The 57,671-nt window shown below is 42.8% G+C and carries 51 protein-coding genes and 2 tRNA genes (2 of these 53 running past the window's edge); 21 read left to right on the top strand and 32 right to left on the bottom strand.

Translation table 11 applies throughout. The annotated features are described in order from the left end of the window. The 3 genes from gcvP to ACP14V_RS03455 all read left to right on the top strand — a co-directional run. A protein-coding gene (gene gcvP / locus ACP14V_RS03465) for an aminomethyl-transferring glycine dehydrogenase (protein ID WP_272609369.1) crosses the window boundary here: on the top strand, nucleotides 1–264 show its 3' end. The gene continues 2,589 nt to the left of window position 1, outside the view; the window shows 264 of its 2,853 coding nt (coding positions 2,590–2,853); the start codon falls outside the window, past its left edge; the stop codon is at nucleotides 262–264. A 164-nt stretch (nucleotides 265–428) separates the two neighbouring features. After that, entirely contained in the window at nucleotides 429–1,487 is a 1,059-nt protein-coding gene (locus tag ACP14V_RS03460) for a 3-oxoacyl-ACP synthase III family protein (protein ID WP_272609368.1), read from the top strand. Between the two features lie 61 nt (nucleotides 1,488–1,548). Beyond that, on the top strand, nucleotides 1,549–2,394 hold the full coding sequence (locus ACP14V_RS03455; protein ID WP_272609367.1) for a glycosyltransferase family 2 protein: 846 nt from the start codon (nucleotides 1,549–1,551) through the stop codon (nucleotides 2,392–2,394). Here ACP14V_RS03455 and pafA read toward each other — a convergent pair. Further along, on the bottom strand, nucleotides 2,386–4,068 hold the full coding sequence (gene pafA, locus ACP14V_RS03450) for an alkaline phosphatase PafA (protein ID WP_272609366.1): 1,683 nt from the start codon (nucleotides 4,066–4,068) through the stop codon (nucleotides 2,386–2,388). The two genes, ACP14V_RS03455 and pafA, sit on opposite strands and share 9 nt — an antisense overlap. Before the next feature lie 116 nt (nucleotides 4,069–4,184). Between pafA and ACP14V_RS03445 the strand changes: the two genes are divergently transcribed. The 3 genes from ACP14V_RS03445 to ACP14V_RS03435 all read left to right on the top strand — a co-directional run bounded on the left by ACP14V_RS03445 (nucleotide 4,185) and on the right by ACP14V_RS03435 (nucleotide 7,637). Continuing rightward, nucleotides 4,185–4,922, top strand: a complete 738-nt coding sequence (locus ACP14V_RS03445; RefSeq protein ID WP_136565575.1) for an MlaE family ABC transporter permease — start codon at nucleotides 4,185–4,187, stop codon at nucleotides 4,920–4,922. Further along, nucleotides 4,922–5,689, top strand: a complete 768-nt coding sequence (locus tag ACP14V_RS03440) for an ABC transporter ATP-binding protein (RefSeq protein WP_136565574.1) — start codon at nucleotides 4,922–4,924, stop codon at nucleotides 5,687–5,689. The genes ACP14V_RS03445 and ACP14V_RS03440 overlap by 1 nt, the downstream gene beginning before the upstream one ends. Before the next feature lie 118 nt (nucleotides 5,690–5,807). After that, nucleotides 5,808–7,637: a metallophosphoesterase gene (locus ACP14V_RS03435; protein WP_272609365.1), complete on the top strand. Its 1,830-nt coding sequence runs from the start codon at nucleotides 5,808–5,810 to the stop codon at nucleotides 7,635–7,637. 3 nt (nucleotides 7,638–7,640) lie between these two features. Here the strand turns inward: ACP14V_RS03435 and ACP14V_RS03430 are convergent, their stop codons facing one another. The 9 genes from ACP14V_RS03430 to porV all read right to left on the bottom strand — a co-directional run bounded on the left by ACP14V_RS03430 (nucleotide 7,641) and on the right by porV (nucleotide 17,274). After that, a complete protein-coding gene (locus ACP14V_RS03430) occupies nucleotides 7,641–9,095 on the bottom strand; it encodes a DUF389 domain-containing protein (RefSeq protein WP_424987843.1) in 1,455 nt (484 codons plus the stop codon). A 3-nt stretch (nucleotides 9,096–9,098) separates the two neighbouring features. Then, the gene (locus tag ACP14V_RS03425) at nucleotides 9,099–10,178 is read right to left on the bottom strand and encodes a mannose-1-phosphate guanylyltransferase (RefSeq protein ID WP_272609363.1); all 1,080 of its coding nucleotides are present in this window, start codon (nucleotides 10,176–10,178) and stop codon (nucleotides 9,099–9,101) included. Nucleotides 10,179–10,347: 169 nt separating this feature from the next. Next, complete coding sequence (locus ACP14V_RS03420) at nucleotides 10,348–10,947, bottom strand: SprT-like domain-containing protein (RefSeq protein ID WP_272609362.1); 600 nt, start codon at nucleotides 10,945–10,947, stop codon at nucleotides 10,348–10,350. Nucleotides 10,948–11,017: 70 nt separating this feature from the next. After that, nucleotides 11,018–11,695: an SDR family NAD(P)-dependent oxidoreductase gene (locus tag ACP14V_RS03415; RefSeq protein ID WP_272609361.1), complete on the bottom strand. Its 678-nt coding sequence runs from the start codon at nucleotides 11,693–11,695 to the stop codon at nucleotides 11,018–11,020. Between the two features lie 41 nt (nucleotides 11,696–11,736). Then, nucleotides 11,737–12,762 carry a M28 family metallopeptidase gene (locus ACP14V_RS03410; RefSeq protein WP_272609360.1) on the bottom strand — a complete coding sequence of 342 codons (1,026 nt, stop codon included), beginning with the start codon at nucleotides 12,760–12,762 and terminating at the stop codon, nucleotides 11,737–11,739. Between the two features lie 81 nt (nucleotides 12,763–12,843). Further along, the gene (locus ACP14V_RS03405; RefSeq protein WP_272609359.1) at nucleotides 12,844–14,469 is read right to left on the bottom strand and encodes a pyruvate dehydrogenase complex dihydrolipoamide acetyltransferase; all 1,626 of its coding nucleotides are present in this window, start codon (nucleotides 14,467–14,469) and stop codon (nucleotides 12,844–12,846) included. Between the two features lie 4 nt (nucleotides 14,470–14,473). Continuing rightward, complete coding sequence (gene pdhA, locus ACP14V_RS03400) at nucleotides 14,474–15,472, bottom strand: pyruvate dehydrogenase (acetyl-transferring) E1 component subunit alpha (protein WP_136565567.1); 999 nt, start codon at nucleotides 15,470–15,472, stop codon at nucleotides 14,474–14,476. An 81-nt stretch (nucleotides 15,473–15,553) separates the two neighbouring features. Beyond that, nucleotides 15,554–16,045, bottom strand: coding sequence for a cytidine deaminase (cdd, locus tag ACP14V_RS03395; protein WP_272609358.1), 492 nt, complete (start codon nucleotides 16,043–16,045; stop codon nucleotides 15,554–15,556). Nucleotides 16,046–16,128: 83 nt separating this feature from the next. Then, nucleotides 16,129–17,274 (bottom strand): type IX secretion system outer membrane channel protein PorV, encoded by a 1,146-nt coding sequence (gene porV, locus ACP14V_RS03390; protein ID WP_136565565.1) that lies wholly within the window; start codon nucleotides 17,272–17,274, stop codon nucleotides 16,129–16,131. Nucleotides 17,275–17,659: 385 nt separating this feature from the next. On the opposite strand from porV, the gene gldJ reads away from it, so the two are divergent. Together gldJ and ACP14V_RS03380 are read left to right on the top strand one after the other, a co-directional pair. Next, nucleotides 17,660–19,315 (top strand): gliding motility lipoprotein GldJ, encoded by a 1,656-nt coding sequence (gldJ, locus tag ACP14V_RS03385; protein WP_272609357.1) that lies wholly within the window; start codon nucleotides 17,660–17,662, stop codon nucleotides 19,313–19,315. 64 nt (nucleotides 19,316–19,379) lie between these two features. Beyond that, nucleotides 19,380–20,654: a UDP-N-acetylmuramoyl-tripeptide--D-alanyl-D-alanine ligase gene (locus tag ACP14V_RS03380; protein WP_272609356.1), complete on the top strand. Its 1,275-nt coding sequence runs from the start codon at nucleotides 19,380–19,382 to the stop codon at nucleotides 20,652–20,654. Between the two features lie 368 nt (nucleotides 20,655–21,022). Here ACP14V_RS03380 and ACP14V_RS03375 read toward each other — a convergent pair whose 3' ends face one another. From ACP14V_RS03375 to ACP14V_RS03340, 8 genes are all read right to left on the bottom strand, one after another. Beyond that, entirely contained in the window at nucleotides 21,023–21,343 is a 321-nt protein-coding gene (locus ACP14V_RS03375; protein WP_272609355.1) for a hypothetical protein, read from the bottom strand. Nucleotides 21,344–21,413: 70 nt separating this feature from the next. Then, on the bottom strand, nucleotides 21,414–21,866 hold the full coding sequence (locus ACP14V_RS03370) for a hypothetical protein (RefSeq protein WP_272609354.1): 453 nt from the start codon (nucleotides 21,864–21,866) through the stop codon (nucleotides 21,414–21,416). Between the two features lie 122 nt (nucleotides 21,867–21,988). Next, nucleotides 21,989–22,453, bottom strand: a complete 465-nt coding sequence (locus tag ACP14V_RS03365) for a hypothetical protein (RefSeq protein ID WP_272609353.1) — start codon at nucleotides 22,451–22,453, stop codon at nucleotides 21,989–21,991. A 70-nt stretch (nucleotides 22,454–22,523) separates the two neighbouring features. Further along, entirely contained in the window at nucleotides 22,524–23,378 is an 855-nt protein-coding gene (locus ACP14V_RS03360; protein ID WP_272609352.1) for a hypothetical protein, read from the bottom strand. A gap of 184 nt (nucleotides 23,379–23,562) precedes the next feature. After that, nucleotides 23,563–24,003, bottom strand: a complete 441-nt coding sequence (locus ACP14V_RS03355; protein WP_272609351.1) for a hypothetical protein — start codon at nucleotides 24,001–24,003, stop codon at nucleotides 23,563–23,565. 123 nt (nucleotides 24,004–24,126) lie between these two features. Further along, on the bottom strand, nucleotides 24,127–24,552 hold the full coding sequence (locus ACP14V_RS03350; RefSeq protein ID WP_272609350.1) for a hypothetical protein: 426 nt from the start codon (nucleotides 24,550–24,552) through the stop codon (nucleotides 24,127–24,129). Between the two features lie 43 nt (nucleotides 24,553–24,595). Further along, the gene (locus ACP14V_RS03345; RefSeq protein WP_272609349.1) at nucleotides 24,596–25,102 is read right to left on the bottom strand and encodes a hypothetical protein; all 507 of its coding nucleotides are present in this window, start codon (nucleotides 25,100–25,102) and stop codon (nucleotides 24,596–24,598) included. Nucleotides 25,103–25,137: 35 nt separating this feature from the next. Then, nucleotides 25,138–25,344 carry a helix-turn-helix transcriptional regulator gene (locus ACP14V_RS03340; RefSeq protein WP_272609348.1) on the bottom strand — a complete coding sequence of 69 codons (207 nt, stop codon included), beginning with the start codon at nucleotides 25,342–25,344 and terminating at the stop codon, nucleotides 25,138–25,140. Nucleotides 25,345–25,522: 178 nt separating this feature from the next. Here ACP14V_RS03340 and ACP14V_RS03335 point away from each other — a divergent pair, with 178 nt between their 5' ends. Further along, nucleotides 25,523–25,684 (top strand): hypothetical protein, encoded by a 162-nt coding sequence (locus ACP14V_RS03335; RefSeq protein WP_272609347.1) that lies wholly within the window; start codon nucleotides 25,523–25,525, stop codon nucleotides 25,682–25,684. Between the two features lie 50 nt (nucleotides 25,685–25,734). Here ACP14V_RS03335 and ACP14V_RS03330 read toward each other — a convergent pair. Beyond that, a tRNA-Val gene (locus tag ACP14V_RS03330) sits at nucleotides 25,735–25,809 on the bottom strand. A gap of 31 nt (nucleotides 25,810–25,840) precedes the next feature. Further along, nucleotides 25,841–26,251: a 6-carboxytetrahydropterin synthase gene (locus tag ACP14V_RS03325; protein WP_272609346.1), complete on the bottom strand. Its 411-nt coding sequence runs from the start codon at nucleotides 26,249–26,251 to the stop codon at nucleotides 25,841–25,843. A gap of 88 nt (nucleotides 26,252–26,339) precedes the next feature. Between ACP14V_RS03325 and ACP14V_RS03320 the strand changes: the two genes are divergently transcribed. After that, nucleotides 26,340–29,087, top strand: a complete 2,748-nt coding sequence (locus tag ACP14V_RS03320) for an alpha-L-rhamnosidase (protein WP_272609345.1) — start codon at nucleotides 26,340–26,342, stop codon at nucleotides 29,085–29,087. Nucleotides 29,088–29,093: 6 nt separating this feature from the next. Here ACP14V_RS03320 and ACP14V_RS03315 read toward each other — a convergent pair whose 3' ends face one another. The 4 genes from ACP14V_RS03315 to ACP14V_RS03300 form a co-directional block, all read right to left on the bottom strand. Next, nucleotides 29,094–30,221 (bottom strand): aldose epimerase family protein, encoded by a 1,128-nt coding sequence (locus tag ACP14V_RS03315; protein WP_272609344.1) that lies wholly within the window; start codon nucleotides 30,219–30,221, stop codon nucleotides 29,094–29,096. A 5-nt stretch (nucleotides 30,222–30,226) separates the two neighbouring features. Then, on the bottom strand, nucleotides 30,227–32,065 hold the full coding sequence (locus ACP14V_RS03310) for a glycoside hydrolase family 2 protein (protein ID WP_272609343.1): 1,839 nt from the start codon (nucleotides 32,063–32,065) through the stop codon (nucleotides 30,227–30,229). A 169-nt stretch (nucleotides 32,066–32,234) separates the two neighbouring features. Then, complete coding sequence (locus tag ACP14V_RS03305) at nucleotides 32,235–33,167, bottom strand: TerC family protein (RefSeq protein WP_272609342.1); 933 nt, start codon at nucleotides 33,165–33,167, stop codon at nucleotides 32,235–32,237. 120 nt (nucleotides 33,168–33,287) lie between these two features. Then, nucleotides 33,288–34,211, bottom strand: a complete 924-nt coding sequence (locus tag ACP14V_RS03300) for a DUF1338 domain-containing protein (protein WP_272609341.1) — start codon at nucleotides 34,209–34,211, stop codon at nucleotides 33,288–33,290. Between the two features lie 73 nt (nucleotides 34,212–34,284). On the opposite strand from ACP14V_RS03300, the gene ACP14V_RS03295 reads away from it, so the two are divergent. Continuing rightward, on the top strand, nucleotides 34,285–35,172 hold the full coding sequence (locus tag ACP14V_RS03295; protein WP_272609340.1) for a LysR family transcriptional regulator: 888 nt from the start codon (nucleotides 34,285–34,287) through the stop codon (nucleotides 35,170–35,172). A 13-nt stretch (nucleotides 35,173–35,185) separates the two neighbouring features. Here the strand turns inward: ACP14V_RS03295 and ACP14V_RS03290 are convergent, their stop codons facing one another. Both ACP14V_RS03290 and ACP14V_RS03285 read right to left on the bottom strand, forming a co-directional pair. After that, nucleotides 35,186–36,736, bottom strand: coding sequence for a sodium/sugar symporter (locus ACP14V_RS03290; RefSeq protein ID WP_272609339.1), 1,551 nt, complete (start codon nucleotides 36,734–36,736; stop codon nucleotides 35,186–35,188). Nucleotides 36,737–36,826: 90 nt separating this feature from the next. Continuing rightward, nucleotides 36,827–37,540: an NUDIX hydrolase gene (locus ACP14V_RS03285; RefSeq protein ID WP_272609338.1), complete on the bottom strand. Its 714-nt coding sequence runs from the start codon at nucleotides 37,538–37,540 to the stop codon at nucleotides 36,827–36,829. 151 nt (nucleotides 37,541–37,691) lie between these two features. Between ACP14V_RS03285 and galK the strand changes: the two genes are divergently transcribed. The 7 genes from galK to ACP14V_RS03250 all read left to right on the top strand — a co-directional run bounded on the left by galK (nucleotide 37,692) and on the right by ACP14V_RS03250 (nucleotide 45,787). After that, the gene (gene galK / locus ACP14V_RS03280; RefSeq protein WP_272609337.1) at nucleotides 37,692–38,843 is read left to right on the top strand and encodes a galactokinase; all 1,152 of its coding nucleotides are present in this window, start codon (nucleotides 37,692–37,694) and stop codon (nucleotides 38,841–38,843) included. Further along, entirely contained in the window at nucleotides 38,830–39,864 is a 1,035-nt protein-coding gene (locus tag ACP14V_RS03275; RefSeq protein WP_424987833.1) for a UDP-glucose--hexose-1-phosphate uridylyltransferase, read from the top strand. The genes galK and ACP14V_RS03275 overlap by 14 nt, the downstream gene beginning before the upstream one ends. 92 nt (nucleotides 39,865–39,956) lie before the next feature. Further along, nucleotides 39,957–40,316, top strand: a complete 360-nt coding sequence (locus ACP14V_RS03270) for a hypothetical protein (protein ID WP_272609335.1) — start codon at nucleotides 39,957–39,959, stop codon at nucleotides 40,314–40,316. Between the two features lie 9 nt (nucleotides 40,317–40,325). Further along, nucleotides 40,326–40,481 (top strand): hypothetical protein, encoded by a 156-nt coding sequence (locus ACP14V_RS03265; protein ID WP_272609334.1) that lies wholly within the window; start codon nucleotides 40,326–40,328, stop codon nucleotides 40,479–40,481. A gap of 21 nt (nucleotides 40,482–40,502) precedes the next feature. After that, complete coding sequence (locus ACP14V_RS03260; RefSeq protein ID WP_272609333.1) at nucleotides 40,503–41,726, top strand: glycoside hydrolase family protein; 1,224 nt, start codon at nucleotides 40,503–40,505, stop codon at nucleotides 41,724–41,726. 165 nt (nucleotides 41,727–41,891) lie between these two features. After that, entirely contained in the window at nucleotides 41,892–45,086 is a 3,195-nt protein-coding gene (locus tag ACP14V_RS03255) for a thrombospondin type 3 repeat-containing protein (RefSeq protein ID WP_424987830.1), read from the top strand. After that, the gene (locus ACP14V_RS03250) at nucleotides 45,083–45,787 is read left to right on the top strand and encodes a hypothetical protein (protein ID WP_272611070.1); all 705 of its coding nucleotides are present in this window, start codon (nucleotides 45,083–45,085) and stop codon (nucleotides 45,785–45,787) included. Before ACP14V_RS03255 ends, ACP14V_RS03250 begins: the two co-directional genes overlap by 4 nt. A 98-nt stretch (nucleotides 45,788–45,885) precedes the next feature. Here ACP14V_RS03250 and ACP14V_RS03245 read toward each other — a convergent pair. The 6 genes from ACP14V_RS03245 to nhaD form a co-directional block, all read right to left on the bottom strand. Further along, a tRNA-Val gene (locus ACP14V_RS03245) sits at nucleotides 45,886–45,960 on the bottom strand. Nucleotides 45,961–46,033: 73 nt separating this feature from the next. Then, nucleotides 46,034–47,245, bottom strand: a complete 1,212-nt coding sequence (locus ACP14V_RS03240) for a bifunctional folylpolyglutamate synthase/dihydrofolate synthase (protein ID WP_272611069.1) — start codon at nucleotides 47,243–47,245, stop codon at nucleotides 46,034–46,036. Then, complete coding sequence (locus tag ACP14V_RS03235; RefSeq protein ID WP_272611068.1) at nucleotides 47,245–48,126, bottom strand: energy transducer TonB; 882 nt, start codon at nucleotides 48,124–48,126, stop codon at nucleotides 47,245–47,247. The genes ACP14V_RS03240 and ACP14V_RS03235 overlap by 1 nt, the downstream gene beginning before the upstream one ends. After that, nucleotides 48,126–48,512, bottom strand: a complete 387-nt coding sequence (locus ACP14V_RS03230; protein ID WP_136567620.1) for an ExbD/TolR family protein — start codon at nucleotides 48,510–48,512, stop codon at nucleotides 48,126–48,128. The genes ACP14V_RS03235 and ACP14V_RS03230 overlap by 1 nt, the downstream gene beginning before the upstream one ends. A gap of 9 nt (nucleotides 48,513–48,521) precedes the next feature. Then, complete coding sequence (locus ACP14V_RS03225; RefSeq protein WP_136567619.1) at nucleotides 48,522–49,214, bottom strand: MotA/TolQ/ExbB proton channel family protein; 693 nt, start codon at nucleotides 49,212–49,214, stop codon at nucleotides 48,522–48,524. A gap of 58 nt (nucleotides 49,215–49,272) precedes the next feature. Continuing rightward, the gene (gene nhaD / locus ACP14V_RS03220) at nucleotides 49,273–50,658 is read right to left on the bottom strand and encodes a sodium:proton antiporter NhaD (protein ID WP_136567618.1); all 1,386 of its coding nucleotides are present in this window, start codon (nucleotides 50,656–50,658) and stop codon (nucleotides 49,273–49,275) included. A 238-nt stretch (nucleotides 50,659–50,896) separates the two neighbouring features. Between nhaD and ACP14V_RS03215 the strand changes: the two genes are divergently transcribed. The 3 genes from ACP14V_RS03215 to ACP14V_RS03205 all read left to right on the top strand — a co-directional run. Beyond that, nucleotides 50,897–52,039 (top strand): acyl-CoA dehydrogenase, encoded by a 1,143-nt coding sequence (locus tag ACP14V_RS03215; protein WP_136567617.1) that lies wholly within the window; start codon nucleotides 50,897–50,899, stop codon nucleotides 52,037–52,039. A 315-nt stretch (nucleotides 52,040–52,354) separates the two neighbouring features. Next, nucleotides 52,355–56,860, top strand: coding sequence for a glutamate synthase large subunit (gene gltB / locus ACP14V_RS03210; protein WP_272611072.1), 4,506 nt, complete (start codon nucleotides 52,355–52,357; stop codon nucleotides 56,858–56,860). An 8-nt stretch (nucleotides 56,861–56,868) separates the two neighbouring features. After that, nucleotides 56,869–57,671, top strand: partial view of a glutamate synthase subunit beta gene (locus ACP14V_RS03205; protein ID WP_272611067.1) — the 5' portion only. It continues 664 nt past the right edge of the window; the window shows 803 of its 1,467 coding nt (coding positions 1–803); the start codon lies at nucleotides 56,869–56,871; the stop codon falls past the right edge of the window.

Genomic DNA, 57,671 nt, shown 5'->3' with positions numbered 1-57,671 from the left:
GATGCCTTGCTATCCATTCGCCAAGAAATTGACGAAGCCAGTGCGGATAACCCTAACAATGTTTTGAAAAATGCCCCTCACACCTTGGGCATGATCACCAATGATGTTTGGGAGTTCCCCTACTCTAGGCAACAAGCTGCTTTTCCATTGCCCTATGTGGCTGAAAATAAGTTTTGGCCAAGCATACGAAGGACCGATGAAGCTTTTGGGGATCGTAATTTAATGTGTACCTGTGCACCAATAGAGGCCTATGCCGAAGTATAAAAAGTACTGTATCCATTGACAAAAAGCCCTGACACTCAAAGCAAGTCAGGGCTTTTTTTATATACTCCCCTTAAAAAGAACGCCTTGGACATCGTACTCTTTGTTATGCGTGCATAGCATTACTGCTGCATCATGCCTAATTTGTATGCTACTAAAACCTCATCATGAAGATTGGCATCACCGGAACAGGAAGTTATATCCCATCCCTAATCACCAAAAATGAAGATTTTTTGGAACATGAATTTTTGGAGTTGGATGGCTCATCGTTCCATCAGGACAATGGCACCATCATTGAAAAGTTTCAAGCCATTACAGGAATTGGCGAACGCAGGTATGCCGAACCTAATCTAAAAACTTCCGATTTAGGTTTTCTGGCCGCCGAGAAAGCCTTGACGGATGCCAATATTGACAAAGAAACACTGGATTATATCATTTTTGCCCACAATTTCGGTGATATGACCTATGGAAAAATACAAGGTGACACACTCCCAAGCTTGGCAACCAGGGTAAAACATCTCCTTAAAATCAACAATCCAAGATGTGTGGCCTATGACCTAATTTTTGGTTGCCCCGGTTGGATTGAAGGTGTAATTCAGGCGACAGCTTTCATCAAAAGCGGAATGGCCAAAAAGTGTTTGGTGATTGGAGGAGAAACCCTTTCCCGGGTCATTGACCCCCACGATAGGGATAGTATGATTTTTTCAGATGGTGCAGGTGCCTCTATTATTGAAGCTTCCGATACTTCTGGGGAAATTCTGTCCCATGCTTCCGTCACGTACGCCAATGAGGAAGCCTACTATCTTTATTTTGACAAAACCAATTCCGCAAAAGGCTGTAAGGATACACGATTCATAAAAATGTACGGCCGAAAAATATATGAATTTGCCTGTTCCCATGTTCCCCAAGCCATGAAGGATTGTCTGGACAAAAGTGGGGTTAATATAGATCAGGTCAAAAAAATCTTCATCCATCAAGCCAATGAAAAAATGGACGAAGCCATAATAAAACGGTTTTACAGACTCTATGGTCAAGAAGCCCCCATAAACATTATGCCCATGAGCATTCACAAATTAGGGAATAGTTCTGTGGCCACGGTCCCTACACTTTATGACTTGGTCTTGAAAGGAAAACTATCCGATCATCAACTAAAAGAAGGGGATGTGGTGCTATTTGCAAGCGTAGGCGCCGGAATGAACATCAACGCTATTGCATATCGGTATTGACTAGTTGGAATCTCAACAAGTTCTTCTGGGATTTATGGATTGTTTTTTGGAATTTTAGCAAATGCGAATCAGCATTATCATTCCTGCCCATAACGAAGCAGCTTATCTTGAAGGTTGTTTAGATTCTTTTGTGGCACAGACCCATATTCCTGATGAGGTTATCATTGTTGATGATAATTCTTCGGATAATACCCATGCCATTGCTTCCGATTATGCTAAAAAACATCCATGGATAAAAGTGGTTCAGCGAAAATCAACAGACGAACATATCCCCGGAAAAAAAGTGGTGGACACGTTCAACTTTGGACTACGACATGCTTCAGATTACAACTTGATTGGCAAGTTTGATGCAGACATCATCTTGCCCCCCACCTATTTTGAATCTATTTTAAACCAATTCCAGTCCAACTGGCAATTGGGTATGTGCTCTGGCTTACTCTACATTAAAAAAAAGAGCAAGTGGGTCTATGAGAACATTGCTGACAAATCCCACATCCGTGGCCCCATAAAACTATACCACAAGGCCTGTTTTGATAAAATTGACGGCCTCCGACCTGGTGTGGGATGGGATACTGTTGATGTGCTTTTGGCCCAATACCACGGTTTTGAAACCCAAACTATTCCTGAACTCCAAGTAAAACACCTACGCCCCACCGGACATGGGTACAGCACTAAAAATTATCAGGCCAAGGGTGAAGCCCTATACAGAATGCGCTATGGCATTGTACTAGCCAAATTAGCTGCACTTAAAATGGCTTGGCAGGCCAAAAGCCCCAAATTGTACCTTCAAACGCTGTTAGGCTACTTAAAGGCATTCTTCCAACGGCAAAAGCGCTATGTTTCCAAAGAAGAAGGCTCCTTTATCCGAAAGTATCGTTGGAACTTGATCAGAGAGAAATTACTTTAAAACCTCCCCAATCGGCTTGCCCGTGGTCCCGTTAGGGAACGCAATGCCCAAAAGGGATGCAATGGTAGGGGCTATATCCGGTATTTCGGTACGGTTTACGGTACTGCCTTGTTTAATACCCTTTCCATAGAGCAACAAAGGCGCATGGGTATCATAAATATGTGGTGAACCATGGGTAGACCCTGTTCTTCCATAGGAAGCAAAACCAGGTCTAGTTACCATAAGGACATCTCCAGAACGTTTTTGGTTATAACCGTTCTGTAAAATATAGGGAATACCTTGGGTGTAATTGCCCTGCCACATCTGGTGGCCTGTATACACTTGTTGAATACCATCATAACCCAATACTTCTTGGGCAATGATCTCTTCCGCATCGTCCAAATCAATATCTAGGTTTTCCAAAACCGTATGATCCAAAAACAATTGGTAATTGGAGATGTTTTTTACAACATCGGTGGTTCCAAATTTATACTTTAAAAACTCCATGAGCTTTTCGCGCATGCCTTCCATATCCAAATATCCGGCAGGAATCTTTTGATCTTCCAAATAGGCAGGCACATGGATTGCTGCATGGTCTGCCGTCAAGAAAACGGTATACTCACCAACTCCCACTTTTTCATCCAAGGTAGCAAACAAGCGTGCCAAATCTCGGTCCAAGCGCAGGTAGGTGTCTTGGATTTCCTTGGAATTCACACCAAAAAAATGTCCTACATAATCCGTACTGGAAAAACTGATGGCCAAGAAATCGGTAATGGCATCCGCACCCAGATTTTCACCTTCCAAGGCCGCTAGGGCAAAATCTGCTGTAATACTATTGCCAAAGGGCGTTACCCTGAGCAACCCAAACTTACCATTGTCTTCCCAAAGCTTTGGAAGATCGTGGGGAAACTTTGTATTGGTCTCTCCATCAATCTTTCCTTCGTAAACGTTATCATCGGTTCCACTCTGCACATAGGTTTCAATGGGCTTCAAAGTTTCCCATGGTTTTTTGTACGACTCAACTACATCCGAGGCATTAAAATCATTTACCCACTGGGGCAGAGCGTCCATATAGTATGAACTTGTAATCCAGTTTCCTTGTTCTCCCCCTTCAAACCAATATGCAGCATTGGCCATGTGTCCTCCTGGAAGCACCGCTCCCCTATCTTTTAAGGCTACGGCAACGACCTTGCCTCGTTGTTGTGTATGTAATCGCAATTGGTCGGTCACCGTAGTGGTAAGCATTCTGTGGGGTGACATTTGACCGGCATCCGATGAAGTACCCACCGATTGGTAGTTGTTATCCCCTGCACAATAGACCTCTTCCCCTGTTGTTTTATCGTACCAAGCATTACCAATAATACCATGGGTAGCCGGAGTAGTCCCAGTATATACCGAAGCATGTCCTGGGCCCGTACTGGTAGGTGCATAGTTAAAATGATGGTTCTTGCAATTAAATCCTTGGTTCACCAACCGCTTAAAACCTCCTTCACCATATTGGTCCCAAAATCGGGTAAGATAGTCGTACCGCATTTGGTCCACGACGATTCCCACTACCAGTTTTGGCGATTGCGCAATGGCCGTTGGCTGCACGGCAGCCATAATTTCATCATTGTTTTTCTTTTTGCGTTGACCGAAGGATATCCCACTAATGCATAGCATCAGCAGTACGAGAACAAGGTTGGTTTTTTTCATGGATTTTGTTTCAAACGGATACAAAACTATTCATTTATATTCTTTAAAATTTTAATTCAAGGTTAAAAGCTTAACAATATTCTTATTTTTATGGCCGTAAGTCTATTTTTTAGCACATGAACTACCTTGAAGCGATCGGGAAATACTTCATCATGATACGTGAAGTGTTTAAAAAGCCTACCAAGTGGTCCATCATGAGGACCCTGATCCTAAAGGAAATCGATGAACTCATCTATGGCTCCATGGGCATCATCATTTTTATTTCCTTCTTTATTGGAGGGGTGGTTACCATCCAGACTGCTTTGAACCTGAACAGTCCGTTTTTACCCAAAAGTCTTATTGGATTTGCAACACGACAATCTGTGCTTTTGGAGTTTGCCCCAACCTTCACCTCCATCATTATGGCCGGTAAAGTGGGTTCATATATCACCTCCAGTATTGGTACCATGCGAGTAACGGAGCAGATAGATGCTCTGGATGTCATGGGGGTCAATTCTTTGAACTATTTGGTGTTTCCCAAGATCATTGCCATGCTCATGTACCCCTTTGCGGTTGCCATTTCTATGTTTGTTGGCATCTTGGGTGGATGGGTCGCCGCAGTTTTCGGCGGATATGCCCCCAGTGGTGAGTTTATAAAAGGGTTGCAGCTGGATTTTGATTCGTTCCACGTTACGTATGCCTTTATAAAGACCGTTGTGTTTTCCTTTGTAATTGCCACCTTGCCCTCGTACCATGGGTTTTACATGAAGGGCGGTGCTTTGGAAGTGGGCAAAGCCAGTACAACCTCATTTGTTTGGACCAGTGTGGTCATTATTATCTTGAATTATGTTCTAACACAATTGCTCCTAGGCTGATGATCGAAGTAGACAATATCCACAAATCGTTTGGCGACAACCATGTTTTAAAAGGGATAACTACCCGTTTTGAACAAGGCAAAACCAACTTGATCATCGGGCAGAGTGGTTCAGGAAAAACAGTTTTCCTAAAATGCCTTTTAGGCCTTTTTGAACCTGAAGAAGGGAGAATCTGCTACAACGGTCGCATATACTCTGACCTCACCATGAATGAGAAACGAGACCTTCGACAGGAAATGGGCATGGTATTCCAAGGAAGTGCCCTGTTCGATTCCATGACCGTGGAAGGCAATGTCATGTTTCCTTTGGAAATGTTCACCAAACAATCCAAGGCCGAGATGCAGGAGCGTGTAGATTTTGTATTGAAAAGGGTAAACCTCATTGATGCCCACGAAAGGTACCCTTCCGAAATTTCTGGGGGGATGCAAAAAAGGGTGGCCATTGCCAGGGCCATCGTCATGAACCCCAAGTACCTGTTCTGTGACGAACCCAACTCAGGACTGGACCCTAAAACAGCCATCCTAATAGACAATCTGATCCAGGAAATCACTCAAGAATACAATATTACCACCATCATAAACACCCACGATATGAATTCCGTGATGGAAATCGGGGAAAAAATCCTTTTTTTAAAGGACGGTTACAAAGAGTGGGAAGGCACCAACAAGGAAATCTTCAAGACAGACAACAAGGCGGTCACCGACTTTGTCTACTCTTCAGAACTCTTTAAAAAAGTGCGACAAATGTATTTGGAGGAACGTAACTAGTTCTTCAGATGTCAGACATCTGGTATCGGATCTGGCTCCCACAATCTTAACCTAACCTTAATTTGTGCAGGTGGCTTTTATTGACTGAAAATTATCAACTTTCAAAAAAAAACCAACCATGCCTCGTTTTACACTCCTTTTTCTAGTCCTTTTATCAGTTTCAATTTCTGTGGCCCAAGACAAGTCTACCATTTATATTGATATTCCCACCCAGCAGAAACCCTGGAACCATATTGATTGGAACGCTTCACCGGAGCAATTTCAATTTGCCATAGTTACAGATCGTACAGGTGGACACAGGCCGGGAGTTTTCCCAACAGGGGTAAAAAAGCTCAATCTCTTACAACCCGAATTCGTGATGAGCGTTGGCGATTTGATTGAAGGATATACTAGAGATACGGTACGATTAAACCAAGAATGGAAGGAGTTTAATGGCTTTATTTCCCAATTGGAGGCTCCTTTCTTTTACGTGCCGGGCAACCACGATATCACCAACGAGGTAATGGAGAAAAAATGGAAAGAAATGTTCGGGGTATCCTACTATCATTTCGTGTATAAGGATGTTCTCTTTCTCTGCCTGAATTCAGAAGATAATATTCGTGGAGCCGGTAAAGGCACCATAGATAATGAACAGTATGAATACATAAAAAAAGTCCTTGAAGAAAATAAGGACGTAAAATGGACCCTTACCTTCTTGCACCAACCCTTGTGGGTTCAAGAAGATACCAAGAGATGGAACGATGTGGAGGAATTGCTCCAAGACAGACCCCATAACGTGTTTGCAGGGCACTACCACCGGTATTGGAAAACACAAAGAAACAACGGGAAATATATAGCCTTGGCCACAACAGGTGGGGGCAGCGCGTTGAGGGGCAAGGCTTATGGCGAATTTGACCACGTGGTCTGGGTCACTATGACCGAAGAGGGCCCTATCCTCGCCAATCTATTCTTGGATGGCATTTGGGACGAAAATGTGGTTACCGAAGAATTGGTGGACCTCGTCAGGAACCAACCCTTTCCCGTTAAAATAGAGCCTGTTTATGTTGATGACCAACATGCGAAAAATATGGTTGGAAAAGTTCGGGCCACCAACAATTCCGATACTCGGATGCGGGTACAGCTTAAAGGCATTTCCAATGATGACCTACGCTATCAATTTGAACAAACCGATATCATCGTGGAACCCAACGATGTTACCGTTTTGGATTTGACCATTCAAAATGTTGACCAAAAAACATTGGAGGATCTTTCCACCATGCAGATTGAGGTTGATATCACCTACTTGTTCGAGGAAAAGCCCAATGTGGAATTTTCATCCACTTTAAATTATCTGCCCTTTTACAAGTATCATGTTGGGAAAGCCAAAAAAGTGAAGCTGGACGGTAATTTAAAGGAGTGGTCCGAAGCGGATTGGAACTCTGTGAAGCAGATGGATGGCGCTCCTTTTGATTTTGATGGCGCATCAGATTTTGAAATGAAATTTGCCACCACCTATGACGATGACCACTTTTATGTGGCCGTTGACCTTAAGGACAATGACCTTTATATTGATGAAGAAGCCTCCCATTCGGCCCAAGATGCCATTTTGATTGGTTTGGATGCAAGACCTCTTCAAGCAAGTGCCTTTAATGGTGGTTCAGGCAGAGGAAAGGATTGGTTTGCACTACTAAGAACTTTCAAGGAAAATGACCCTATCTATCGTGAAGATTTACTCCCTGAGGGCGTCAAATCAGTGGTAAGAAAGACCGAAACAGGCGCCCAAATGGAAGTGGCCATACCTGTAGCGTATCTAAACAAAATGCATGGAGGTCCATGGTCATCCTTACGTTTAGGTGTGGGCTATTATGATTTTGATGCCGATGACGAAGGAGCCACTGCGCATTTTTGGTTTCCGGCATGGAACGGAAAAAATGATGTGCCGGGATCAGGCATGCTTTTCAAAGAGTAACTTTTAGTCTACCTCTTTAATCACAAGGGTCGAATCTTGGAGTCTCAGCTTTAACCAAGTCAATATTTTCTTGGTGTCCGCCTCCTTTTGGGAATTTGCCACTGCATTTTTCCATTGTACCTCAAACACGGGGATGGTATCCAATTTGTTGAAATCTGTCCGTATCTGATATGAGAAGCCAAGCCCTGTTATGTTTTCGTAGTTGGCTTTAGCCTCGGCACTGATTTCCCTAAAGGGAATCTGCTTTCCAACATTTCGGGTTAAACTGGCCACTTCTTCCTCCAACAATCGAATTTGCTCATCCTTGTTCAACAACTCGGCCTTGTTTTTCTCGTAGAGTTCACTTACATAATTGAACTTCTCCTGGGAATCATCCTTACCTCCTTGAATAATGTGCAACTCGGCATCCTTAAGTCTGGAATATTGGCTTTTTTGGGTCCTCCAAGTGTTCACCACATTTTCTGGAATAAGCTCGTCACCCATACAGACCAACTCTATCAAAGGTGCCTCTCCATCATTGTATTCCAATTTGGTCAAATTGTCCACATACCTTCCAGCACCATTAAATTGATACACCTCTATGGTTTCCCGCAAAAATTCTTGGGCCTGTTTGGTGAAAAGGGACTCTTGAAATACTTGATAAAATGTAAATCCTGCTGGGATCATCACCAAAATACCAGTGATGGAAGCCACTCTGGCGATAAACCTCCGTCTTTGGGAATTGGCATAGCGCACCATCGGAAACCGTAAAAATTTGATGACCAAAAAAGTGGCCAGACCAATAAATATGGTATTGATGATAAAAAGATACATGGCCCCAGCGGCGTACCAAGGTTTACCGATGGCCAGACCAAAACCTACAGTACACAAGGGTGGCATAAGTGCCGTGGCAATGGCCACCCCAAATATCACACTAGCTATGGTGCCTTTTTTGGCCCGTGCGATGACCAAGGCCAATCCACCAAAGAAGGCAATCAGCACATCTCGAATATCCGGTTTGGTACGGGCCAACAGCTCAGAAGATTCGTCCCGTAGCGGAAAAAGATAGAAGAATAGAAAGGCCGTAATCACACTCAACACCACCATTACGGTAAAGTTTTTCAACGATCTTCGCAGGGTATCAATATCATTGATGGCCAAGGACATGCCCATCCCTAAAATGGGACCCATCAAGGGAGAAATTAACATGGCTCCGATTACCACAGCTGTAGAGTTGGCATTCAACCCAATGGAGGCTATAAAAATGGAACAGATTAAAATCCATGAGGTGTGCCCCTTAAAAGGAATATCTGCAATAATGGACTCCTTGGTGGCCACAGCATCCGTATTCGTCCGAATCTCCAAAAGTTCAGACAGGAACTTCCGGACACTTCCCAATAATCCTTTAAAATCCTTTTTTACATCCTCACCACTATCATGCTGTGGGGGTGTAACACCTGCAAATTGATTTTCCTCCATAAATTACGTAAACTGATCTCCAAACTTTTCCTTGACTTGTTCCAGTACTTTTTTAATGTCCTGCTGTTTTCCCTTGGGATAAATCAACAGTACTTCTTCCTTATCCACTATGATATAATCTTCCAGTCCATCAACCACAACAATTTTCCCCTTTGGGGAACGAATCATATTTCCCCTGGCATTCTCCAAAAGGGTCTTAGCATTGACCACGGCATTATTGGCATTGTCCTTATCCAATTTATCATAGAGAGCTCCCCAAGTACCTAGGTCGTTCCAATCAAAAGTGGCCGGTAAAGTATATATGGATTTGGATTGTTCCAAGATAGCATAATCTATGGATATGTTTTCTGCCTTGGCGTAGTTTTCTTGTATAAAATCCTTCTCTAAATCGGTATTGTAAACAGAAACTCCGTCTGCAAACAACTTGTATTGGCTAGGCTGATATTCCTTAAAGGCATCCACAATGGTTTGGGCACTCCACATAAAAATACCGGCATTCCATAGAAAATTGCCTAGGTCCAAAAACTCCTTGGCCGTTTCATAATCAGGCTTCTCCCTGAATTGGGACACCTTTTTCAGTTTTTGGTCATTACCCTTTTCAAATTCGATATATCCAAAACCGGTGTTTGGAAATGTAGGTTGAATTCCCAAGGTGCAGAGTACTTTTTCTTTTTCACATTTTTCAAAACAGGCGGTAACATCTTCTTCAAAGGCTCCCTCGTCTTCAATCCAATGGTCACTGGGCGCCACGATCATCACCGCATTGGGGTTCATCTTTTGGATTTTCAAGGAAGCATAGAGAATACAAGGAGCTGTATTACGCATTGCAGGCTCTAAAACCACCTGTTCTGGTTTTACCTTTGGCAACTGTTCTAAAACTAAGTCGTTGTATCGCTCGTTGGTCAATATCAGAATATTTTCGGTAGGTATAAACCGGTTCAAGCGATCAAAGGTTTTCTGGATCAAGGTCTTTCCCGAGCCCAACATGTCGTGAAACTGTTTGGGGTTTGCTGTTGTACTTACAGGCCAAAACCGTGACCCTACACCTCCGGCCATTAAAACTGCATAATAGTTCTTGTTCATTTTAATTTATTTCGCGTTGTCATTTCGAACGTATGTGAGAAATCTAAGAAACAATCAAATCGAGATTTCTCAATCGCTTTGCTCATTTCGAAATGACGTTACTTTCTTTTATCTAAAAAAGCTCAATTTGGAGTTATTGTTTACCTCTCAACTCCGTTTAAGGTGACAATTATTCTACCAATTCGACCTCTGCGTTTGGTTGAAACAAATATAATCGGCCCGTAGCTATTTCCACGCACTCGTACCGCTTTACTTTTTTCTTTCCCTTTTTAAACAATCGGCCATTGTAGAGCCTAAAAACACTACCCAAGGGCAACTCATATACATAACTATGCTTCCGTTCCTCTATATCAAACGTCTTGAGGGCAACGGACAAACGGGCATCTGTACTACTGCTGGCCTTTGGGCTTTTAAAGTGATGGGCAATAATGGGCAACAACTGCGATGGGAACACCTCTGGTCTAATAAATGGAATCATTAAATGCTGAAAGGTACGTTTCCACTCCATGCCATGGGGTTTTATTCGGCGACCGTACGTTTCAAAGGCGACCAAATGCGCTATCTCGTGGACGAGCGTAATCAGAAACCGGTATTTATTGAGCGAGGCATTCACCGTAATTTGATGAAGCCCATTGGGCATTCTACGATAATCCCCATGGCGGGTAACCCTATGGTTTACAATCTTAAGGTGCACCCCATAGGTTTTGATCAACTCAAAACAAGGAGTCACAGCTCGTTCTGGAAGGTATTTTTGAAGGGTGGTTTCCACTGAGACAAATTTACAGGTTTGCCAGAGACCTCAGATATCTCAAAAGACAATTCTAAAAGAATCCTTCCCATTAAGGTGTGCTATTGCTTACCTGCAACAACTTTCCGTTGTACATTTTTTGTCCGTTGAGGGAAAAATCCTTGATGTACAAAGCCATTTCCAATGCAGTAACTGGGGCTTGGTAGCCCGGGAAGGCTTCTTCCAGCATCTCGGTCTGAACGGCACCCAAGGCCAGCACATTAAAGCTTGGCCCGGTTTCTTTAAACTCTTCGGCCCAAAGCTCGGTCAGGGTAATGACCGCCCCCTTACTGGAGCTATAGGCCGACAATCCGGGAAATTTCACACTGCCCTGCACCCCACCCATAGAACTCACCGTGACCACATGACCCGTTTTACCCATCTTGGGGAGTACTTTTTTGGTCATCTCGGCTACACCGAACACATTTACTTTGTAAACGGATTCAAATTCGTCTGAAGTGATTTCCAAAAAAGATTTATTCAACAGACGTCCGGCATTGTTGATAAGAACGTCCACGGATTCCCACTGTTTTAGGAACTCATCCACTTTATCAAAATCCGATGGGTTTCCCAAATCAAAGGAAAAGGCATGGACATTGGAAAGTTTTAAATCGGTTATGGGTTGGGCATTTCTGGACAGTGCCAATACCTGATGCCCTTCTTGGGCAAACAATTTGACCAATTCAAAACCAATTCCCCTACTTGTTCCTGTAATGATAATGTTTGCCATAAGCAAGACCTCTCGACTGCGCTCGAGGTGACCGTTTTAAATTACTTGGTTACTTGTATTTCTTGTGTTGGTGCGTTGGCAATTCCCTCCAGAAAGGGAATGGACTTGTTCACCAAGGTGGCCATGTGTTCAAAATCCATGATATCCACTTCATCCCCTACTTTATGATAATGGCCAAAGTTGGTAAAATCAAACGTGCAAAATGTATGGGAAGGCACTCCAAACTCTTTGTGGAATGGATAATTATCTGATCGCTGAAAGAGATTGTATTCCTTGGCCGTCGGCAAAAATCCCACTAGATTCTCCTTAGCGTAGGTATTGCACACCTCGGCAAGATTAGAGTTGTCATAACCCGTGATATACATGAAATAATCCTTCCCCACCAAAGGCACCCCGGTCATTTCAAAATTGAGCATGGCATACAGGTTCAGATTCTGCTCCTTCAATTTCTTGGCCAGATGCTCAGACCCCAATAATCCTTTTTCCTCTGCACTGAAGAGTGCGAAAATCAGACTTCGTTTGTTGCTTTTCTTAGTGCCGAAATATCGCGCCAATTCCATTACGGAAGTTGTTCCCGAAGCATTATCATTAGCTCCATTGGCAATATAATCTCCATTCTCTGGGGCTATGGTCCCGATATGATCGTAATGGGCACCAATCAGAATATACTCTCCTTTCAAATTTGGGTCGTTGCCTTCCACAATCCCCACAATATTATACGAAGGATCCTTAAAATTGGTAAGGGTATCTCGGTACGATTCAAAATAAGGTGCCACTCCATTGGATTTGAAGTAATCTTCAATATATTTTGCAGCCATTTCAATGCCTTCGCTTCCAGAATCACGTCCTTTCAACTCGTCCGAGGCCAGATAGTTCATAATCGACCCAATCCTATCGGCATTGGAAAAGGTATCTGAACCTTTTTTGGACGAAGCAGTCATCGGTTCCGTAGATGCCGCCGCACTTGTTCTTGAAGCAGAAGAAACCAAAGTGGTGGTTTCCTGTACTCGGGTTGAACCACAACTCAATACGAATAGAGATAAAAGAGTGTATAAAATGGATTTCATTGTTTTCGTTTTTTGAATTTTCTAAAGATAAAAAAAGCATCCTTAAAAGGATGCTTCTTATATAGGTGTGATTTTAATACACTATGCCAACATGGTCACAGGGTTTTCCAGATAAGCCCTAAGCGTCTGTAAGAACTGTGCCCCTGTGGCTCCGTCCACGGTTCTGTGATCGCAAGCCAAAGTAATTTTCATAGTACTACCTGCCACAATGGCTCCATTCTTTACCACTGGCTTATCCACAATAGCCCCTACGGATAGAATGGCCGAATTGGGCTGATTGATAATGGAGGTAAATTCCAATATCCCGAACATTCCCAAGTTGGAGACGGTGAACGTGCTTCCTTCCATTTCATCTGGTTTGATTTTTTTGTTTCGAGCCCTACCAGCCAAATCCTTTACTGCAGTCCCAAGTTGGGTCAATGAAAGTTGGTCGGCAAACTTGATAACAGGCACTACAAGACCCTCATCAACAGCTACGGCCACTCCCATATGCACATGCTGTTTGTAGATTGTAGTATCACCATTCCATGAGGTATTCACCTGAGGATGTTTTTTTAACGCCATGGCACAAGCTTTCAATACCATATCGTTGAACGACACCTTGGTATCTGGCAACTCATTGATTTGAGCACGTGAAGCCTTGGCATTATCCATATCCACTTCAATGGTAAGATAATAGTGTGGTGCAGAGAATTTAGATTCTCCCAAACGCTTGGCAATAACCTTACGCATGGTTGAATTCTTCACTTCCTCCATACTTTCCTCTCCAACAGGCAAGCTTACAGGTACTACTGGCGCAGATGCCTCCGCTACTTTTTCAACGGCAGCAGGTGCGGCTGTTTTTGAAGGCTGATAGTTCTCTACATCTTTCTTGACAATTCTTCCATGATCACCAGAGCCTTTTACGTTGGCTAGGTCAATCCCTTTATCCCCTGCTATTTTCTTGGCCAAGGGAGATGCAAAAATGCGTTGTCCGTTTGGTGTGGCAACCACTTCTTCTTTTACAGCTTCATCAGCTTTTGCTTCTTGCGGAGCTTCTACTTTTGGAGCACTGGCAGTGGCACCTCCACTGGATTGTGCGCTCAATACCGCATTCACATCGGTTCCTTCTGGGCCAATGATGGCCAAAAGTGAATCCACTGGAGCTCCTTCCCCTTCCTGGATACCAATATGTAATAAGGTTCCTGAGTAAAAAGACTCAAACTCCATGGTAGCCTTGTCGGTTTCAATCTCTGCCAAGATATCGCCTTCTTCAATGGCATCTCCTACCTTTTTCAACCAACTCGCCACAGTACCTTCCTCCATGGTGTCGCTCAATCTAGGCATAGTAATGATTTCAACACCTTCTGGTATGGCAGCAGGCTCACTTGCCGTTTGGGCAGGTGCGGAGGCCTCGGTTTGGGCTTCAGGAGCTGCTTTTTCTTCTTGTGGAGCGGCACCTCCATTGAGCAGGGCAGAAATGTCCTCACCTTCTTCCCCAATAATGGCCAAAAGTGAATCAACCGGCGCACCATCTCCTTCTTCAATCCCAATGTGGAGCAGGGTCCCTTCATGAAAGGATTCAAACTCCATGGTGGCCTTATCAGTTTCTATTTCGGCCAAAATATCGCCTTCTTCCACTTTGTCCCCTACTTTCTTGAGCCACTTTGCCACAGTACCTTCCTCCATGGTGTCGCTCAATCTGGGCATGTTGATTACTTCTGCCATCTACTTATAATTTATGTTGTAAAAATGGATAGTCTTCTTGTTCGTAAACTGTATCGTACAATTGTTCTTTTGGTGGAAAATCTGATTCTTCCGCAAATTTCTCACATTCCGAAACCAAGTCTTTCACTCTTTTATCGATTGCCTTGATCTCATCTGCAGTGGCATATCCTTTTTCAAGAATAATATCCTTTACTTGTGTGATCGGATCAATCTTTTTGTATTCTTCCACCTCTTCCTTGGTTCTATAGTGCTGCGCATCCGACATGGAATGTCCACGATAGCGATACGTTTTCATTTCCAAGAATGTAGGGCCTCCTCCTGTTCTAGCACGTTCCACCGCTTTGTCCACTTCCTTGGCCACAATAGCTGGATCCATACCGTCCACGGGACCACAAGGCATCTCATACCCCAATCCCAGTTTCCAGATTTCAGTTGAGTACGAGGTTCTAGCTACAGAAGTTCCCATGGCATAGCCATTGTTTTCACAGATGAAAACTACAGGCAATTGCCATAGCATGGCTAAGTTGAACGCTTCGTGCAAGGAACCTTGGCGCACGGCTCCATCGCCCATATAACACAAGGTAACCGAATCTCTTTTGAAATATTTATCGCCAAAGGCAAGTCCAGCTCCCAATGGAATCTGACCCCCTACAATTCCGTGCCCACCATAGAATCGGTGCTCTTTGGAGAATATGTGCATAGATCCACCCATACCTTTGGAGGTTCCGGTAACTTTTCCATACAATTCTGCCATAACACGTCTTGGGTCAACTCCCATACCTATAGGCTGAACGTGGTTACGATACGCTGTGATCATTCTGTCCTTGGTAAGGTCCATGGCGTGCAAAGATCCCGCCAAAACAGCTTCTTGACCATTGTACAGGTGGAGAAAACCTCTAACCTTTTGTTGTATATAAACTGCGGCCAATTTGTCCTCGAATTTTCTCCAGAACAACATGTCCTCATACCATTTCAAGTAAACTTCTTTGGTGATTTTTTTCATCAACGATACAATTATGTGAAATTCCCCTGTGCTGGGGAGGAGCAAAAATACATATATATCTGCTTTGGAAAAAGTATTGGTTTAAGAATCGCTCAAAAATGCACTGTTGAAGGCCAACGGCAATATATCGGCCATGGATGCACATTTATAAACTGGACCCTTTTCCGCTTTTAACAAAAGAACGATAGGTGCATTCTGCTTTTGTTCATATTCCATGATGGATTGCCTGCAATTTCCACAAGGAGCAGCCGGCATTTGGAGCACATGGTCTTGCGATGCAGCACTGATGGCCACTGCCTTAATAGGCACTCCGGGATATTTGGCACCCGCTTGAAACACGGCCACCCGCTCGGCGCATAGGCCTGAAGGGTAAGATGCATTCTCCTGATTGTTTCCTATGACCACCTCTCCATTTTCCAGCAAAACTGCTGCACCTACCTTAAATCTTGAATATGGAGCATATGCATTCTCGCGCGCCTGCTCAGCTGTGTGCAACAATTTTTGCTCGTTTTGTGACAATTCATTTGCATCCTCAAAAATCAAGAGTTCAAAACCAATCTGTTTTCTTTCCATTGTGATGTAATCCGTGTTTTCCAAAAATAAGAAAACCTGTCGATGGACAGGTTTTTCTTATATATTGATATGCGATTTGATCATCAATCGTTATAAAACTCTTCCCCAAAATTAAAGGTAAGTGAAAAACGCAAGGTGTTTTCGAGAGGGTTCTTGACCTGCGAATTTGAAAACAGATAGGACAAGTCTATTTGTGCGGTCTTAAACTTAAATCCTGCACCCAAGGTAAAGAACTTCCTTGAACCTTTTTCCTCGCTCTCATTAAAATACCCTCCTCGCAGCATAAAGGTTTCCCTGAACTTATATTCTGCTCCTAAAGACCATGTAATCTCCTTAAGCTCTTCACTAAAACCATCCGGTGCGTCTCCAAAGGACTCAAAAATACCGCTAAAGAAACTGATGTTGTGGTATTCGTCATTATCTTCCGAAGTAATTACACCATCTCCATTAAAATCCCTAGGAGTGGGCACCAATAGCTTGTTAAATTCGGTGCTGACCGCCAATACATTATCTTGATCGAATATGAAATCGAATCCTCCACCAAACTTCAGGTTGGTAGGTAAAAAGTTTTCTTGTCCCCCTTCATCATATTGCAAGGAACCACCAATATTGGAAATGTTGAAACCAGCCCTCCAGCGTCCATCAAAGCTGTTGTAAAAAACCTCTCTTGAACGATAAAAACCAGCTATGTCAACGGCAAAAGCATTGGCTGCCTTAGAGTCTTGTGTACCATCTTGAAACCTAAGATTTGAGCTAATAAAACGCCCTCCCACTGCCATGGAAAAAGTCTGGCTCAGTTTAAGGGAATATGATCCATCTATGGCAAACTCATTGGGTTTTACCAAGGTTGGGTCTTCATCAATGGTTTGTCTGAGCTCAATCTCACCCAGACCAAAATACCTCAACCCAACAGCAAACGCACTTCTATCATTGATTTTATTGTAGAAATTGGCATTCAATAACGAAACATCATTGACGATGCTCTCCAGGTAAGGGGTATAACTGACTCCAACACCAATCTTTTGTGTGGCAAATGCATACTTGGCAGGGTTCCATTGTTGTGAATAAGCGTCAACGGATGTGGCCACTCCCATATCTCCCATACCCGATGCCCTTGCATCCGCGGCAATGGTTAAAAATGGAACTGCTGTTGTGATAACCCTTTCTTGTTGTGCTCTCAATCGGGGGGCCATAGCAAGTAACACTACCACCAATAGTAACTTTTTCATTCTTATTTTTTAGTGTTTAGAAGAGATTCGAGATTTCTAACAATTAAACATATTACATGTAAACGGTTTTTTGTACAAATTCGTGTAATCATACATGCTTTTTTTGCCTAAATGTTTCGAGCAAAAGTATACATTTAATGATTATTTGTCTTCAACAGATCGTTCAAAACCGTTAAAACTCGGGTAACCCATACTATTTTTGTGCTATCTGCGTTACAAAAGTGTAGCAAAGATGTGCAACCATTTTGCCACAATTATTTTATGAATGCAAAATATTCTGGACAAAACACCGTTTTAAGCCATTGTAAGGATTAAAATAAATCAAAACAAGTTGAAGTAGCTTAGGGCAAAATGCCCAAAGTCTTAAAGTACTCAAGCCCAAATTATGAAAAAACACTTTATCAAAGTTGTACTTTCTTCCGTTATTGTGATGGCAAGTTTTTCAAGTTGTAAAAACTCTTCATCCTCTTCTAAGAACGTCTCCAGAGCCACGGGATGGAAAATAAATGCCAAGGAAGGAGGTTTTCAATACAATTCGGATTTCAAAGAGCAGGAAACTCCTCCGGGAACCGTTTTTGTGGAAGGTGGAACCTTTACAAAAGGAAAGGTACAGGACGACATCATGCACGATTGGAACAACACGCCCACACAACAGCACGTACAATCGTTCTACATGGATGAAACCGAGGTGACCAACGTAATGTACTTGGAGTACTTGGATTACCTTAAAGCGGTATACCCGCCGGACAATCCCAACTACGCCAATATCTATAAAGGGGCATTGCCCGATACCTTGGTCTGGAGAAACCGATTGGGCTTTAATGAGACCATGACCAACAACTACCTAAGACACCCGGCTTATGCGGAATATCCCGTAGTTGGTGTGAACTGGGTACAAGCTTCCCAATATGCCGAGTGGAGAACCGACAGGGTCAACGAGGTAATGTTGGAAAGAGAAGGCTTTTTGGCAGATGATGCCAAATACAAGGTATTGAATGGCGAAATAGGTGGTACGTTCAGCACAGAGGCTTACTTGAACAATCCTGAATCCGTGTATGGTGGTCAAATAGACTCCTTGCAAGGAAAACAAAAGAAGGATTCCATCAACGCTTTTGCCAAAAGAAGTAGCGGGGTGATCATGCCCGAGTACAGACTTCCCACCGAAACAGAATGGGAATATGCCGCGCAGGCCCTTGTTGGAACCAGAGAGTACAATAACTACAGAGGTAGAAAAAAATATCCTTGGGAAGGGGACTACACCCGAAACGGTCAGCGCGTAGGTCGTGGAGACCAGTTGGCCAACTTTAAGCAAGGTAAAGGGGATTACGGCGGTATTGCCGGATGGTCCGACGACGGTGCCGATATCACCGCCCAAGTAAAATCATACAAACCCAACGATTTTGGTCTATACGACATGGCCGGTAACGTAAGCGAGTGGGTTGCCGATGTATACCGTCCCATTGTGGATGACGAGATCAGCGACTTTAACTACTACCGTGGAAACGTCTTCATGAAAAAGGCCATTGGCGAGGATGGAAAAGTAGAGATCCTTGAGGACCAAATCGTATATGACACCTTACCTAATGGTAAAATCGTGGCCGTAAACCTTCCCGGAGAGATCAAGGAAGTACCGGTTGGCGAGGAAGAGACCTACCTAAGGACCAACTTTGACCATAGTGACAACCGTGGTTATCGTGATGGTGACCCAGGTTCTTCACGATTCTTCCAAAGGTTCAGTGATGAATCCGAAAACAGAAAAATGTACGATTCACCAAAGCATAAGGTAGAGCGTGATTCCACCGGAAACCTTATCCGTCAGTACGACACCTCCAACTACAGGACTTCATTGATCAATGATGAGGTACGGGTATACAAAGGAGGTTCGTGGAGAGACCGCGCTTTCTGGTTGGATCCCGCACAACGAAGATATTTGCCTCAATATATGGCCACGGACGACATCGGGTTCAGATGTGCCATGTCTAGGGTTGGATCTAAATCCAAGACCAAAAACAAGAGTGTGAGGCACAAGAAAGCAAAATAATAATAGCTAGAGTATTTTTAAAAGGCCCTGACGTTTAGTTGGGGCTTTTTTTTATCTTCGATTTATGACAATGAAACAGCTTCATGAGCTCTTTTTGGAGCATCCCGTTATCTGTACGGACACGCGAAAAATCACCAAAGACTGCCTGTTCTTCGCGCTCAAGGGACCCAACTTCAACGGCAATGCCTTTGCCAAGGATGCCTTGGAAAAAGGAGCCGCCTACGCCATAATTGACGAGGAGGAGTACAACGCCTCCGGCCAATATATCCTCTGCCAGAACGTATTGGAAACCCTCCAAGAACTGGCCCTTTATCACCGAAAGCAAAGCAAGGCCCGCATCATTGGGCTTACCGGGAGCAATGGCAAGACCACGACCAAGGAACTCATCAATGCCGTGCTCTCCAAAACGTATAGGACCATTGCCACCCAGGGCAACCTGAACAACCATATTGGTGTGCCCCTAACGCTCTTGTCCATTACGAAGGATACAGAGATTGCCATTGTGGAAATGGGCGCCAACCACAAAAAGGAAATCGCTTTTTTGAGTAACATTGCCCAGCCGGATTTTGGCTACATCACCAATTTTGGAAAGGCCCACCTCGAGGGTTTTGGCAGCGTGGAGGGCGTAATCGAGGGAAAAAGTGAACTGTACGACCATTTAATGGCCCACGACAAATATATTTTCATGAATGCCGATGACCCCATACAAGCGGAAAAACTGGGCAGCTACGTAAAAAAGATGGGCTTTAGCACGGAAGACCACCAGTACTACAACATCCAATATATAGGGGCCAACCCCTATGTGGTCTTGGAGGCCGAAGGTACCCAAATGGAGACCCAACTCATTGGAAAATACAACTTCCCCAATTGCTGTGCCGCCATTGTGATGGGCAAATATTTTAATGTGCCATTGGAGGACATCAAGGCGGCCTTGGAAGCCTACGCCCCGCAGAACAACCGCTCGCAGATCATGGAAAAGAACGGCCACCATATTATTTTGGATGCCTACAACGCCAACCCTACCAGCATGCGGGCAGCCTTGGAGAATTTTAACCTGATGGAGGCCCCAAACAAGGTGTTGATCATTGGGGATATGTTTGAACTGGGCCAAACGGCCGCGGAAGAACACCAGGCCATTGCCGATCTGGCCGCTGGGCTGGATTTTGGCACCGTGTATCTGGTGGGCGAAAACTTCTTTGGCACCACGACCACTTTGAACAAATACCGATCGTTTGATGACCTAAAGCAACATCTGGCCAAAAACCCCTTGCCCAAGGGCACCTTGTTGATCAAGGGATCACGGGGCATGGTCTTGGAACGGGTGTTGGAGTTACTCTAAATCTATCGTTGGTTGAAATTATTACCCTTGGATCGTTTTTTGATTCATTGATTCAAATTGGTCATCCTTTTGCCAGATATAAATAAGACTGGTAACAACATTGAATGCAATCAATAAGAAAGTCCATGCTGATTTTTTCTCCTTTTCAATGTTTTTATAGCTCCATAACCGATATAATAAAAACACTAGCTGAATCAATATCAAACTATTTACTATTGGACTTTGATACTCGTAGGATACCAAGTTATTTGAAAACCAAGCAATCGATTTAGGATCAATGAAGGTCCACAAATAAGCTAGTCCGATAATGGAAGGTATGCTTAATAGAACTTTAATGATACTCTTCATCGTTTAATTGAACAATTCCATTATGATCTGCGTGTAACAATTCCAACTATACTCCATAAAATAACCAGCCCCAGCAAACCTATCCTTACATAACCAAAAAACACACTGAACAAGAGCAAAAGAGTAAGGACCAGGGATATCATTCTAAGGGTGTTTTTGTTTGTCCCTCTTGACTTAAATCCTTTATAGTGAATGGACTGATCTAGAAATATTTCATCTGATTTTTTCAAATAATACTGTATTTCAGAATCATCAAACCCCTTCTCTTCCATTTTCTTTTTTATCTCCTCCGCGCCAAGACCTTTTGCCCTCAATGATATGCTGTAGTCTAATTTGTTCATTTAAATTTAAAATTGCGCCTAACTTGTCTTTATCGTTTATTTAAAATTGATTTTAAAAATGTACTGCCTTTTAATGCCGTAACACTCCCAGTACAAAATCCCAGATTACATATAATGCTTTCTTTGATGTGGGCAATGGCCTTTCCTGATTGGGGTCTTCCAACCAAAACCCACAGACATTGCATATCACTTCATTTTTATAGGTTGCCCTACCTCCAAATCCGTCCCACGTTGCAACTTCATCTTCAATACCTATTCCACCGCCAGTATTGGTCCACTCCACCTTATCCTTTCTAATTTTGTCCGAATAGCATCTTGGGCACCTTTCTCGGTCATCATCTAATTTGGATTTTGGATTTTCCGAAATCAATCGGTCAACCTTTGACTCGTTCAGGTTTCTTTCTACCAAATACTCCTTGATTTCCGATTGAGTAACTTTCATATATGTAGGAAGCTTGAATTTGGCGAAATAGGCCAATTCATGATCATCCAACCCCTCTAAAAAGTTTTTTACCCTACTCATTTCTTTCTTTGCATGTCATTTAAAATACCCTGAACCCTAAATCTTTAATCTTAGGGAGAATCATTTATTTGAACTTGTAGAAGTTACCATTCTAATTGGAAAACTTCCTTTTGTTAATTGGATTACCCTCCATGCTGTTGCACTTTATTGACCACTCCATTCTCAAAATAAATGTCCAAATAATCCGGGTCGATATTAAAAAGGCCTGGAACATGACCAAGTTCATACGAAATATGATTTTCTCCATGTGAATAAAAATCAGGTCCAAGCAATTCCGTAATTTCTTCTTTGGTCTTCCCAATTAAAATATTCGATTCAATAATGTCACTTGACATCTCATACCTTTCCTCAACATTTAATTTCCATTTGCTCCTTTCAAAATCTTTATTGGGATAATACGAAATTGAAATAATCCAAATAGCAATGAGTCCGATGTAAACAATTGGACTGAGGATTAACGTTGGGAGTATTGCAATGAATTTTCGGTTTTCGTCATTACCGATTTTGAGTTTTCGCAGAGTCCATTTGCACATGAAATATGTCGGAATAGCAAGTATTAAAACTATTATGGGCACATCTGGACTCATACTATTTCAACTAGTTTAATTGAACTTTACCAACACTCTCGACTATGAATTTTTGTGTACCTGCAATTGTTTATAGCCATTGTTGTAACCAGTATTTTTTTCTCAATTTATTTAGTTGCACTCTTTTTTCACTTCTATATTCATATGATTGAGAATGATAATCGTCTTGATGTATTTTTAAATTATCCCAATTCGAGAAACTCTGATAGTCTTTATCTGAACGATAAGTCGGTATTACTTTTAAATTTCCAACTTTTTCAAAGTTCGTTTCGGAGTTTTTGTAGTGCTGTGCGTAATACCAACTTATTTGTTCTTTTGGCGTAAACTCTTTGCTAATTTGCTGTTCAAGTGCAAACAAAATATTGGCTTTTTCAAAGTCCTGTTCGGTTGGTTTGTCCGATATTTTTATATCAGTTAAAGCAATTAAATTAAGTCCGAATTCAGACCCTTTTTCTGATTCAAGTACGAAAGCTCCACAGTAATCTCCATCGCTTAATTTAAAGGCCAAACAATCTCCTTTTTCGAAAATTGCATCTCTTGTTTTTTTAACTTTTCTTTTTTGAGCAGTTTTCTTTTCAGTTGATATTTTTTCGAGGAAGTTGTACAATACTTTTCTCCTCTTTGTCAAATCCGATTTCGAGGCTTCAAGTCCTTTCCACAATTCAATATCCTTTTCGGATTCCACAATGTCTTTAATTCTATTGTAGATTTTCGCGTCAAGAGCCTTACATTCCCATTGCGATTTTGCTATGGTAATCCAAAAATTATTTTGGTCTTCATGAGATTCAATCAGTTCTTTATTTTCCTTGATTAACTTTTCCGTAATGGCAGGAACTTCCATTCCTTGATTGTATAATTCAAAGAATTCATAATTGATGTCTTCATAAACGTCATTTGAAGAAATTCCAGTTCCCCAAGTTCCCATAGGCGTTTGTCAATATTGGTTACAACTTGTTTATATAAATATAAAATACATCCGCATCTAGAAATTCCGCCATTTATCCTTTCTATTTTTCCAACATTGTTTATTTGAACTTTACCAACGCTCTCAGCTATGGGGCTTTGTGTTCTTGCAATGAATTATAGCCATTGTTGGTGTAGTTTTTTATTCAGCTTTGTATTTCTATTTCATTGTTTCTATCCAGCGCTGTAATTTTAAATTCTTCGAAGTATTTAGAATTCCATCGAGGCCATACTCTAATGGATGTTTCTATATTATTTTTATCTCGATAATATATTTTCCAAATATCTCGGTCATTAATTTCCGCAATCGTCTTTTTTATTTTTCTAATATTTTTAAATGATATTCTTTCTTCGGAATTTTTTGATGAAATGAATAAGTGTTCATTATCAAATTCGATTGATTTTGCTCTATCAAAAACAAAATATAATCCAGTAAGAAGGAGAACAAACAAAGTCAATATTCCGATTGCTAGAATGCCATTTTTATTTTCAGTTAAAATTTTAATAATCATTCCAATCATTAAAATTCCGATAATGATTGGTACATATTTCCAACTTCTTTTATTCGTTGATATTCGTCTCCTCATTTTTTAAATTAAACACAACTTGTTTATATAAATATAAAATACATCCACATCTAGAAATTCCGCCAATGATCGTTTCAATTGTTCCACAGATTTATTTGGACTTTTAGCTATTGCCATACTAGGTTACTTCAAATACTCCATAAGAAAATCTAATTCCTTTTCAGAATAGCTGAAATTATGGTTATTTGATTGATTTCCCCATTCTTTCTTTATTGATAACGCTAATTTGTCCCCATTTTCAATAAGTGAATCCTGCTTGGTGAGGTATAGTCTCAGATATTCTTCCCCTAATTTAACTACTATTCCATCCAAATAATTATGAAGCTTGCCTTTAGTTACATGGCACTGGCCACAATCATTTAGAAAAATATCCAACCCTTGTTCAAACTCTGGAGTTCTTTCATCTTCTTTAGATACCAATGGTTGGTATTTGGGCTTCTCAGAACTGAACACTTTAATTCCGTTGACTTGAAGCACCCAAATTAAAACCACTACGCCGACAAGAATTAACCCAAAAAAACCGAGAATAATCTGTCGTATCCGTTTCACTGTTGTTTTTGATTTTGTTGTTAAAATCTAGATTATCCCATTTTTAATTGATAATCAATTTATCAATCGTGAACAATAAGACTATTACTCCGGCAATAACCCAATCACGAATTTTAATACTGTAAAAAACTTTTATCGGCTTGAGGGCCAAAAGAAAGATCAAAGCTAGAAATGCAATCAGAACAATTCCAGTAAGAAAAAAATCTCCTCGGTCTTCCAACGGTTCCAGCCCTTCCTTATTTCGGTCCATCAATATTAGAATCATCGCAATTGGATATAAAACCAAACTTGCCATACTTGTAATCCATCCCCAACGTTTTCCTTTCAGCAAAAGGACACCAGACACAAATCCAAGTAACCCTAGCAAAAAAACAAAATGAGCCCGCTTAATTAACTTAATAAAGGATATTCTTTCCCATGTCAATCCTTGATCTTCCAGAATAGTTAGAATCAAACGCCAACTATAAATTGATAATATCATAACCGTAAGACCTATTAGGATTTCGATTACTCCCAATGCTTTGTTGGCTATCCTCCAGTTTTGATTCACCTTATATTTGGTTTTTAACAATAGTTCATCAAACCTTATTTGGTCGAGACCAGAAGTTCCCTAATATCCACATCTAGAAATTTTGCGATTTGATACAACACTTCCACCGAAGGTTGCACATCATTGGTGCACCATCTAGAAACTGTTGACTCTGTCCTATCAAGATGTTTGGCCAATTCTTTGGACGCCACATTTTCCTCCGCTAAAACCGCTTTGATTCTGTTGTAATTTACTTTATCCATAATGCAATTAAATTGCCGTGCTGTACTAATATAATTAGACTAAAAATCATTTCGCCTTCATCAACTTGCGGTTTGATGCAAATTTCTTTCCTTACAGTAAAATTTATTTTTCATGAAATAATAATTTATTGTATTTTGATAAAAATTAATTTCCACCCAAATACAATCAATATGTGATATGGCAAAAGAATTCAACAAATCCGACCTGGAACAGATCATAGGCCTACAGTTGGAGAGCCTCCAGATCCTTCAAAAAGCAATGGACCGCCTACAACTGCGCAACGAGCATTTGGTACGGGACAACCTAAAATTACGGGACAAGATCGCGGAATACGAGTAAAAAAATACCCGAAGAACATCGGGCGGTAACGGCCAAGGGGCCAAAGAAAGTGGGATATACTGGATTCGAACCAGTGACCTCTGCCCTGTCAAGGCAGCGCTCTAAACCAACTGAGCTAATATCCCATTAAAAAGCGGTGCAATATCGGAAAAATTGTTACCAATCCCCATATTCCGCAGAATTCTTTTGCGTTTCGTGCAGGGTAATGTGCAACAATTGGCCTTGGGCCAGTTTGGGCTTTAAAATATCGTAGATCACCTTCACAAAATACTCCGTGGTGGGCAGCAGGTCCGCAAACTCGGGGCAGTCCTCGTTCAGGTTCTTATGGTCAAAGCGTTCCTCCACTTCCGCCCGGATCAATTCGCCCAGCACGGCCAGGTCCATCACAAAGCCCGTGTCCGGGTCCACCTCTCCCCTGATCCGCACCTCAAGGTCAAAATTGTGCCCGTGATAGTTGGGGCTGTTGCATTTGCCAAACACGGCAATGTTCTTCTCTTGGCTCCATTTGGGATTGTGGAGCCGGTGCGCTGCATTGAAATGGGCCTTTCTACATATTGTCGCAATCATACCGCAGATCATTTTAACAAAGGGATACATCAGAAAATCCCTCCGAGGCTGCAAAATTAATCAGGTTTTTTAAGAAACCCTCTTTTTTATGAAAAAAGCGGGCAAGCTGTCGTTTTACCGATCCGTTCCCGTAATTTTAGCACAGACCAAAAACCCGACCATGCTTAGATTGCCATTGCTTACCCTGATTTCCACCACCATCCTTATCCACTGCACCCCAAAAAAGAGCCCCATTGCGTTAACAGACCTTCGCACCGAGCATATGGAAGAGCCTTTGGGGTTGGATACCGACCATCCCCGGTTTTCATGGCGGATTGCCGCAGGGGACCAGCCCGTGAAACATCAGCAGGAATTCCATATGTATGTGGATGTGGATTCTGCAGCCGTGGCCCAAGGCAAGGGCGGCCTGTGGGAAAAGCACAGCGCATCGGACAACATGCTGTCGACCTATGACGGAAAACCGCTCCAAGCGCATACCAAATACTATTGGGGCGTGCAGATCACTGCGGACGATGGCCGCCAGAGCGACATCACCGTTTCCTCTTTTGAAACAGGGCTCATGGCAACTTCCGACTGGAAAGGGACTTGGATTACCGATGTGGAGGACATGGACCTAAAACCTGCCCCCTATTTTAGAAAGGAATTCGCACCCGAAAAGAAAGTGGTCAAGGCACGGGCCTATATCACCACCGCCGGACTGTACGAACTCTACCTGAACGGACAAAAGGTGGACGACCATTGGTTGAACCCCATTTACACCCGTTTTGACCGTCGCAACCTCTATGTGACCCATGATGTCACTCCCTTTTTTCAGGAAGGTGAAGTGGCCATTGGGGTGTTGTTGGGGAATGGGTGGTACAACCATCAATCCACCGCGGTCTGGAACTTTCACGAAGCGGGATGGCGCAACCGGCCCCGTTTTCTGATGGACCTAAAAGTGTGGTACGCCGATGGCACCACCGAAGTATTAGGTACAGACGACACATGGAAAACCGCCTTGGGCCCGGTGGTGTTCAATAGCATCTATACGGCAGAACACTACGACGCCCGACTGGAACTTCCGGGCTGGAACACCGCAGGATTTGATGATTCCCAATGGAAAAACGCCTTGGTGACCAAAGCGCCCTCGGAGCAGATCACGGCACAATCCCTCCCTGCCATCACCGGAAAAAAACTGTCCTTCGCCAGCATGGACAAACGGAGCGACCTACGCTATATTTTTGATTTGGGCCGAAACATTTCCGGGGTCACCGAACTGGCCCTGAAAGGAGAAAAAGGCACGGAAATCCGCGTGACGCACGCCGAACAACTGGACAGTCTGGGCAATCTGGACCTGTCCAACATCATTGTGCATTACCGCCCAAAAGACAGCTTGGACCCTTTCCAAACGGATATCTACACCCTTAAGGGTGGCGATGAGGAAATGTTCAGACCACGCTTCAATTACAAAGGTTTCCAATATGTGGAGGTCCAGAGCACCAAGCCCATTGACCTGTCCTTGGAGGACATCACGGCCCATTTTATCCATAGCGATGTGAAACCCATTGGGAAGATCCACACCTCCAACGAGACCATCAACAAAATATGGGAGGCCACCAATGCCAGTTACCTATCCAATCTGGTGGGCTACCCCACGGACTGCCCGCAACGCGAAAAGAACGGTTGGACGGGCGATGCGCACATCAACATAGAAACCGGGCTCTATAATTTTGATGCTCTGGGCGTCTATGAAAAATGGATGGACGACCACAGGGACGAACAGCAGGAAAACGGGGTGCTCCCCTCCATTATTCCCACTTGGGGCGGATGGGGCTACGATTGGGGCAACGGCCCGGATTGGACCAGTACCATTGCCATTATTCCTTGGGAGCTGTACCAGTTTTATGGGGATGACCGTGCTTTGCACGAGATGTACGGACCCTTAAAAAAATATGTGGACCATATCACATCGATGAGTTATGAGGGTGGACTCACGGATTGGGGCCTTGGGGATTGGGTTCCCGTAAAATCGGTTACGCCCAAGGAATTCACCTCATCCATTTACTATTATGTAGATGCCACCATCTTGGCCAAAACGGCCCAACATTTTGGTAGGGAAGAGGATTATCAACATTATGCAACGCTGGCCGAAAACATCAAAAATGCCATCAACACCAAATATTTAAACCCAGAAACGGGTCTGTACGGCAGTGGTTTTCAAACGGAGCTGAGTGCCCCCTTGTATTGGGGCATTGTCCCGGACTCGCTGAAACAAAAAGTGGCGGACCAACTGGCCGAAGAAGTCAAAAAAACCAATCATATTGATGTGGGACTGTTGGGCACAAAGACCATTTTGGGGGCCTTGAGTCAAAATGGCCACGCAGACCTGGCCTTTGTCCTCGCCTCGCAGGAAACCTATCCCTCATGGGGATGGTGGATCAAGAACGGGGCCACCACCCTCTATGAAAACTGGGACATTGATGCGTCTTCGGACCTTTCCCGGAACCATATCATGTTCGGGGCCATCAGCGCTTGGTTCTACAAGGAAATCGGGGGCATTTTGCCCAATGAGGACTCTCCCGGATTCAAAGATTTCACCCTAAAACCCAACTTTGTGGAGGGCCTTACCGATTTTGAAGCGGAGTTCCAAAGCCGTTATGGATTGATTGTTTCCCAATGGGAAAGAAAGGGGGAACAGGTAGCATATTCCTGTACAATCCCACCCAATAGCACGGCCACCGTGGTACTACACGGTGAGCACATCACCATGAACGGAAAATCCATGGAACCAACCCAAGAAGGGGCATACGAAATTCCCCTTACTGCAGGCGACTATACCTTTTTGATAACCGAATAGAGCGTATTATTCCACGGAGAATTTATATAGGCAAATGGAATAATATTCCTCTCCCGGGTCCAATCGGGTGGAGGGAAAATTGGGTTGGTTGGGACTATCCGGAAAATGTTGGGTCTCCAAACAAAATGCCGTCCTAAATTCATAGGCCTTACCCTCCTTGCCCACAATGGAACCGTCCAAAAAGTTACCTCCATAAAACTGCATCCCGGGCTCATTGGTGTATACTTCCATGGCCCTGCCTGAATTGGGTTCCACCACCTTGGCCGCATAGTTGAAGCCTTCGCCGTTTTGCTCAAGCACAAAATTATGGTCGTATCCCATGCCGTAGTCCAACTGTTGGTTTTTGACCTCCAATTCCGCCCCAATGGGCTTTGATTCCTGAAAATCGAACGGAGTGCCTTCCACGGCTGCGATCTCCCCAGTCGGAATCAATCCCGCATCCACGGGTGTATAATGTGCCGCCTGTATCTGTAGGAGATGATCATTGATCGTACCATTGCCCGCACCATGCAGGTTAAAGAACGAATGGTGGGTGAGGTTCACCACGGTGCTTTGGTCCGCAGTGGCCCAATATTCTATTTTGAGTTCATTGGCATCCGTCAATTGGTACAACACCCGTACCGATAGATTCCCCGGATACCCTTCTTCCCCATCTTTGGAGAGATAAGTCAGCTCCAAGGTCTGTGCATCCACTTGTTTGGCATCCCATACCACGGCATCAAAACCCTTGTTTCCCCCATGAAGGGAATTGGCCCCATTATTGGTGGCCAAGGTGTACTCCTTGCCATCCAAGGTAAACTTTCCATGAGCAATCCGATTGCCATACCGCCCAATTAAGGCTCCAAAATATTTCTCCTTGGCATTGAGGAAATCATCGATGTTTTCATGGCCAAGGACCACGTCCTCATAATTACCAGACTTATCGGGCAACCACAAGGAAACGACCTTACCGCCATAATTGGTAATCTCGGCCACTGTACCCTGCTCGTTTTCAAGAACGTAAAGGCTGACTGGCTTGCCATCTACAATCTTCTCGAAATTTTTCTTGTCTATCCGTTTTATGGTCTTTTCTTGAGGTTTCACGCAGCTAAAAAGGAGTAAAGAAACTACTATTAAATGAAATATTCTTTTCATGGCCCCTAGTTTTTGTACAAGGCTGTATTGGCTTTGTGCACTTCATCCACATCCATTTTGATAATGGCCCTGTCATAGGTCATAAGACCATTTACCTCGCCTTCAACATCCGTGGTCTGGGTATAGATGGCCGCAGAAAGTCCGTCCTTGATCAAGGCAGGGATTTTGACCAACAGCTCTTTGTACGAGTTCAGCAGTTCGTCCCTTCCGGTAAGGTTTCTATACCCCCAGTTTTTGTCCTTTTGCCACAAATGTCCTTCCAATGGCAATCCCAATCCGCCAAATTCACCCAATAAAAGGATCCTTCCGTTGATGATGTCCGGGGCATGAAGGTTTCTTTGGGGCATGGACGGTCCGGGGTACCTGTGTTCATCCACGGTATGGCCGGCCGCGAAGAAATTCCCTCCACTGGGTCCATTGACCAAGCGGGAGGGGTCATATTCCATGGTCCAATTGATGACCTCAACCGTATTGAACTGCCCCCATGCCTCATTGAAAGGCACCCACATGACTATAGAGGGGTTGTTGTGATTGGCGTCCATGATCGCTTTCCATTCCTTATAAAATTGATGGGCCGATTGTGCGCTTCGCTCCATTTCCCTTCCGTCATAGCCGGATGGCCCTCTCCAATCGGCACTTTTATCGCCATTGGGCATATCCTGCCATACCAACATGCCCAATCGGTCGCAATGGTAGTACCATCTGGCAGGCTCCACCTTCACATGTTTTCTGATGGTATTGAATCCCAGTTTTTTGGTCACCTCAATGTCATAGGCCAAGGCTTCATCCGAAGGGGCCGTGTACAGACCATCGGGCCACCAGCCTTGGTCCAAGGTGCCGTATTGGAAAAGTACTTGATTATTCAGGGCCATTCGCATATGACCATTGGCATCCTTTACCGCAGAAATCTTTCGCATGCCAAAATAGCTTTCCACCTCGTCCACTTTTTTGCCATTGCGCAACAAGGCGACTTTTAAGTCATACAAAAATGGATTGTCCGGCGACCATAGTTTGGCGTCCTTGATATTCAGCGTCACATCTTGCCCAACGGAACCCTTGGCGGAAGCTACCGTAGTGCCGCCATCAAGTGCCGTAAGCTGCACCGAATACCCGTCTCCAAGCTGTCCGTTGCCCACGGTCTTTACCATCAATCTGCCCTGATCAATATCGGGGGTAGTCTTTATATGTTGAATGGATTGTTTGGGAACGGGTTCCATCCAAACGGTTTGCCATATTCCCGTAACCGGGGTATACCATATGCCGCTGGGTTTTGTCACCTGCTTGCCCCTGGGCTGGGTGCCGTCGCTGGAGGGATCCCATACTTTAACCACCAATTCTTGCCAACCTGAACGATTCAAGGTAGTGGTGACATCAAATGAAAAAGGATCATACCCGCCTTGGTGCATCCCCACCAATTTGCCGTTCACATAAACCGTGGCTTCCCAATCCACCGCTCCAAAATGCAATACCACATTTTGATTTTTCCATGAGGCTGGCACTTGGAATTTTGTACGATACCAGACCACTTCATCATCCCCTACCCTTTTTTTGACTCCAGATAATGAAGATTCAACCGCAAAGGGAACCGTAATCTTCCCATCATAGGTTACAGGTGCTTCACCAGCCTGATTCGTGATACCATAGTCCCATTGTCCATTAAGGTTTTCCCATTTAGCCCTTTTTAATTGGGGCCGTGGGTACTCCGGCAAAGGCTCATCAACATTTAGTTGACTGGCCCATTGGGTCTTCAAATTCGAAGAGCTCTCTTGGGCATCCACAAATTGGGAAAGAGCTAGAAAGCAAAGAATAAAAATGCCGCTGACCATGGTCTTTGTACGAATCATACCTGTTCTGTTTTGAGGGGTCGAGCAAAATTGACATCGACCCTTTTTTACGTGCATAATAAAAGTACAAAAAACTTTTATTTATCAAGCAAAACAATATTTATTGGTTTTTTTAATCTCAATTGAAATGGATTTCTATTCGAGCACTCTAATTTTCTTACCGTAAAAATTACTTGGTTTTCTTCATTGAAGCCAAAACACCAACTAGCAGAGAAAGTGCAATAAACCCTAATGACATCCATTCTGGAAAAATGTAATGATGGGCCAATAGAAGCTTAACACCTACAAAACTTAGTATGGCCACCAAACTGTACTTTAGGTAATGGAACCTATCCAACATATTGGCCAGAAAAAAATACATAGATCGCAACCCAAGAATGGCGAACATATTGGAACTGAATACCAAAAATGGGTCTGAAGTTATGGCCAATATGGCCGGTACACTATCCAACGCAAAGAGAACATCCGTGAATTCTATGACCACCAAAGCAATAAAAAGGGGTGTTGCCGCAGTAATGTGTCTTAATTTGACAAAAAACTTTTGGCCTTCCATATGGGAAGTTATTGGCATAACCTTTCGCAAGTTCTTGTAGATAGCAGAGGTTTTTGGATTGAAGGGTTTTTCTTTGGAACGCAGCATGCGGATGGCCGTAAAAATTAAGAAAGCCCCAAAAATGTAGGTTGTAAAACTAAACTTCTTGATGAGCGCCACGCCAAAAAATATCATCAATCCGCGGAAAACAATGGCTCCCAAAATGCCCCAGAACAGTACACGATGCTGATACTTTTGTGGGATTTGGAACGAGGTAAAAATCACGGCGATCACAAAAATATTGTCTATACTGAGTGATAACTCAATGAGATACCCTGTAATATATTTGAGTGAGGCCTCCATTGGGGCCAAAGCATCTACATTGTCAATCTTATCCGTGGCATAAAGCCAGTAAATGACCCCAGAAAACAAAAAGGAAAGCGAAACCCAGACAGTGGTCCAAAGTGAAGCTTCTTTAACGCTTATAACATGGGCGTTTTTATTGAACACCCCTAAATCCAATGCCAAAAAGACAAGGATTCCCAGCAGGAACAGTCCCCAAACTATCATAACATCAGTAAATTGATGTCAACGAAATTACACAATGGTTTTATCTCCTAAAATACTTATTGGATTTTTCTGATTTGACACTGTTCTTCACTTGAAAATTCTCTCGGAACAATCGAATCATCAATCCTGTAAATGGCTTTTCAAAGCATTGGTCTGCTCGCTGTAAGTGCTTTCAAAAATCTTGTCGGCATTGGCAGATTCAAAGCCATCCCTTCGTTGGGCACAGTTCACTAGGTCTGATTGTTTTACATGGCCCGGTAATGGCAATCGTTCGGCAAACTCCACGTAGCTTCCGGCTATCTCGGCCGTTTCACCTCCCGCAAAATCAGCTTCAATCATTTGCGCAATGGAACTGCTCTGCTTGAGCAAACCATCTTCGCTGATCTTCACCTTTCCCCCTGAAGAATTGAGTTTTACGCCAATAGATTCCAAAAACGCATTAAACTTTTCAATGGTGTTATATGCTTCTGGTAAATCGTGGACGCTTATGGTGTAGTGGTTAAGGTAATACCGGTTATAGATCACCCAAGCGGCATATTCACTTTCTTGGGCAAGTGTATTAAAGTCGGACAATGTGGGCAAGTCCCACAATGGTTTATAGAAAAAGTTCCCCACTTCCGAAGGGTTATCCAAATCCAAACCATCAACAGGATCATTGTCTATATTTCCAGTATATTTCTTTATGATTTCTTGTGCTCTGGTTGATAAGTCCTCCACCCGCAATTCACTAATAAATATTCTGGGAAACTCTGGCTGCGGTGGCGCATACCAATACGCGTTCAGCTTTTTTCCTTCAAAAAAGTAGTAATCCTTTTTGGTATACCCATAATTCAGAAAAATCTTCTCAAAAGATGCAATTCCCAAATTGGGAACACCCATGGTCCTAAAAGCTATATGATCGTTCACAATATCATCTTGATTATCGATCATCCCCTTTTCTATCATAGCCCCAGTAATTTTCTCTACATCTGGGACTCTTTCCCTGTAAGGCCCCATCAAGGCTTTCAATACTTGTTTTAACCCTTCAATGTCAACCGTTTTCATAGCTTATGATTTTTCTTTATCACATCAAAATTAAATGTACTTTTGATTACAAACAATTCTTATTAATTATAGAATGATTAATGTTATTAATCAATTAGAACTGCACCATATTAAAAGTTTTATGGCATTGGCCGATGCCCTTCACTTTGGAAAAGCTGCAGAGAACCTGCATATTTCGCAGTCTGCATTGAGTCAACAAATCAAACAACTTGAAGCAATCGTGGGAACCCGGCTGTTCAATAGGACCAACAGGACTGTTAGCCTAAACAGAGCCGGCCACTTATTCTTGCGGGAAGCTCGGTTGATAGATGCACAGATAAAAAGGTCACTTGAACGATGGCAATTGGAGCTCAATGGCCATGAAGGTGAAGTACACATTGGCTTTGTAGGCTCGGCAATGCAACTTTACATGCCTCCATTACTTAAGAAATTTGGAAAGGAATATCCCAAGATACGGTTACATTTGGAAGAATTGACCAATGAAGAGCAACTTCAAGCCCTTGACAAGGGTGATTTGGATATTGGCTTTATGCGCTCCAATCAGATTGATTCCAACATGAACATCAAATCCGTGTTTGAAGAAAATTTTTCATTGGTACTTCCTCGCAAACACCCCATTACCGAAGCTAATTTTAAAAACCTTGGCCAGTTGGCCCAGGAGCGTTTTATTCTTTTCCCCAATGCAAAAAGTCCTTTGTACTATCAGCAAATCCTAAATATATGCTCGGCTCAAGGTTTTGTTCCCCAAATTTCCCATCGTTCCATTCATGGCCCCACTATTTTTAAACTTGTAGAGAATGGCATGGGCATTTCTATTGTACCCAACTCGTTGCGAGACGAATTCAATTACGACATACGCTTTATTGAACTTACCAAAATTCCAATCAAAACAAATCTTTTTGCCGTCTGGAACAAAAACAACGATAATGCTGCTTTCCAGAATTTTCTAAAGATGCTTTAATCAGTGTTGTTCATTACCACCAGATGGCGTATAGGAAGGCAAGGATTCCAATAATGATAAAAGTAGATATGTTGAATGCCCTAGAGGTCTTAAAAAGCTCCGGACTTATTGAGATTGCTTTTTTATCCCCTTCTTTGTTCTCCATCAATGAAATGACCACCAATACCGCTGTAAGTACTAGAAAACTCACTCCCATACGATCCATGAAAGGGAAATCAGGAAATACATACTTGATTACAATGGAAAGTGGTATGGAAAATACAATCGTCCAAAAAGCACCATTGGCAGAGGCCCTTTTCCAAAACATCCCAAACAAGAACACCACCACGACCCCAGGGCTTATAAAGCCGGTATATTCTTGAATGTATTGAAACGCTTGGTCCAATCCACCCAACATCGGGGCAACGATAACACCCAAGAGCAATGATAGGCCTGCGAATGCCTTTCCGATGAAAACGAGTTTTTTACTTGACTCCTCCTTGAACAAAGGTTTGTAAATATCCAAGGTGAAAATGGTGGTCGCACTATTGACCATTGAGCTGAGGGAAGATCCAATGGCTGAAATCAGGGCGGCAAACGCCAACCCTTTGAGTCCTGTTCCCACGTAATTTTTCAGCACCCAAGGATAGGCTTCGTCCGGTAAATCCAAATCGGCACCCAGTACATAAGCTGCAATACCTGGTACTACTACGATAATAGGCAATAAAATCTTTAGAAATGCGGCAAAAATGGTTCCTTTCTGGGCTTCTCTAATGTTTTTTGCCCCCAAAGAACGTTGGATAATGTACTGATTGGTTCCCCAGTAATACAAATTTGCCACCCATAATCCACCCACAAGAACACTTATTCCAGGAAGGTTTTTATATTCAGCGTGGCCTTTGTCCAAAATCATGTCAAACTTCTCTGGGGCTTTCTCCATCAAGGTTATAAATCCGTTTAGAAAATCCCCTCCCAAGGCCTCAAGGACCAAAATACTGGAGACCAAGCCCCCAAATACCAACACGACCACTTGAATCACATCGGTCCATACCACAGCTTTTAGGCCTCCAAAGATTGAAAATGTAGCTGCAAAAAGCGCCAATCCTATCACCCCATAAACCATATCAATATCCAATATGGTCTTCAGGGCCAAACTACCTAAGTATAAGACCGAGGTAATATTCACGAACACAAAAAGCAACACCCAAAACACTGCCATGGTACTTTTGACACGCTTATCAAACCGCCGTTCCAAAAACTGGGGCATGGTGTAAATGTTATTTTTCAAAAAAATGGGCAGGAAGAACTTGGCCACAATGATAAGGGTCAGGGCTGCCATTAACTCATAGGATGCAATTGCCATGCCCACCACATAGCCCGATCCGGACATCCCAATAAATTGTTCTGCAGAAATATTGGATGCAATCAACGATCCGCCAATGGCCCACCACGGAAGTGATTTTCCTGCTAAAAAGTATTCTTTCTCATTACGGTTCCTATTCTTAACCGAAATCCAAATACCAATTGTGGCCAGTATGACCAAGTATCCGACAAAAACAATAAAATCCAGTTTGGCAAATTCCATAATTTCAATTTATCTCCAAAGGACCGTTAAGATTCCAATATAGAAATAATAAATGTAAAACAAACCTTTATTACTTCAGTTCTCTATCTATTAGAATTTTATAACCTCTTTTATCCTTTCAAAATCTCCAGTTTGCGTCGGAAACTGTTTAACGCTGTCTTTTTTGAAACGATATAGGAACGCTCCCTTTTTGGAAGATGTTTTGTCTTTTTTAGCTGTTCTTTCCAAAATATCGAGCGAAAGCATTTTTTTCCTAAAATTACCTGGATCAAAAGCTGTGCGGTAAATGCTTTCATAAAGCGTTTGCAACTGTTGGATCGTAAAATATTCTGGAAGAAGCTCAAAGCCCAATGGATTATATCGTACACTGGAACGCAGGCTTTTGATAGCATCATCAACCATTTGTCCATGATCCAAGATCAAATCCGGGATTTGATCAAAATCAAACCACTTGGCGTCGTGGTTCTCCAAAGATTGGAGGTTAAACTCATCAATCCGAATCAAACTATAATAGGTTACGGAAATTACACGCTCCAAAGGGTCTCTGTCAACCTGCCCATATGTTTTTAGCTGTTTCAAGAAAACATTCTCCAATCCAGATAACCTGTACAATATGTCCTTTGCGCTCTGATCAAGAGAGATATCATTGTCTATCAATTCCCCTATCAAGGACCAAGATCCCTTGAGTGGTTCGGTTTTACGTCGAAACAGCAAAAGCTTCAAATCTTTGGAGTCAAAGCCAAATATGATACAATCCACAGCGATTGCTATACTTTGTTCGGGTCTATATTTATTTGCAGCCAAGTTTTTTGTGGGTGAGTTGATAAAATCTTTCCAAATATACCAAAATGAATCATTTACCTTTGGTTGATGGATTTTGTTCCATTTGCATTAAATTTTTCCGTAATTGAAAAAAATAAAAGTTTTTTTTACTTTTATTTATTATCATTGCATCATGGATCGTAACTCAGTCAACATCTTGGATGAGATAGTTGTTGATTCTCCAGGCAGAATCAATTTAATTGGAGGACATACCGATTATAACAATGGCTATGTGCTTCCTGCTGCCATTGATAGAAAAATTGGTTTTAGACTCTGGAGAAACAGTACTATGGAAACTTGTAACATCCATAGTAAAGGGTATGCTGAACCTCTACATATTGATTTACGAAAGATTGAAAAAAGCTCCGTTGAATGGCAGAATTACCTATTGGGCGTCATCGCAGGAATACAAAAACTTGGACATTCCCTTGAGGGGTTTGATTGCGAAATCGAGAGTGATCTTCCCATTGGATCTGGACTAAGTTCTTCGGCCGCCTTGGAATGTGGGCTTGCTTCAGGGCTCAATGCCTTGTTCCAACTGGGACTTTCAAAATTGGAGATCATTACCCTTTCCAGAAAGGCAGAGCATGAGTTTGTGGGGACCAAATGTGGTATCATGGACCAATTTTCATCGGTCTATGGAAAATCCGATCACTTCATTTTTTTGGATTGTTCCAACTTGCATCATGCGTATGTACCTGCATCCATGGGCCCATATCAGTTGCTCCTGTTGAATACCAATATATCGCACCAGCTTTCGGACGGACAGTACAATTCTAGACAGGACGAGTGTTTTGAGGCCGTTGCACAAATACAAAAACAACATCCCAACATCACATCCCTCAGGGATGTTGACTTGGGCCTATTGACTTCATCCAAAGCTTTGTTGACCGACATCCAATACCAAAGGGCCCTATTCATTGTCCAGGAAAACCAAAGGGTACTGGATGCTGCCGAGGCCTTAAAATCGAAAAATATTGAACATTTGGGCAGCTTATTGTTTGCTTGCCATGAGGGGCTCAGGAACCTTTATGATATCAGCTGCCCCGAACTGAACTTTCTGGTAGACTACGCCAAACAACAAGATTATGTGGCGGGTGCACGGATGGTGGGCGGTGGATTTGGAGGTTGTACCATCCATTTGGTGCACGGAGACCACATGGAACACTATATCAAAGAAATCTCGGAAGCCTACAAAAGGGAGTTTGGCATAGACCTAGGTGCCATCCCCGTACGTACAAGCAATGGCACAACCCTTAGAAAACTTTCCGATGCAGCTCTATGAAACCCCCCATTACCGGTTAAATATTCTTACCAACGAATGGGTATTGGTATCACCACAACGCACCAAACGCCCATGGCAAGGCAAGAATGAAAAGACCGTTGCTACGCTGCAAAAGCCTTACGAACCTTCTTGTTACCTGTGTCCGGGAAATGTTAGGGCCAGTGGTGCCGCCAATCCGGAATACACCGAGCCTTATTCTTTTGTAAATGATTATTCCGCTTTGTTGCCCGATGTACCCAATGAGATTTTCAAAGAAGGATTGACCCAGGCTAAGAGTGAAAGCGGTATTTGTAAAGTGGTGTGTTTTTCACCCGACCACTCCCTTACCTTACCCTTAATGAAAATGGAAGATATTGAAAAAGTCATCGCACTGTGGCAAAAGGAATATAATGAACTGGGGAAACTTGCCAACATCAACCATGTATTGATCTTTGAAAACAAAGGCGAGCTCATGGGGTGTAGCAATCCCCACCCCCATGGACAAATATGGGCGCAGCAATCCATTCCGACCGAAGTTCAGAAAAAAAACAATGCCTTTGCATCGTATTGGGACCAACATCAAAAAACCATACTGTCCGTCTACATATCGCAAGAAATCGAAGTAAGGGAACGTATCGTTGTTCAGAACAACCACTTTGTTGCCTTGGTACCGTATTGGGCGGTCTGGCCATATGAAATCATGATTGTCCCCTTAGAACCTTTGGCCCACATATCCCTATTGGATGATGCGCAAAGAAACTCCTTTGCCCAGGTCATCAAGGAGGTGACTACCCTCTATGACAACCTTTTTGAAACCAGTTTTCCCTATTCGGCTGGGATCAATCAATCGCCAACCGATGGGCCAAATCACCCAGAGTGGCACTTCCATATGTCTTTTTACCCCCCTTTATTGCGGTCGGCCACGGTAAAGAAATTCATGGTAGGCTACGAAATGTTTGCGAATCCCCAACGCGATATTACCGCAGAACAAGCGGCAGATATTCTCCGCAAACTGCCCCGCACCCATTTCACCAAAGCGTAGATCCACATTGGACGCTTTCCAAAAGATTACTATCTTGTTGGATACAGAGGCATTTAGATATAAATAAATGTGAAGCGCTCAAGCGATAACTATTGAGAAAGGTTTTTACATATGGCCTATTGATTCTCGGAACGGCAATCTTGATTGGACTGGCTCTAAGGGGAAATGTTGACCACGAATCCTTTGAACCGGATAGATGGAAAAATTGGGTTGAGTCTGAATCTGAACCTTCTTTACGTTGGAACATGATGAGCAGTTTGCTAGAGAAGCACCTGTTAAAAGGAATGACAAAAACAGAGATCCTTGACCTATTGGGTGAGCCTGAATCCAAGACAGAAAAGAAGTTTGATTATTATTTGGGAGCATCAAAACGGGGAATCAACACAGGTAGACTTACCATTCTCTTTGATGATAATAACAGAGTCTCCGACTTTTCGGTCTGGGACGGATAAATAGATATTATGATTTATACAGAAGAAACAAAAGACAATGAGTTGTATGTCTACATGAACGGGAAGCTCATTTACAAAAAATGGCTGAATACAGGGCAATCAAAAGTATTTGATGTAATGGCTTATGACAAATACACCCACAAGTCAATACAAGAAAAGGAATAAAACCGACCAACAGAACACCTTATGGACAAAAAGACCAGCTTCCCTATAAACGTATTGATGCTCTTTGTTGCCAATGTATTCTTATGGAGTTGCAATGAAAACAAAACTCTCACCATACACCCCTTGCCCATTGATGCCACTATACAGGGAGATATTCTTGAAGGTCCATCCGTATTGAACGATCCTGACAGATTTGTGTGGGGAGGCAGTGTCCTTAAAGGAGACGATGGAAAATACCACATGCTCTACAGTACTTGGGAGGCTGGGGATTCTGTCCCAAAATTTACAGATTCATGGGTACTCCATTCCAAAATTGCTTATGCGGTTTCGGACTACCCTGATAGGGATTTTAAATTCCAAAAAGTGGTATTACAAGGAAGGGTCCTTGAAGGCGATTCCTTGGCCTGGGACGCACAAATGGTCCACAATCCACACCTAAAAAGATTCAATGGAACCTATTACCTGTATTATATCGGTTCTAAAGATCCAGGCCCACAGCCACAGGGTTCAAAGGGGGAAAATGTAAACAAGAGGAATAGGGTACAGCAGTCCCAAAAAATAGGCGTCATTCTATTCAATAATTTTCAAGATTTGATGTCGGGCAACTTTAAAAGACCGGACCAACCTCTATTATCACCCAGAACACGGGTAAAAAGCAACGACATTGTAGATCCTTCTCCCGAAGGCACCCAAGCCAAACCCGATAATATTATTGTTGTCAATCCGGCTGTGGTCCAACGACCTTCAGACGGAAAATTTCTGTTGTTTTTCAAAGGAAATCTCTATGAACCCCATTGGAAAGGGGTCCACGGTGTTGCCATCTCCAACTCCCCAACGGGTCCTTTTGTTCCTTCAGATGATTTTGTTTTTGATATTAAGGATAAAAATGGCAAAATAAGCTCTGCGGAGGACCCTTACGTCTGGTATCACCAAAAACATAAAAGGTTCTATGCCGTCTTTAAGGATTTTACCGGAAACATTACAGGCAAAGAACCCGGATTGGCCGTACTTGAATCCTTGGATGGCTTGGATTGGACCAAACCGGAATCCTCCTTTTTCATGGCCAAGGAAGTCATCTTAAAGAATTCCGATACCATTAAGGTACATCACTTGGAGCGACCGCAGCTTTTATTGGATGATATAGGGAACCCGTTGGTCCTGTACGGGGCCTGTTCCCTTATAAACGTAGGACCAAGAAAGGATGGCTCATCGTTCAACGTACAGATTCCCCTAAAAATAAATTAAAAAAAGAGGAGCCTAGAAAATTCATCTCCAAAGTTGATACGCTAATGATTCAATGAAACACTTCTTATCGAATATTTAACTCCATTGACCTTTTTTAGAAGCCAATATTCCATAGTTTAGTATTTTTTCGCTCGAGATAACATTGAAGTAAAATCCTCACATTTTATGGCTTGCCCTAAATTCTTCCCGTCTTTTTTATCACTCCTTTTATTTTCTATTTTTTCTCATTCCCAATGGACCCAAACCCCCGGACCAGAGGGAGGGTATACAGACGAGATTGTTTTAATGGATGATACTTTGGTGTTGGCTGCCGAAGCAGGAGGAGTCTATACTTCAAAAGACAATGGGGACTCATGGGAGTTAAGTGTTAACGGTTTACCCAATCAACCCCATGTTAACGATATTGTAAGTTATGGAGACACCATTTATGTTGCTCTATATTACCATGGGGTTTATACTTCGGGGGATAAGGGAGAAACATGGTCTCCAGCCAACAACGGCATCAATGGGCAAAGTGTTTTGAGCGTATTTGCTGAAGAACAGGAAATCTACGCAGCAACATTCAATGGACAGGTTTTTCATTCCTCGGATTATGGTGCCAGTTGGTCTCTTGAAAGTGATGGGATTACAGGGTATCAAGTCAGTGATTTTGTAAGCTTCAATTCAAAAATATACGCTGCCACACAAGGTGGGCTGTTTGAGAATGAAGGTGGTCCTACTTGGAGCCTTATTGATATTCCCGGGATGGGGCCCGGTGGAATTCGATCAATGACCGTACACAACGGAGTTTTCTATGCAGCGGAAGGCGGGGTGATTTTTATTTCTGACGATAATCTTGCCACATGGACCCAGATCTCTCTTGGAAGCGCATCCTTTCCCAGCATGGGGCACCATGAAAACATGGTTTATGCAACAACTGGCAATGGGATCTATTACCATACCAACGACAATGGTCAGAATTGGACCTTGGTCCAAAACACAGAAACAGACAATTATGCACATCATATTCTTTTCTTAAATGAAAAAATTCTCATGACCACTAGGGATGGGCTATATGAATCTTTGAATGATGGCATTTCTTGGTCCTTTAGTAGTCTTGGGATAAAAGCTCAGCAAATCAGTGCATTTGCAAGCAACGATACTTATATATTTACTGGCACTATATCCAATGGTGTCTTTAGATCAGATGATAATGGAGCGTCGTGGGAGGCCATCAGCAATGGTTTGGAATCCTCGAACACAAAGTCAATCCATGATATTGTTGCACTGGACAATGAAGTAATTATCGGAACAAGCAGTGGAATATATAAATCTACCGATAATGGGGATAGTTGGACAATTAAGTTAAATCCGGGTATAAACCAAGGTCCTCAAAATCTAGCCTACGACAATGGTGTACTTGTCACAACTGCGTCAGAAGATGGAGTGTACATCTCCACCGATTTGGGCGAAACATGGGACCTCTTACCCACAACAGGCCTAATTATACCACAAGGTTTTACATCCATTGAAATTCAAGGGGAAAACCTATTTGTAAGCACAAACAGTGGAGATTTGTTTACTTCGGACGACTTGGGACAGACGTGGTCCAACAGTCCGGTATACCGTTACATTTACGATGTTAAATACCAAAACGGCACCATTTATATAGCAACAGCCAATGGGCTTTGGACCAGCACCGATTTTGGCCAAAGCTTGAAAAATTTTATTCCTTTGGATAATACATCTATACAAGACATTATTGTTGAAGGCAATACAGTCTATGCCGCCTCTTCATATGGCTTCGTTGTAACTGAAGAAGGTAGAGAAAATTGGTATCCAGCCATAGACGGGATGGAAATAACTTATACAACAAGGCTTTTTCTAAAGGATGATACCTTTTTTCTGGGAACTTATTCTTCCAGTGTATGGTCTCGCCCTAAATCTCAAATTACACTACCGCCCTTGGATGATGATTATGATGGGATCCCCAACGATGACGACATATGTCCAGATACTCCCTTTGGCGAAAAAGTAAATGAATTTGGTTGTGCCGAATCCCAGTTAGATACCGATCAGGACGGGGTAACCAACAATATTGACCTATGCCCAGATACCCCCGAAGGCGAAAGTGTGGATGCCAATGGGTGCTCTGACAGCCAAAAGGATACCGATGGTGACGGGGTAATGGACAGCGATGATCTATGTCCTGAAACCACAAGCGGACTAGAAGTGAATGAATCTGGTTGCGCCGAATCTCAGTTAGATACCGATCAGGACGGGGTGACCAACAATATTGACCTGTGCCCAGATACCCCGGAAGGGGAAAGTGCGGATGCCAATGGGTGCTCTGACAGCCAAAAGGATACCGATGGTGACGGGGTAATGGACAGCGATGATCTATGTCCTGAAACCACAAACGGACAAGAAGTGAATGAATCCGGTTGTGCCGAATCCCAGTTAGACACTGACCAGGACGGGGTAACCAACAATATTGACCTATGCCCAGATACCCCCGAAGGCGAAAGTGTGGATGCCAATGGGTGCTCTGACAGCCAAAAGGATACCGATGGTGACGGGGTAGTGGACAGTAAAGATCAGTGCCCGAATACAACAAGTGGGAAGACCGTAAATGCAAATGGATGTGACTTTATACCTGGGAATGCCATTAGTCTCTTTACCGAGAGTCCAACATGTCCAAATACTGCCAACGGCAGCCTTAACATAAGTACTGTCCTAACAGGCTATGAATTTGATATACTCCTTACCGGTGAAAATAGAAATGAGAGTTTCACTACTATTGATTTGGCTGAAAGCTTAAAAATTGATGATTTGTCATCAGGAACTTATGAAATATCCATTTCCATTCCCGCCATCCATTATGAGCAAACATTCGGCATTATCATAAATGAAATCAGTAACATCAGCGGAAAAATCAAAGATATCGATACAAAATCCATGAGCGCCAAATATACTGTGTCAGGAAGCACAGACTATACTGTAGAGGTCAATGGAATTCAAAAAAGATTCCATTTCAATTCAGATGAAGAGAACATAATTTCTATAGACAATCTGCAGAAACAAAATTCAATCAGCATTGCTGGAAAAAGTAATTGTCAAGGATTATTTACTGACATTCTTCTTCTTCAAGAAGAAATCCATGTCTTCCCGACCATTACATCTGGGTCCGTATCGGTTTCAAGAATATCCGAAGTTTCAGATATTTTCATCTATGATGCATCTGGAAAGTTAATGTCCGCCGAGAAAGTCGGAGCCGAAACTGAGTACTATATTGACCTAGACAGCTACACTTCTGGACTCTATATCATACACATAAAAACAAACACAGACACCCAAATATTCAAAGTTATAAAAAAATGAGAATACTGCCATTCTTATCAAGCCTCTTGATTTGCCTTACAATCTTATACTCCTGCTCAAGCGAAAGCTCCAATGATTCCAAAGAAGCTGACATTGAGAATCCAGTGACTTTGCCAGGAAAACCTGTTGGAATTTTACCTGTCAACGCCGAGACATGTTCAGATTTTGAAGAAGTACCGGGGGAAACGGACAAGGCTATCATCTATTTTAGTTGGTCCGTCGCAGATAATACCTCAAGTTATGTAATGGAGGTTTTTGAATCCGGTTCCAAGGTAAATACATCAACTGTCGGTACCACCTCTACCAAGTTGACCCTCGATAAAGGAAAATCATACTCTTGGACCGTAACGGCAATAAATCAAGATGGTGAAAACACAAGTAGCACTTTTTCATTCATCACCCCGGGCCAACCAATAAGCAACTTTGCACCTTACGCTGCTGAAATTTCCGTAGACTTTGATTCGGCAAATCATGAAATGACTATAACCTGGGTAGGCAGTGATGAAGACAATGATCCTTTGACCTATGATGTTATTATCATGGAAAATGGGATAACTCTTGAGCAATATGAAGATTTGACCGAATCTGGGATTGCCCCAATATCAGTATCCATTGACGCAACGTATACCATCAAGGTAACAAGTAAGGACAATTTTGGAAATTTCTCCGTTTCCACACAAAGCATAATCCTAGATAACTAGCAACCGTTGTCCTGTCAGGAATTTTTTTGCCAACCAGGTAAGCGATATACAATAAAAAAGGTCGCATCTTTCTAAGACACAACCTTTCTGTTTTGATGTGGGCCCTACTGGATTCGAACCAGTGACCCCCTGCTTGTAAGGCAGGTGCTCTGAACCAACTGAGCTAAGAGCCCCACTCATTTCCCTAATTGGGAGTGCAAATATAGCATCATTTTTTTTATACAAACAAGAATAATCGGAAAAAAATTACACTACTTCCGCTACCACAAAAGTGCTGCCTCCAATAAAGATCAAATCTTTCTTTTTTGCATTGGATTTTGCCGCTTTCAATCCTTTCTTTACCGAGGCATAAGCATCTCCTAAAATGCCCTGGGATTGGGCCAATCTCTTCAACTCTTCCACTTGCATACCTCTAGGAATATTGGGCTTTACAAAATAGAAAGTAGCTTCCTTTGGAAAAAGGGACAGCACTCCTTTTACATCCTTGTCATTCACAAACCCGAGCACCAAGTGTAGTTTATTGTACTCCTGCCTACTTATTTGCCTAACGACCCACTGAAGTCCTTCTTTATTATGTGCCGTATCACAGACCACCAAGGGCTTTTCCCGTAAAATTTGCCACCTGCCCATGAGTCCGGTGTTCTTGACAATGTTCTTCAGCCCCTCAACAATATTTTTCTCGGATACTTCAAAGCCTTTCAACTGTCCAATACTGGCCACCACACCCCTCATATTTCGTTTTTGATAATCCCCAAGCAAATCTGTGCCATAATCTGGAATATCCATATCATCCGCAAAAGCGATGCCCGAACCCAATTGATGGGCTATCAAGCTAAATATTGCTTCTGTCTCAGGTTGCTTTTCACTGATAACCACAGGAACACTTTTCTTAATGATTCCTGCTTTTTCCAAAGCAATTTTCTCCAAGGTATCTCCCAGAATGTGTGTATGGTCCAATCCAATATTGGTAATCAAGGACACTTGAGGAACAATGATGTTTGTGGAATCCAGTCGACCACCCAAACCAACCTCAATGATGGCAATGTCCACATCCTTATCCACAAAATAGGTAAAGGCCATTCCCACAGTCATTTCAAAGAAAGACAAATTCCTAGCCTCCAAAAAAGTTCTATGGCCCTCAACAAAGTCCTTTACAAACTTCTTACTGACCACTTTTCCGTTGATTTTGATACGCTCCCTGAAATCCTTTAAATGGGGTGAAGTATAAAGTCCCACTTTGTACCCTGCTTCCTGTAAAATAGAGGCCAACATATGACTACTGGAACCCTTTCCATTGGTCCCGGCCACATGAATACTTTTGAACTTTTTCTCAGGGTTATCCAAATAGTTGGAAAAATGGATGATGTTGTCCATCTTGGCATTAAGTGCCGAAATCCCTTTCTGCTGGTACATGGGAAGTTGGGAGAACATCCATGCCAGTGTTTCCTTATAGGTCACTATTGCCCCAATTTAAAGTTGACCACCACAAAACCAATTTGCTGGGACGGTGCATTGGAATCTGTATTCCATTTATGCAGAAGAGCTGTTCGTCTTGCAGGTTCCAAAAGGCATTGAGCAGTGTTGGTAGTTCCTTTGACTCCCGGTTCGGCTTTTATCACCCTCCCTGTTCTATCCACAGTAATCCTAACCACAACGCGACCTTCTTCATTGCATTCTTGGCGTACTTTTCCACTGTTTACCAACGACCTGCCGTTAAGCCCATATCCACCACCCCCACTACCACTACCGGGCGCACCGTAATATGAAGTGGCATAAGGGTCACCATCGGGTTGCCCTTTATCCCCTATTCTATTATCATCACCTTCACTTCCGGTGGCGGTACCATCGGATTTACCAATACCTCCTATCAAAGCGTCAAGACTTTTTTTCTTAGCTTCTTGCTCTTGCCTTTGGCGTTCTTCAGCCTCCTTCTTCTCTCTTTCTATTCGCTCTGCTTCAGCTTTAGCTTTTTTAGCAGCCTCATCTGCTTTCCGCTTGGCTTCTTGTTGCTGCCTAATCTTTATGGTTTCCTCAGTTTCACTGGTCAACACCTTCTCCACAGGTTCTTCCTCTACCTCTTGTTCTTGGGGCTGTTGTTCCTGCTGAACGGGTTCTGCTGGCGGTCGTTCCACATTTCGGGGTTCAGACCTAACTGGTTCTTTTGGCTGAACTTGTCCACTCCCAAAATCCATGGTACCAAAGTTTACGGCAATTCCATTTTCAATGGGCGGATCTAGGTAGGTAAGTCCTATATAAAAAAGCAAAAGGAGAAACACGCTCAATATAAGGGTAGTGAGCGTAAAGGATTTTTTCTTGTGTCTCGTATCTAAAAACGGCATTATTTTGGCCGCACTGCCAAGATAACTTTATAACTATTTCTGTTGGCTACATCCATAACGTTTACCGCCTCTTTGATGGCTACGTTTTCTTCCGCCCTTAAGATAATTGTTGGTTTTTCCTGGCCTTCAAGTGCTTTTTTTAATTCAATTTCAATGTACTCTTTATTGATTTGCTCGTTGTTCACAAAATATTCCAGATTCTTGTTGATGGTCACTGAAACATTCTGTGTATTGGTGGATTTCCCCTTTGCTTTTGGAAGTAATAAATCCAGGGCATTGGGCGCATTGGATGTTAGCATGAAGAACACCAACAACAGAAACACAATATCTGTCATTGACGACATGCTGAACTCCGGGCTTATTTTGTTTCTCCCCTTCAGTTTCATAGTGAAGTCTTAGATGGGTTCGTTCAACAAATCCAAAAACTCAACAGCAGTGGCTTCCATTTGGTGCACCACTTTATCGGTCCGGTTTACCAGATGGTTATAGCCAATGTAGGCAATAATACCTACAACCAATCCCGCTACAGTTGTGGTCATGGCCGTGTAGATACCCGATGCCAGTGAACCCATTTCGGCCTGCCCACCGCTACTTGCCATTTCATGGAAAGCCAAAATCATACCGATAACAGTTCCCAAAAACCCAATCATGGGTGCGGCTCCTGCCACGGTAGCCAAAACACTCACATTCTTTTCCAACTTATATACCTCAAGGGTACCCGCATTTTCAATGGCGGTGTTGATATCATCCAAAGGTTTTCCTATCCTAGAAACCCCTTTCTCTGTCAACCTTGCCACGGGCGAATCTGTTTGCGCACACAAAATTTTGGCTGCATCCACTTTTCCATTCATGATGTGATCACGAATCTGATTCATAAAGTTTTTGTCAATCTTGGATGCGGCCTTAATGGCAAAGATTCGCTCAAAATAAATGTAAAGTGCCACAAAAAGAAGTATAAAAAGCACAATGATAATCACTACACTTCCTGTTCCTCCATTTACAATCAAATCAATGACAGAAAGGGTCTTTTCTTCTGAAATAGAAGCGGTTGCTTCAGCCCCTTCGGCTAAATCTTGAAAAATAATCATATAAAATCCCCAATTTAAGTTGCAATAATAACGGAGATTTTCGAGCTAAAGTATTTTTCTAGAACAAATTTCGCATTAACATGTAGCATATCGCTCCTCCTATAAATCCAAGAAGTGCCAACCACGAAATCTTTTTAAGATACCAGAAAAAGTCTATTTTCTCCATTCCCATAGCCACAACACCTGCGGCTGAGCCAATAATGAGCATACTTCCACCCGTTCCGGCTGAATATGCAATAAAGTGCCACAACTGATCGTTCATTGGCTCTGAGAACATCCCCAAACTTGCAGCCACCAATGGTACGTTATCTATGATTGCCGAACCAATGCCCAGCAAGAGAATTACCAAATCTGAAACTTGGGTTCCCGCCATTTCAGTACCCATCAACGGCATTCCTTGTTTCAATCCTTCCGCAAAATTGAAAAGCATTCCCAAAGACTCCAACGCTGCAACCGCCATCAAAATCCCCAAGAAAAATAAGATACTCGGCAGCTCAATCTTGGTAAGGGCACTATGCACAGGACTGTGGTGCGAGGCGGCATCGCTTTCTCCATCAACATTGGATATGGAGAACTTGGCGTTACTATATATTTCCGCAAAAGTAGCTACCACCGCTAAAGACAGCATCATACCAACATAGGGAGGCAAATGGGTTATAGTTTTAAAAATAGGCACAAAAATAATTGCCCCCAACCCTAAGTATAACATCGTAGCTCCATACCTGGACTTGGATGGCTCTTCATCCTCAACATCGATCTCGCCTTTGAACACAGGAAGGAACGAAGCTATAAAAGAAGGAATCACCATACATACCAAGGAAGGAATCAACAAGTGCTCTATCAAAAGTGCCGTTGTTACTTTGTTTCCAATCCACAACATGGTAGTGGTAACATCACCGATTGGAGACCAAGCTCCTCCAGCGTTCGCTGCTATTACAATAAGACCTGCGAACCACAACCGTGTTTCCCTGTCCTTAATAATTTTTTGAAGGATGGATATTAATACGATTGTAGCCGTTAGGTTGTCAATGATTGCAGAGAGTATGAATGCCAAAAACGAAAAGATCCATAAGATTTTCTTTTTACTCCTAGTCTTGATAAAAGTCTTGATTGTGGCAAACCCATCAAAATAATCAATGATCTCCACAATGGTCATGGCTCCTAATAGAAAGACAAGGATTTCAGAAGTCTTTCCTAGGTGGTGGAGCAATGTTTCCTCCAAGAGATGCATTTTCTCATCGTGCCCCAAAGCACCAAAGTTTTCCAGTAGGGCGTGGCTTCCCGAATCAAACCAAGTAGTAAAACTATCCAAGCCAAAGGTCATGAGCGCCCACATAATGGCCATCATGGCCAATGCGGGAATAAGTTTATCTATCTTAAGATTGTGCTCAAGGGTAATGGCCAAATATCCAACGACAAAAATGACAACTAAAAGGGTCTCCATACTAAGTTTGGTTTAATTAAGGTAATATTTTGTGAAGTACTTCTCAATGGCGCTAAAGATATTCAAAATGAGTTTTTCGGCATAATCTTCTTCCAATAAATTATTGTGAAATTGATACATTGTAATCCATAAAAAAAACCTAAATGGTTAAGCTTTTCTCAATTCTCTCTTATTTTTTATAAAAAATATCCATTATAGAACTATATTTACACGTTGTTTTTGTTTATTTCTCATTTTTATGGATTTTACACTTTCCGAAGAACAATTAATGATTCAGCAAGCTGCCAAGGATTTTGCACAAACTGAACTATTACCCGGCGTAATCGAACGCGACGAAACCCAAAAATTCCCTGAGGAACTTCGCAAAAAAATGGGAGAACTAGGCTTTTTGGGCATGATGGTCAATGAAAAATATGGCGGAAGTGGTCTTGATACACTTTCCTACGTTCTGGCCATGGAAGAATTATCCAAAGTGGACGCCTCTGCATCTGTAATGGTTTCCGTAAACAATTCATTGGTATGTTGGGGACTGGAAACCTTTGGAACGGAATCCCAAAAAGAAAAATACCTGACCCGATTATCCACAGGTGAAGTAATTGGTGCTTTCTGCCTCTCCGAACCTGAAGCAGGAAGCGATGCAACTTCTCAGAAAACAACTGCCATTGACAACGGAGACCACTATACACTCAATGGCACCAAGAATTGGATCACCAACGGAAGTTCAGCCGAAGTGTTCTTGGTCATTGCACAGACCCATGTAGAGAAAGGCCATAAAGGCATTAATGCCTTAATTGTTGAAAAAGGCATGGAAGGTTTTGAAATTGGCCCAAAGGAGAACAAGCTGGGTATCCGGGGAAGTGACACCCATTCCCTTATCTTCAATGACGTAAAAGTGCCCAAGGAAAATCGTATTGGAGAAGATGGTTTTGGATTTAAATTTGCCATGAAGACCTTGGCAGGCGGCAGAATAGGAATTGCCGCCCAAGCTTTGGGCATAGCTGCTGGAGCTTACGAACTGGCGTTAAAATATTCCAAGGTCCGCAAGTCGTTCGGCACCGAGATTGCCAACCATCAGGCCATAGCCTTTAAATTGGCAGATATGCACACCAAGATTCAGGCGGCGCGCAACCTGGTCTACCAGGCCGCATGCGATAAAGATACTGGAAAAGATTATTCACTATCTGGCGCAATGGCCAAACTATATGCTTCTGAAGTAGCCATGGAAACCGCCGTTGAAGCTGTACAAATACATGGTGGAAATGGATACGTAAAAGAATATCATGTTGAACGATTGATGAGAGATGCCAAAATCACTCAAATCTATGAGGGCACATCAGAAATTCAAAAAATTGTCATTTCTAGAAGCATCATTAAAGACTGATGAAGCCTACATTTCATGCACCCCTAAAAAAATAGGGGTACACTATTAAAAAATCTGGAAAAACAGTTTCATACCTCTTTTTTTTAAAGGCTATCATGTTATTTTCCATAATATAACGCATGTACCCTACTATTCTTTTGGGTACCCCCTTCTCAAAAACTTTATATTAAGATTATCATAATTTAACATTGCTCAAATTTTAAGATTGAACATTTTTTAACCTTTGATTGAATACGTTGATTATTTAAACGACATTCACCTAAAACCTTATAATTTATTCATCATATTTGATATTTTTGAAGAAATACCGTAATGATGAAATTGGAGAGACAAGGTTTATATTTACCCGAATTTGAACACGATAACTGTGGTGCAGGTTTTATCTGTAGCCTAAAAGGAAAAAAATCCAACGATATTATCCATAAGGCTCTTGAAATCCTGGATAAACTAGAGCATAGGGGAGCTGTAAGTGCAGATGGCAAAACTGGTGATGGAGCAGGAATTTTAATAGATATCCCACATGATTTTTTTGTGGACGTATGCAAATTCCAATTACCTGAAGCAGGGACATATGCCGTGGGCAATGTGTTCCTACCCCAAAAGCAGAACCAAAGGGATTATTGCATTTCGGTACTTGAGGAGAATATAGAACAGCAAGGTCTAAAATTATTGGGTTGGCGCGATGTTCCCGTGAATCGTTCTGTGCCAGGGCGAATTGCTGCCGAGACCGAGCCCTTTGTAAAACAGATTTTTATCGGAAAAGGAGAGGAATTGGACGATTTCCAGTTCAACTTGAAACTTTTTATCGCCCGTAAAATCACAGAACATGCGGTTATCAAAAGTAAACTGTCCCAAAGCCAGTTCTTTTACCTTCCCAGCTTGTCAACCAAAATCATCATATTTAAAGGATTACTGGTACCAAAAGACATCAGCAAATATTACGAAGATCTCCTGGACCCAAGGGTTGTTACCAGATTGGCCTTGGTTCATCAACGATTTTCTACCAATACGTTCCCTACTTGGGATTTGGCTCAACCGTTCCGCTATATGTGCCATAATGGAGAGATAAACACATTGAGAGGAAATGTATCGCGCATGCGCTCTAGGGAAGAGTTGATGCAGAGCAAATGGTTTGGCGAAGACATTAAAAAGATATTGCCCATTGTATTGCCTGGCAAATCGGATTCCGCTAGTATGGACATGGTTGTGGAACTGTTGTTGATGACAGGTCGCTCCCTACCAGAAGTCATGATGATGTTGGTTCCCGAAGCTTGGGAAAAGAACACCGAAATGTCAGAATCCAAAAAGGCATTCTATGAATACAACTCCTGTTTAATGGAGCCATGGGATGGTCCTGCATCCATTCCTTTTACAGATGGAAACTATATCGGCGCCGTATTGGACAGAAACGGATTGCGCCCTTCCAGATATTCCGTTACCAAAAAAGGATACGTGATCATGTCCTCAGAGACTGGGGTCGTGGAATTGGAACCTGAAGACATTGAATTTCACGGAAGATTGGAGCCTGGGAAAATGTTCTTGGTGAACATGGAAGAGGGCCGGATCATTAATGATGAGGAAATCAAGGAATCCATTGCCAAAAAACATCCGTACAAGAAATGGTTGGATAATAATTTGGTACATCTAAGGGATATCCCCTACAACGACTGTCCTGTATTTTTTGGAGAGTTCCCTTTGGAAACCAGAAGGTCTGCATTCGGGTACACTTTGGAAGACATCAATACTATTATTATGCCTATGGCGGAGAAAGGCAAAGAGCCTATCGGTTCCATGGGTTCCGACACACCCATTGCCGTTCTTTCTGAGCGCCCGCAATTGATCTACAATTACTTTAAGCAACTATTTGCCCAGGTTACCAACCCTCCTTTGGATGGTATCCGAGAAGAGCTTATAACCGATATCAGCTTAACCCTTGGAAGTGATCAAAATATTTTTGACATCAACGAACTACATTGCAGAAAATTGAAGATTCAAAATCCTGTGATTTCCAAGGAGGATTTGGATAAAATCAAAAACTATGACTCCAGCTCAGACTACAAAGTAGTTTCCATTTCCATTTTATATGAGGTGGCCAAAGGCCATAACGGATTGGAAGAAGCATTGGACTCTATATTGGAACAAGCCCTTAACGCTATAGATGAAGGTGCCAACATCATTATCCTATCCGATAGGATGGTCAGTACGGAAATGGCAGCAATTCCGGCCCTGTTAGCTTGCTCCTTTGTGAACAGTGGGCTTCAAAAAATGGGTCGCCGCTCTAAACTGAGTATCATTGTTGAGTCTGCAGAACCAAGGGAAGTTCACCATTTTGCACTTTTGTTCGGTTTTGGGGCCAGCGCCATCAACCCATACTTGGTCAACGAGATCATTGGGGAACAAATGAAAGAGAACAACATTACAGAATACACTTTTGATGAAGCCATCAAAAATTACAACAAAGCCATAGGCAAGGGCATCTTAAAAGTGATGAACAAAATCGGGATTTCCACATTGAACTCGTACAGGGGATCCCAACTATTCGAATGCATTGGTATCAATACCAAGGTTGTGGACAAGTATTTTCCCAATACGCCAACACGTATTCAGGGAATTGGTTTGTACGAGATAGAGAAGGAGATAGCCAAACGACACAAAAAAGCATTCAAAGCACAGGAATTAGCGGCCAATCTGGATATTGAGATTGGTGGAGAGTACCGTTGGAGAAGAAATGGCGAAAAACACATGTTCAATCCATTAAGTATTGCCAAACTTCAAAAATCGGTACGCAATAACGAGCCGGATACCTATAAGGAGTACTCCCAATTGGTGAATGAGCAATCTAAAAACCTAATGACTATCCGTGGATTATTTGAGTTTTCAAATTATGACCCCATTCCACTCGAAGAAGTTGAACCTTGGACCGAAATTGTAAAACGGTTCAAGACGGGTGCCATGTCCTATGGAAGTATCAGTAAGGAGGCCCATGAAAATCTTGCGATTGCCATGAACCGAATTGGTGGTAAGAGTAATTCGGGAGAAGGTGGAGAGGATTCGGCTCGTTTTTATAAAAATCAAACCGGGGATTGGAAAAACAGTGCCATCAAACAGGTGGCATCGGGTAGGTTTGGGGTTACTTCCAACTACCTGACCAGTGCCCAGGAAATCCAGATTAAAATGGCACAAGGGGCCAAACCAGGTGAAGGAGGACAACTCCCAGGCCCAAAAGTGAACCCTGCCATTGCCAAAACACGAAATTCCACCCCTTATGTGGGATTGATTTCACCACCGCCCCACCACGATATTTATTCTATTGAGGATTTGTCGCAATTGATCTACGATCTAAAATCCGCCAACCGCGATGCCAGAATCAACGTAAAACTGGTTTCTGAAGTCGGTGTAGGTACGGTAGCCGCAGGAGTTTCAAAAGCAAAAGCCGATGTAATTCTTATTTCTGGTTTTGATGGTGGTACGGGAGCTTCGCCCCTAACCTCTTTGAAACATGCTGGACTTCCTTGGGAGTTGGGTATTGCTGAGGCACAACAAACCTTGGTTCTCAATGATTTGAGAAACCGGGTGGTTCTGGAGTGTGATGGGCAATTGAAAACCGGAAGGGATGTGGCCATAGCCTGTCTATTGGGAGCAGAGGAATTCGGATTTGCAACGGCACCTTTGGTAGCTTCAGGTTGTATTATGATGCGTGTTTGCCATTTGAACACCTGCCCCGTGGGAATCGCCACCCAGAATCCAGAGCTTCGTAAAAAATTCCAAGGCAAGCCGGAGCATGTGGTCAACTACATGTACTTCGTAGCACAAGAACTTCGGGAAATTATGGCCAAGCTTGGGTTCCGAACCGTTAATGAAATGGTTGGACAGGTACAAAAACTGGACAGAAATAAGGCTATTGAGCATTACAAGGCTGCAGGAATTGATTTGAGCCCCATCCTATACCAAATAGACGTACCGGAAGGCACTAAACTATACAATACTCAAAGACAGCACCACGATATTGACCAGTCCATAGAGTTTGATATCATCGCACAGGCACACCCTGCTTTGTTCAGAAAGGAAAAAACCTCATTGGACTTCCCCATCCATAATACCGATAGGGCCGTGGGTGCAATCATCAGTAATGAAATCTCCAAGATTTATGGAGCAGATGGTCTACCTGACAATACCTTAAAACTGAATTTCACCGGTTCGGCCGGGCAAAGTTTTGGAGCATTTGCCACCAAGGGGTTGACCATGATCGTAAACGGGAATACCAATGATTATTTGGGCAAAGGTCTCTCTGGTGCCAAATTAATCATTAAGGTACCGTACAAATCAACCTTAAAACCAGAAGACAACATCATCACTGGAAACGTAACCCTTTACGGCGCCACTTCTGGTGAAGCGTATATCAACGGAAAAGCTGGAGAAAGATTTTGTGTTAGGAATTCTGGAGCCAAAGCAGTTGTTGAAGGTATTGGAGACCATGGCTGCGAATACATGACCGGTGGCGTTGCGGTAATCCTTGGTTCTGTTGGCCGCAATTTTGGGGCAGGAATGAGCGGAGGAATCGCCTATGTGTACAATGCAGATGGGGCTTTTGAAAGAAAATGCAATGGCGAAGACCTAAACCTACTCGCTGTGGAAGAGGACAACGACATCAAACAACTTAGGGAGTTGATCGAAAACCACTACAATGCCACCTTGAGCCCATTGGCCCAAAGGATTTTAGAGAAGTGGGAGGAAAACCTTCCCAAGTTCATCAAAGTGTTCCCAGAGGAATATCGCCAAGCATTGATACGATTGGAACAAGAAAAAATGGAAACCTTATAATTTGAGACATGGGAAAGACTACAGGATTTATGGAATTTGACAGAAAGGATGAAGCTTACGCCCCTGTCAAAGACCGCATCAAAAACTATAAGGAATTTACAAGCCCTCTGAAGGAGGAAGAGCTTAAGAACCAAGGTGCCCGCTGTATGGACTGCGGCATTCCGTTCTGCCACAGTGGTTGTCCACTGGGCAACCTAATCCCGGATTTTAATGATGCTGTCTATCAAGGAAAGTGGGAAAAAGCCGCAAAGATTTTACACTCTACAAACAATTTTCCAGAATTTACAGGAAGGCTATGTCCTGCCCCTTGCGAAGAAGCTTGCGTATTGGGAATCAATGAAGACCCCGTTTCTATAGAGAATATTGAGAAAAACATTGTGGAGACAGCCTTTAAAAATGGATGGGTCATTCCGGAACCACCTCTAAATCGAACAGAAAAGACCGTTGCCGTAATTGGGTCTGGGCCTGCTGGATTGGCCGCCGCCCAACAATTGAACCGTGCCGGACATACCGTTACCGTTTTTGAAAGGGACGAGAAAGCTGGAGGACTATTGCGATATGGTATTCCTGATTTTAAAATGGAAAAACATGTCATTGACAGACGTCTGGAGGTTATGGAGAAGGAAGGCATTCAATTTAAAACTGGGATGCATGTTGGAGTGGATGTTACTGCCGAAGAGTTGAAAAACGAGTTTGATGCCATTGTGTTATGTGGTGGCGCAACCGTTAGAAGAAACCTTCCCATACCTGGAGCCGATTTGAAAGGAGTGGTACAGGCCATGGATTTTCTCCCCCAGAATAACAGAAAAGT

Origin of the sequence: Flagellimonas alvinocaridis (assembly GCF_965248585.1) — a bacterium.
GTDB classification, from domain to species: Bacteria; Bacteroidota; Bacteroidia; order Flavobacteriales; family Flavobacteriaceae; genus Flagellimonas; species Flagellimonas alvinocaridis.
Note: the sequence above shows the minus strand (reverse complement) of the source record. Positions and strands in the feature narration are given on the sequence as shown.

Coding starts and splice junctions, on each gene's coding strand:
- ACP14V_RS03460 (WP_272609368.1), top strand. CDS start 429: ATGAAGATTGGCATCACCGGAACAGGAAGTTATATCCCATCCCTAATC.
- ACP14V_RS03455 (WP_272609367.1), top strand. CDS start 1,549: ATGCGAATCAGCATTATCATTCCTGCCCATAACGAAGCAGCTTATCTT.
- pafA (WP_272609366.1), bottom strand. CDS start 4,068: ATGAAAAAAACCAACCTTGTTCTCGTACTGCTGATGCTATGCATTAGT.
- ACP14V_RS03445 (WP_136565575.1), top strand. CDS start 4,185: ATGAACTACCTTGAAGCGATCGGGAAATACTTCATCATGATACGTGAA.
- ACP14V_RS03440 (WP_136565574.1), top strand. CDS start 4,922: ATGATCGAAGTAGACAATATCCACAAATCGTTTGGCGACAACCATGTT.
- ACP14V_RS03435 (WP_272609365.1), top strand. CDS start 5,808: ATGCCTCGTTTTACACTCCTTTTTCTAGTCCTTTTATCAGTTTCAATT.
- ACP14V_RS03430 (WP_424987843.1), bottom strand. CDS start 9,095: ATGGAGGAAAATCAATTTGCAGGTGTTACACCCCCACAGCATGATAGT.
- ACP14V_RS03425 (WP_272609363.1), bottom strand. CDS start 10,178: ATGAACAAGAACTATTATGCAGTTTTAATGGCCGGAGGTGTAGGGTCA.
- ACP14V_RS03415 (WP_272609361.1), bottom strand. CDS start 11,695: ATGGCAAACATTATCATTACAGGAACAAGTAGGGGAATTGGTTTTGAA.
- ACP14V_RS03410 (WP_272609360.1), bottom strand. CDS start 12,762: ATGAAATCCATTTTATACACTCTTTTATCTCTATTCGTATTGAGTTGT.
- ACP14V_RS03405 (WP_272609359.1), bottom strand. CDS start 14,469: ATGGCAGAAGTAATCAACATGCCCAGATTGAGCGACACCATGGAGGAA.
- pdhA (WP_136565567.1), bottom strand. CDS start 15,472: ATGAAAAAAATCACCAAAGAAGTTTACTTGAAATGGTATGAGGACATG.
- cdd (WP_272609358.1), bottom strand. CDS start 16,045: ATGGAAAGAAAACAGATTGGTTTTGAACTCTTGATTTTTGAGGATGCA.
- porV (WP_136565565.1), bottom strand. CDS start 17,274: ATGAAAAAGTTACTATTGGTGGTAGTGTTACTTGCTATGGCCCCCCGA.
- gldJ (WP_272609357.1), top strand. CDS start 17,660: ATGAAAAAACACTTTATCAAAGTTGTACTTTCTTCCGTTATTGTGATG.
- ACP14V_RS03380 (WP_272609356.1), top strand. CDS start 19,380: ATGACAATGAAACAGCTTCATGAGCTCTTTTTGGAGCATCCCGTTATC.
- ACP14V_RS03375 (WP_272609355.1), bottom strand. CDS start 21,343: ATGAACAAATTAGACTACAGCATATCATTGAGGGCAAAAGGTCTTGGC.
- ACP14V_RS03370 (WP_272609354.1), bottom strand. CDS start 21,866: ATGAGTAGGGTAAAAAACTTTTTAGAGGGGTTGGATGATCATGAATTG.
- ACP14V_RS03365 (WP_272609353.1), bottom strand. CDS start 22,453: ATGAGTCCAGATGTGCCCATAATAGTTTTAATACTTGCTATTCCGACA.
- ACP14V_RS03360 (WP_272609352.1), bottom strand. CDS start 23,378: ATGGGAACTTGGGGAACTGGAATTTCTTCAAATGACGTTTATGAAGAC.
- ACP14V_RS03355 (WP_272609351.1), bottom strand. CDS start 24,003: ATGAGGAGACGAATATCAACGAATAAAAGAAGTTGGAAATATGTACCA.
- ACP14V_RS03340 (WP_272609348.1), bottom strand. CDS start 25,344: ATGGATAAAGTAAATTACAACAGAATCAAAGCGGTTTTAGCGGAGGAA.
- ACP14V_RS03335 (WP_272609347.1), top strand. CDS start 25,523: ATGGCAAAAGAATTCAACAAATCCGACCTGGAACAGATCATAGGCCTA.
- ACP14V_RS03325 (WP_272609346.1), bottom strand. CDS start 26,251: ATGATTGCGACAATATGTAGAAAGGCCCATTTCAATGCAGCGCACCGG.
- ACP14V_RS03320 (WP_272609345.1), top strand. CDS start 26,340: ATGAAAAAAGCGGGCAAGCTGTCGTTTTACCGATCCGTTCCCGTAATT.
- ACP14V_RS03315 (WP_272609344.1), bottom strand. CDS start 30,221: ATGAAAAGAATATTTCATTTAATAGTAGTTTCTTTACTCCTTTTTAGC.
- ACP14V_RS03310 (WP_272609343.1), bottom strand. CDS start 32,065: ATGATTCGTACAAAGACCATGGTCAGCGGCATTTTTATTCTTTGCTTT.
- ACP14V_RS03305 (WP_272609342.1), bottom strand. CDS start 33,167: ATGATAGTTTGGGGACTGTTCCTGCTGGGAATCCTTGTCTTTTTGGCA.
- ACP14V_RS03300 (WP_272609341.1), bottom strand. CDS start 34,211: ATGAAAACGGTTGACATTGAAGGGTTAAAACAAGTATTGAAAGCCTTG.
- ACP14V_RS03295 (WP_272609340.1), top strand. CDS start 34,285: ATGATTAATGTTATTAATCAATTAGAACTGCACCATATTAAAAGTTTT.
- ACP14V_RS03290 (WP_272609339.1), bottom strand. CDS start 36,736: ATGGAATTTGCCAAACTGGATTTTATTGTTTTTGTCGGATACTTGGTC.
- galK (WP_272609337.1), top strand. CDS start 37,692: ATGGATCGTAACTCAGTCAACATCTTGGATGAGATAGTTGTTGATTCT.
- ACP14V_RS03275 (WP_424987833.1), top strand. CDS start 38,830: ATGCAGCTCTATGAAACCCCCCATTACCGGTTAAATATTCTTACCAAC.
- ACP14V_RS03265 (WP_272609334.1), top strand. CDS start 40,326: ATGATTTATACAGAAGAAACAAAAGACAATGAGTTGTATGTCTACATG.
- ACP14V_RS03260 (WP_272609333.1), top strand. CDS start 40,503: ATGGACAAAAAGACCAGCTTCCCTATAAACGTATTGATGCTCTTTGTT.
- ACP14V_RS03255 (WP_424987830.1), top strand. CDS start 41,892: ATGGCTTGCCCTAAATTCTTCCCGTCTTTTTTATCACTCCTTTTATTT.
- ACP14V_RS03250 (WP_272611070.1), top strand. CDS start 45,083: ATGAGAATACTGCCATTCTTATCAAGCCTCTTGATTTGCCTTACAATC.
- ACP14V_RS03235 (WP_272611068.1), bottom strand. CDS start 48,126: ATGCCGTTTTTAGATACGAGACACAAGAAAAAATCCTTTACGCTCACT.
- ACP14V_RS03230 (WP_136567620.1), bottom strand. CDS start 48,512: ATGAAACTGAAGGGGAGAAACAAAATAAGCCCGGAGTTCAGCATGTCG.
- ACP14V_RS03225 (WP_136567619.1), bottom strand. CDS start 49,214: ATGATTATTTTTCAAGATTTAGCCGAAGGGGCTGAAGCAACCGCTTCT.
- nhaD (WP_136567618.1), bottom strand. CDS start 50,658: ATGGAGACCCTTTTAGTTGTCATTTTTGTCGTTGGATATTTGGCCATT.
- ACP14V_RS03215 (WP_136567617.1), top strand. CDS start 50,897: ATGGATTTTACACTTTCCGAAGAACAATTAATGATTCAGCAAGCTGCC.
- gltB (WP_272611072.1), top strand. CDS start 52,355: ATGAAATTGGAGAGACAAGGTTTATATTTACCCGAATTTGAACACGAT.